The sequence below is a fragment of the Kordiimonas sp. UBA4487 genome, assembly GCF_002389025.1.
GTDB lineage: Bacteria > Pseudomonadota > Alphaproteobacteria > Sphingomonadales > Kordiimonadaceae > Kordiimonas > Kordiimonas lacus.
In genome coordinates this window covers 230,687-286,117 of sequence record NZ_DGNR01000014.1, presented here as the reverse complement: position 1 = coordinate 286,117, position 55,431 = coordinate 230,687, and the positions used below count along the sequence as shown (strand labels likewise).

54 protein-coding genes (1 of these 54 running past the window's edge) are annotated in these 55,431 nt (G+C 57.0%); 33 read left to right on the top strand and 21 right to left on the bottom strand.

Annotated elements, in window-relative coordinates:
* Nucleotides 1-32 precede the first annotated feature (32 nt).
* From cysG to nirB, 4 genes are read right to left on the bottom strand one after another with little or no spacing between them, the layout of a single operon-like run.
* Complete coding sequence (cysG, locus tag B3Z17_RS16330) at nucleotides 33-1,427, bottom strand: siroheme synthase CysG (protein WP_286830838.1); 1,395 nt, start codon at nucleotides 1,425-1,427, stop codon at nucleotides 33-35.
* On the bottom strand, nucleotides 1,417-4,065 hold the full coding sequence (locus tag B3Z17_RS16325) for a nitrate reductase (protein ID WP_286830837.1): 2,649 nt from the start codon (nucleotides 4,063-4,065) through the stop codon (nucleotides 1,417-1,419). Before B3Z17_RS16325 ends, cysG begins: the two co-directional genes overlap by 11 nt.
* Entirely contained in the window at nucleotides 4,062-4,406 is a 345-nt protein-coding gene (nirD, locus tag B3Z17_RS16320) for a nitrite reductase small subunit NirD (protein WP_068302819.1), read from the bottom strand. The genes B3Z17_RS16325 and nirD overlap by 4 nt, the downstream gene beginning before the upstream one ends.
* A 5-nt stretch (nucleotides 4,407-4,411) precedes the next feature.
* Entirely contained in the window at nucleotides 4,412-6,865 is a 2,454-nt protein-coding gene (nirB, locus tag B3Z17_RS16315; RefSeq protein WP_286830836.1) for a nitrite reductase large subunit NirB, read from the bottom strand.
* A 324-nt stretch (nucleotides 6,866-7,189) separates the two neighbouring features.
* On the opposite strand from nirB, the gene B3Z17_RS16310 reads away from it, so the two are divergent.
* From B3Z17_RS16310 to B3Z17_RS16300, 3 genes are read left to right on the top strand one after another with little or no spacing between them, the layout of a single operon-like run.
* Nucleotides 7,190-8,668, top strand: coding sequence for a NarK family nitrate/nitrite MFS transporter (locus B3Z17_RS16310; RefSeq protein ID WP_068302821.1), 1,479 nt, complete (start codon nucleotides 7,190-7,192; stop codon nucleotides 8,666-8,668).
* A 29-nt stretch (nucleotides 8,669-8,697) separates the two neighbouring features.
* Entirely contained in the window at nucleotides 8,698-10,401 is a 1,704-nt protein-coding gene (locus B3Z17_RS16305) for a bifunctional protein-serine/threonine kinase/phosphatase (RefSeq protein WP_286830835.1), read from the top strand.
* A 47-nt stretch (nucleotides 10,402-10,448) separates the two neighbouring features.
* Nucleotides 10,449-11,660 carry an alginate export family protein gene (locus tag B3Z17_RS16300; protein ID WP_286830834.1) on the top strand — a complete coding sequence of 404 codons (1,212 nt, stop codon included), beginning with the start codon at nucleotides 10,449-10,451 and terminating at the stop codon, nucleotides 11,658-11,660.
* Between the two features lie 49 nt (nucleotides 11,661-11,709).
* Here B3Z17_RS16300 and B3Z17_RS16295 read toward each other — a convergent pair whose 3' ends face one another.
* Together B3Z17_RS16295 and B3Z17_RS16290 are read right to left on the bottom strand one after the other, a co-directional pair.
* Entirely contained in the window at nucleotides 11,710-11,940 is a 231-nt protein-coding gene (locus B3Z17_RS16295) for a helix-turn-helix transcriptional regulator (RefSeq protein WP_286830833.1), read from the bottom strand.
* Complete coding sequence (locus B3Z17_RS16290; protein ID WP_286830832.1) at nucleotides 11,937-12,416, bottom strand: hypothetical protein; 480 nt, start codon at nucleotides 12,414-12,416, stop codon at nucleotides 11,937-11,939. Before B3Z17_RS16290 ends, B3Z17_RS16295 begins: the two co-directional genes overlap by 4 nt.
* A gap of 281 nt (nucleotides 12,417-12,697) precedes the next feature.
* Between B3Z17_RS16290 and B3Z17_RS16285 the strand changes: the two genes are divergently transcribed.
* From B3Z17_RS16285 to B3Z17_RS16270, 4 genes are all read left to right on the top strand, one after another.
* Nucleotides 12,698-13,165, top strand: a complete 468-nt coding sequence (locus B3Z17_RS16285) for a GAF domain-containing protein (RefSeq protein ID WP_068303164.1) — start codon at nucleotides 12,698-12,700, stop codon at nucleotides 13,163-13,165.
* 26 nt (nucleotides 13,166-13,191) lie between these two features.
* Nucleotides 13,192-13,611: a VOC family protein gene (locus B3Z17_RS16280; protein ID WP_068302839.1), complete on the top strand. Its 420-nt coding sequence runs from the start codon at nucleotides 13,192-13,194 to the stop codon at nucleotides 13,609-13,611.
* Between the two features lie 108 nt (nucleotides 13,612-13,719).
* Nucleotides 13,720-15,330: a sensor histidine kinase gene (locus B3Z17_RS16275; protein ID WP_068302841.1), complete on the top strand. Its 1,611-nt coding sequence runs from the start codon at nucleotides 13,720-13,722 to the stop codon at nucleotides 15,328-15,330.
* Nucleotides 15,331-15,346: 16 nt separating this feature from the next.
* Nucleotides 15,347-15,823, top strand: coding sequence for a hypothetical protein (locus B3Z17_RS16270; RefSeq protein ID WP_286830831.1), 477 nt, complete (start codon nucleotides 15,347-15,349; stop codon nucleotides 15,821-15,823).
* Here the strand turns inward: B3Z17_RS16270 and B3Z17_RS16265 are convergent.
* The 3 genes from B3Z17_RS16265 to B3Z17_RS16255 form a co-directional block, all read right to left on the bottom strand.
* Nucleotides 15,777-16,268, bottom strand: a complete 492-nt coding sequence (locus B3Z17_RS16265) for a hypothetical protein (protein WP_068302856.1) — start codon at nucleotides 16,266-16,268, stop codon at nucleotides 15,777-15,779. The genes B3Z17_RS16270 and B3Z17_RS16265 overlap by 47 nt on opposite strands.
* Nucleotides 16,269-16,366: 98 nt before the next feature.
* The gene (locus B3Z17_RS16260) at nucleotides 16,367-16,696 is read right to left on the bottom strand and encodes a TfoX/Sxy family protein (RefSeq protein ID WP_068302860.1); all 330 of its coding nucleotides are present in this window, start codon (nucleotides 16,694-16,696) and stop codon (nucleotides 16,367-16,369) included.
* A gap of 102 nt (nucleotides 16,697-16,798) precedes the next feature.
* The gene (locus B3Z17_RS16255; protein ID WP_349680336.1) at nucleotides 16,799-18,091 is read right to left on the bottom strand and encodes a cystathionine gamma-synthase family protein; all 1,293 of its coding nucleotides are present in this window, start codon (nucleotides 18,089-18,091) and stop codon (nucleotides 16,799-16,801) included.
* Nucleotides 18,092-18,340: 249 nt separating this feature from the next.
* On the opposite strand from B3Z17_RS16255, the gene B3Z17_RS16250 reads away from it, so the two are divergent.
* The 7 genes from B3Z17_RS16250 (at nucleotide 18,341) to B3Z17_RS16220 (ending at nucleotide 26,346) form a co-directional block, all read left to right on the top strand.
* Nucleotides 18,341-19,249, top strand: coding sequence for a hypothetical protein (locus tag B3Z17_RS16250; protein WP_286830829.1), 909 nt, complete (start codon nucleotides 18,341-18,343; stop codon nucleotides 19,247-19,249).
* 61 nt (nucleotides 19,250-19,310) lie between these two features.
* Nucleotides 19,311-20,909, top strand: coding sequence for a hypothetical protein (locus tag B3Z17_RS16245; protein ID WP_286830828.1), 1,599 nt, complete (start codon nucleotides 19,311-19,313; stop codon nucleotides 20,907-20,909).
* 30 nt (nucleotides 20,910-20,939) lie between these two features.
* Complete coding sequence (locus B3Z17_RS16240) at nucleotides 20,940-22,142, top strand: hypothetical protein (protein ID WP_286830827.1); 1,203 nt, start codon at nucleotides 20,940-20,942, stop codon at nucleotides 22,140-22,142.
* Between the two features lie 23 nt (nucleotides 22,143-22,165).
* Nucleotides 22,166-22,936: a peroxide stress protein YaaA gene (yaaA, locus tag B3Z17_RS16235; RefSeq protein ID WP_286830826.1), complete on the top strand. Its 771-nt coding sequence runs from the start codon at nucleotides 22,166-22,168 to the stop codon at nucleotides 22,934-22,936.
* Nucleotides 22,937-23,028: 92 nt separating this feature from the next.
* Nucleotides 23,029-23,496 carry a hypothetical protein gene (locus B3Z17_RS16230; RefSeq protein ID WP_286830825.1) on the top strand — a complete coding sequence of 156 codons (468 nt, stop codon included), beginning with the start codon at nucleotides 23,029-23,031 and terminating at the stop codon, nucleotides 23,494-23,496.
* Nucleotides 23,497-23,632: 136 nt separating this feature from the next.
* Complete coding sequence (locus tag B3Z17_RS16225) at nucleotides 23,633-24,103, top strand: (2Fe-2S)-binding protein (RefSeq protein ID WP_286830824.1); 471 nt, start codon at nucleotides 23,633-23,635, stop codon at nucleotides 24,101-24,103.
* Complete coding sequence (locus B3Z17_RS16220; RefSeq protein WP_286830823.1) at nucleotides 24,100-26,346, top strand: xanthine dehydrogenase family protein molybdopterin-binding subunit; 2,247 nt, start codon at nucleotides 24,100-24,102, stop codon at nucleotides 26,344-26,346. Before B3Z17_RS16225 ends, B3Z17_RS16220 begins: the two co-directional genes overlap by 4 nt.
* A gap of 65 nt (nucleotides 26,347-26,411) precedes the next feature.
* On the opposite strand, the gene B3Z17_RS16215 is transcribed toward B3Z17_RS16220, so the two are convergent.
* The 3 genes from B3Z17_RS16215 to B3Z17_RS16205 all read right to left on the bottom strand — a co-directional run bounded on the left by B3Z17_RS16215 (nucleotide 26,412) and on the right by B3Z17_RS16205 (nucleotide 29,133).
* Nucleotides 26,412-26,927, bottom strand: coding sequence for an outer membrane protein (locus tag B3Z17_RS16215; RefSeq protein WP_286830822.1), 516 nt, complete (start codon nucleotides 26,925-26,927; stop codon nucleotides 26,412-26,414).
* 108 nt (nucleotides 26,928-27,035) lie between these two features.
* Entirely contained in the window at nucleotides 27,036-28,610 is a 1,575-nt protein-coding gene (locus tag B3Z17_RS16210) for a PH domain-containing protein (protein WP_286830840.1), read from the bottom strand.
* Entirely contained in the window at nucleotides 28,597-29,133 is a 537-nt protein-coding gene (locus B3Z17_RS16205; protein WP_286830821.1) for a PH domain-containing protein, read from the bottom strand. Before B3Z17_RS16205 ends, B3Z17_RS16210 begins: the two co-directional genes overlap by 14 nt.
* A gap of 174 nt (nucleotides 29,134-29,307) precedes the next feature.
* Here B3Z17_RS16205 and B3Z17_RS16200 point away from each other — a divergent pair, with 174 nt between their 5' ends.
* Nucleotides 29,308-31,128: an ATP-binding cassette domain-containing protein gene (locus B3Z17_RS16200; protein ID WP_286830820.1), complete on the top strand. Its 1,821-nt coding sequence runs from the start codon at nucleotides 29,308-29,310 to the stop codon at nucleotides 31,126-31,128.
* A complete protein-coding gene (locus tag B3Z17_RS16195; RefSeq protein WP_286830819.1) occupies nucleotides 31,125-31,925 on the top strand; it encodes a DUF817 domain-containing protein in 801 nt (266 codons plus the stop codon). Before B3Z17_RS16200 ends, B3Z17_RS16195 begins: the two co-directional genes overlap by 4 nt.
* Here the strand turns inward: B3Z17_RS16195 and B3Z17_RS16190 are convergent.
* From B3Z17_RS16190 to B3Z17_RS16180, 3 genes are read right to left on the bottom strand one after another with little or no spacing between them, the layout of a single operon-like run.
* Entirely contained in the window at nucleotides 31,899-32,279 is a 381-nt protein-coding gene (locus B3Z17_RS16190) for a DUF4112 domain-containing protein (RefSeq protein ID WP_286830818.1), read from the bottom strand. The two genes, B3Z17_RS16195 and B3Z17_RS16190, sit on opposite strands and share 27 nt — an antisense overlap.
* A gap of 13 nt (nucleotides 32,280-32,292) precedes the next feature.
* The gene (locus B3Z17_RS16185) at nucleotides 32,293-33,078 is read right to left on the bottom strand and encodes a formate/nitrite transporter family protein (RefSeq protein ID WP_286830817.1); all 786 of its coding nucleotides are present in this window, start codon (nucleotides 33,076-33,078) and stop codon (nucleotides 32,293-32,295) included.
* 18 nt (nucleotides 33,079-33,096) lie between these two features.
* On the bottom strand, nucleotides 33,097-34,524 hold the full coding sequence (locus B3Z17_RS16180; RefSeq protein ID WP_286830816.1) for a YfcC family protein: 1,428 nt from the start codon (nucleotides 34,522-34,524) through the stop codon (nucleotides 33,097-33,099).
* Nucleotides 34,525-34,646: 122 nt separating this feature from the next.
* On the opposite strand from B3Z17_RS16180, the gene B3Z17_RS16175 reads away from it, so the two are divergent.
* Nucleotides 34,647-35,129 carry a GNAT family N-acetyltransferase gene (locus B3Z17_RS16175; protein ID WP_286830815.1) on the top strand — a complete coding sequence of 161 codons (483 nt, stop codon included), beginning with the start codon at nucleotides 34,647-34,649 and terminating at the stop codon, nucleotides 35,127-35,129.
* Between the two features lie 151 nt (nucleotides 35,130-35,280).
* Here B3Z17_RS16175 and B3Z17_RS16170 read toward each other — a convergent pair whose 3' ends face one another.
* Nucleotides 35,281-36,018 carry a hypothetical protein gene (locus B3Z17_RS16170; RefSeq protein ID WP_286830814.1) on the bottom strand — a complete coding sequence of 246 codons (738 nt, stop codon included), beginning with the start codon at nucleotides 36,016-36,018 and terminating at the stop codon, nucleotides 35,281-35,283.
* A 5-nt stretch (nucleotides 36,019-36,023) separates the two neighbouring features.
* A complete protein-coding gene (locus tag B3Z17_RS16165) occupies nucleotides 36,024-36,464 on the bottom strand; it encodes a GFA family protein (protein WP_286830813.1) in 441 nt (146 codons plus the stop codon).
* Nucleotides 36,465-36,697: 233 nt separating this feature from the next.
* On the opposite strand from B3Z17_RS16165, the gene B3Z17_RS16160 reads away from it, so the two are divergent.
* The 9 genes from B3Z17_RS16160 to tolB all read left to right on the top strand — a co-directional run bounded on the left by B3Z17_RS16160 (nucleotide 36,698) and on the right by tolB (nucleotide 43,631).
* Nucleotides 36,698-37,450, top strand: coding sequence for a YebC/PmpR family DNA-binding transcriptional regulator (locus tag B3Z17_RS16160; RefSeq protein ID WP_286830812.1), 753 nt, complete (start codon nucleotides 36,698-36,700; stop codon nucleotides 37,448-37,450).
* A gap of 63 nt (nucleotides 37,451-37,513) precedes the next feature.
* Nucleotides 37,514-38,011, top strand: coding sequence for a crossover junction endodeoxyribonuclease RuvC (gene ruvC / locus B3Z17_RS16155; RefSeq protein WP_286830811.1), 498 nt, complete (start codon nucleotides 37,514-37,516; stop codon nucleotides 38,009-38,011).
* A complete protein-coding gene (gene ruvA / locus B3Z17_RS16150; RefSeq protein WP_286830810.1) occupies nucleotides 38,008-38,655 on the top strand; it encodes a Holliday junction branch migration protein RuvA in 648 nt (215 codons plus the stop codon). The genes ruvC and ruvA overlap by 4 nt, the downstream gene beginning before the upstream one ends.
* Nucleotides 38,652-39,695, top strand: a complete 1,044-nt coding sequence (gene ruvB, locus B3Z17_RS16145; protein ID WP_286830809.1) for a Holliday junction branch migration DNA helicase RuvB — start codon at nucleotides 38,652-38,654, stop codon at nucleotides 39,693-39,695. The genes ruvA and ruvB overlap by 4 nt, the downstream gene beginning before the upstream one ends.
* Nucleotides 39,695-40,174, top strand: coding sequence for a YbgC/FadM family acyl-CoA thioesterase (locus B3Z17_RS16140; RefSeq protein ID WP_286830808.1), 480 nt, complete (start codon nucleotides 39,695-39,697; stop codon nucleotides 40,172-40,174). The genes ruvB and B3Z17_RS16140 overlap by 1 nt, the downstream gene beginning before the upstream one ends.
* A gap of 18 nt (nucleotides 40,175-40,192) precedes the next feature.
* Nucleotides 40,193-40,915: a protein TolQ gene (gene tolQ, locus B3Z17_RS16135; RefSeq protein WP_068302946.1), complete on the top strand. Its 723-nt coding sequence runs from the start codon at nucleotides 40,193-40,195 to the stop codon at nucleotides 40,913-40,915.
* A gap of 2 nt (nucleotides 40,916-40,917) precedes the next feature.
* Nucleotides 40,918-41,358 (top strand): protein TolR, encoded by a 441-nt coding sequence (gene tolR, locus B3Z17_RS16130; RefSeq protein WP_068302954.1) that lies wholly within the window; start codon nucleotides 40,918-40,920, stop codon nucleotides 41,356-41,358.
* Nucleotides 41,359-41,375: 17 nt separating this feature from the next.
* The gene (locus tag B3Z17_RS16125) at nucleotides 41,376-42,257 is read left to right on the top strand and encodes a hypothetical protein (RefSeq protein ID WP_286830807.1); all 882 of its coding nucleotides are present in this window, start codon (nucleotides 41,376-41,378) and stop codon (nucleotides 42,255-42,257) included.
* Between the two features lie 15 nt (nucleotides 42,258-42,272).
* Nucleotides 42,273-43,631: a Tol-Pal system beta propeller repeat protein TolB gene (gene tolB, locus B3Z17_RS16120; protein ID WP_068302964.1), complete on the top strand. Its 1,359-nt coding sequence runs from the start codon at nucleotides 42,273-42,275 to the stop codon at nucleotides 43,629-43,631.
* Nucleotides 43,632-43,662: 31 nt separating this feature from the next.
* Here tolB and B3Z17_RS16115 read toward each other — a convergent pair whose 3' ends face one another.
* Nucleotides 43,663-45,135 (bottom strand): flavin-containing monooxygenase, encoded by a 1,473-nt coding sequence (locus tag B3Z17_RS16115; protein WP_286830806.1) that lies wholly within the window; start codon nucleotides 45,133-45,135, stop codon nucleotides 43,663-43,665.
* A gap of 218 nt (nucleotides 45,136-45,353) precedes the next feature.
* On the opposite strand from B3Z17_RS16115, the gene B3Z17_RS16110 reads away from it, so the two are divergent.
* Entirely contained in the window at nucleotides 45,354-46,646 is a 1,293-nt protein-coding gene (locus tag B3Z17_RS16110; protein ID WP_286830805.1) for a DUF3422 family protein, read from the top strand.
* A 15-nt stretch (nucleotides 46,647-46,661) separates the two neighbouring features.
* Here B3Z17_RS16110 and B3Z17_RS16105 read toward each other — a convergent pair whose 3' ends face one another.
* From B3Z17_RS16105 to cysQ, 3 genes are read right to left on the bottom strand one after another with little or no spacing between them, the layout of a single operon-like run.
* Nucleotides 46,662-47,468 (bottom strand): substrate-binding periplasmic protein, encoded by an 807-nt coding sequence (locus B3Z17_RS16105; protein WP_286830804.1) that lies wholly within the window; start codon nucleotides 47,466-47,468, stop codon nucleotides 46,662-46,664.
* A 44-nt stretch (nucleotides 47,469-47,512) separates the two neighbouring features.
* Nucleotides 47,513-48,136, bottom strand: a complete 624-nt coding sequence (locus B3Z17_RS16100) for an NnrU family protein (RefSeq protein ID WP_286830803.1) — start codon at nucleotides 48,134-48,136, stop codon at nucleotides 47,513-47,515.
* Between the two features lie 44 nt (nucleotides 48,137-48,180).
* A complete protein-coding gene (cysQ, locus tag B3Z17_RS16095; RefSeq protein WP_286830802.1) occupies nucleotides 48,181-48,996 on the bottom strand; it encodes a 3'(2'),5'-bisphosphate nucleotidase CysQ in 816 nt (271 codons plus the stop codon).
* A 143-nt stretch (nucleotides 48,997-49,139) separates the two neighbouring features.
* Between cysQ and B3Z17_RS16090 the strand changes: the two genes are divergently transcribed.
* From B3Z17_RS16090 to B3Z17_RS16065, 6 genes are all read left to right on the top strand, one after another.
* Nucleotides 49,140-49,793 (top strand): histidine phosphotransferase family protein, encoded by a 654-nt coding sequence (locus B3Z17_RS16090; RefSeq protein ID WP_286830801.1) that lies wholly within the window; start codon nucleotides 49,140-49,142, stop codon nucleotides 49,791-49,793.
* A 155-nt stretch (nucleotides 49,794-49,948) separates the two neighbouring features.
* A complete protein-coding gene (locus B3Z17_RS16085) occupies nucleotides 49,949-53,026 on the top strand; it encodes a chemotaxis protein CheW (RefSeq protein WP_286830800.1) in 3,078 nt (1,025 codons plus the stop codon).
* The gene (locus B3Z17_RS16080) at nucleotides 53,023-53,508 is read left to right on the top strand and encodes a chemotaxis protein CheW (RefSeq protein WP_068302992.1); all 486 of its coding nucleotides are present in this window, start codon (nucleotides 53,023-53,025) and stop codon (nucleotides 53,506-53,508) included. Before B3Z17_RS16085 ends, B3Z17_RS16080 begins: the two co-directional genes overlap by 4 nt.
* Nucleotides 53,509-53,568: 60 nt before the next feature.
* On the top strand, nucleotides 53,569-53,934 hold the full coding sequence (locus B3Z17_RS16075; protein ID WP_068302995.1) for a response regulator: 366 nt from the start codon (nucleotides 53,569-53,571) through the stop codon (nucleotides 53,932-53,934).
* A 77-nt stretch (nucleotides 53,935-54,011) separates the two neighbouring features.
* On the top strand, nucleotides 54,012-55,235 hold the full coding sequence (locus B3Z17_RS16070) for a protein-glutamate methylesterase/protein-glutamine glutaminase (protein ID WP_068303171.1): 1,224 nt from the start codon (nucleotides 54,012-54,014) through the stop codon (nucleotides 55,233-55,235).
* A protein-coding gene (locus B3Z17_RS16065; RefSeq protein ID WP_074519363.1) for a CheR family methyltransferase crosses the window boundary here: on the top strand, nucleotides 55,232-55,431 show its 5' portion. Its footprint extends 643 nt past the window's final position; only the first 200 of its 843 coding nucleotides appear in the window; the start codon lies at nucleotides 55,232-55,234; its stop codon lies off the right edge, out of view. Before B3Z17_RS16070 ends, B3Z17_RS16065 begins: the two co-directional genes overlap by 4 nt.

Sequence of the window (55,431 nt, the reverse complement as noted above, 5' to 3'; positions counted from 1 at the left end):
AGTTTTTCAACGGAATAGGCCAAAAGCGGATGTTAGCGATAGTATCGCTGCAGATCGTCTTTATATTCCGCAACTGCGTTGGCTGCCAGCCCCACAGCTTCGCCGATTGCCACGAGGGCTGGCGCATCGCCTAGCTCAGGTGGAGAAGCCAGAAAACTGCCCAAAGATCCAGCCTTCCTGTCGCTGGTTGTGCGCCCGGCGTCAGAGACGACCGCAATGGGCATTGTCGAGTTGATGCCTGCGTCACGCATGGCAGCCAAAGTGACTTCAAGCCCGGCTTTGGCCATATAGAGAACAATGGTTCCGCCCTGCAGTAAGGCGTCCCAGTTTGCCTTGTCTGCCGGCAATGACTTGTTTGTGGCAGCTGTCATGAAGGTGGTGCGCCGGGCGACACCACGGTGGGTCAGGGGGAAGCCATATTCAGCTGCCGCGACCGAAGCTGCGGTCACACCGGGGATTACCGTTACCGGGATATCGGCTTCCTGAAGATGGAACAGTTCCTCGCCGCCCCGCCCGAAAATGAACGGGTCACCACATTTGAGGCGCACGACCTGCTTGCCCTGACGGGCGAAATTTTCCAGCGTTTTGTTGATGAAGTCCTGGGTGGTGGAATGTTTGCCGCATCTTTTGCCTACTGCCATGATCCGCGCATCGCGCCGGGCGTGGCGCAACAGGGCTGGGTCCAGCAGGGCGTCATGCAGGATGACATCGGCTTCTTCAAGCGCGCGCAGGCCCCTGAGGGTGATCATATCCGCGGCACCCGCCCCGGCGCCAACCAGCATAACATGGCCTGCCGGCGGCGCGGCCGTCATGGCCTGTTCGATCAGTGTGTCGGCGCTGCTCGCGGCAAGAGACCGAATGGCACTCATTGAGAACAGCGTGTTCCAGAAACTTTTCTGGCGCGCCGGGGACATGGTGGCCTGAACATGCGCGCGCATGTCCGCGGCCTTTTGGGCCAGGTCGCCGAGGGAAGCGGGCATTAGGCGGTCCAGCATCTGGCGGAGCGTGCGCGCCAGCGCAGGCGCCGCACCACCTGTTGAAATGGCTACCTGTATTGGCCCGCGCCTGACAACGGCGGGGGTGAAATAGTCGCAGGCGTCAGGCTGGTCGACGCTGTTGAGCAGGATGTTCCGTTTTTCGGCCTCACGGCGTAGGAGGGCGGTGCCGTCCGCATATTCGCCGCTGTCGATCGCCAGGGTGATGCCGCCGCAGTGATGGGGTGCCAGCGGCCCGGCTTCCAGCGCGATCCTGCCGGCCTTTGCCAGGTCTGTGACTTCTGGAAGGGGGGCGGGGTCAATCACCCTAATTTGGGCGCCGGTGTCCAGAAGTGGCGTCAGTTTCGCCAGTGCAATGGGGCCACCGCCCAGGATCAGGCAGGTGCGCCCTTTCAGTTTCAGTGAGACTGGAAACAGGGGTTCAGGCTGCATCGACTGCCTCCTTTTCTTTTTTTGGGGTGGGCAGTAAGGCTTTCAGTTCCGGGATGCAGGACCCGCACCCGGTACCGGCCGCCGTTGTTCGCCCGATGGCGTCCACGCTGCAGAGGCCCTGTGCCTTGACGGCCTCGGCAATTTGCTTGCGACCGACCTGATAGCAGGAACAAACGATGGGGCCTTTGTCGAACTGCATGCCCCGGCTGCGCCCGGCCAGCAGCAGTTGGCGGTCTCTGTCGTCAAGCGGGCCAGTGAACAAGGAGCTGAGCCAGTCGATATTCACGCCGCAAAGGTCCTCGCCCACGAACAAAAGGGTGTCCAGCTGTCCGCCGCGGATAAAGGCCAGCCGGAGGCTGCCAGTACCGGCATCCCCCATTTCAAGCCACTCATCCGCGCCCTCAAGCAGTGTGTCCTGCAGGGCCGCGATCTGAGCAAAGCTTTTGCCTGCCAGTCGGGTGAGCAGGCAGCTTTCGAGTTTTGTTCTGCTCCAATAGTCTGATGGAACAGTTAGGGCGGAACGGCTGAACAGCAACCCCTTCCAGGCCATCTGCAACGCCTGGACGCGAACTGGCGTTGCCTTGAAGGCAGGCTGGGCGGAATGGGGGTCCACAATCGGCGCGATCAGGCTGCCGGTGCGCGCATCTGCGGCACATTGGTCGTTCCAGTGCATGGGCAGGAACACTTCGCCGGGTGCCTGGTCAGTCGTGATCCGGGCGCGGACAGTGGCGCTGCCGCGATCATTCCTGACCGAGACGAAAGCTTTATCCGCGATAGCCAGCCGGGCGGCATCCCTGGGGTGGATGTCCAGCAATGGTTCGGCGCGGTGGCCGGTCAATTTATGGGCCAGGCCCGTGCGTGTCATGGTGTGCCACTGGTCGCGGTAGCGCCCGGTATTCAGCAAAAGGGTTCCGTCTGCACCCTTTTTCACGGGCTGCTGATGGCGCACGGCAATCATGCGTGCTTTTCGGTTCGGTGTTGGGAAGATGCCATCAGCAAACAGCCGTTTTTGGGGTGCCTCGGCTCCCTTGGGGAAGGGCCATTTTGTTGGCGCGAGTGTTTCATAGTCCACGCTGTTGATGTCTGCGAACGCCCCAAGGTCAAGCGGGCGGCTGCCACCATTCTCAAACGCAGTCAGCGCGGCATGCTCGCGGAAGATCTGCACCGGGTGCGTGTAAGGGAATGCTTCACCCCACCCCATGGCCTGGGCTACAGCGGTCATGATCTGCCAGTCGGCCCTGGCCTCACCCACCGGTGCCCTGAAGCCGCGCTGGCGGCTGATCGTGCGGTCGGAATTCGTAACGGTGCCGTCTTTTTCGGACCAGCCCTGCGCGGGCAGGCGAATGTGGGCATATTTCTGTGTGTCGGTGTCTGCCACGCAGTCTGACACGATAACGGTGGGGCAGCGGCTGAGCGCTTCGCGTACCTTGCATGCGTTCGGCATGCTGACGGCCGGGTTGGTGGCCATGATCCACACAGCCTTGATGCGGCCGTCATGGATGGCGTCGAACATATCCACGGCCCGGCGGCCCGGTTTTGTGGCCATGTTGGGGGCATCCCAGAAGCGGGCAACACGGTCGGTCGCCTCTGGCGTGAAATCCATGTGGGCCGCCAGCATGTTGGCAAGCCCACCCACTTCGCGGCCACCCATGGCGTTGGGTTGCCCGGTCATGGAGAAGGGACCCGTGCCCGGCCTGCCGATACGGCCGGTTGCCAGATGGCAGTTGACGATGGCATTGACGCGGTCCGTGCCGTCTTTTGCCTGGTTCACACCCATGGAATAAAGCGTGACGACCTTTTCCGTTTTGGCGAACAGGTCAAAGAATGCGTTGATTTCTTCTTCAATACCACGCTCTTGCGCGGCAACAGTCAGTTTTTCAAGGTCGGCTTTGGCCGCCTCAATGGCCTCATCATACCCGTCCACATGATTGTGCGTGTAGGCGGTGGGGGCAGCGCCGGTGGCATCAAGGTGTGCCAGTAGGCCACCGAACAAAAGCGTGTCGCCGCCCGGCATGATCGGGATATGCAGGTCTGCAATGTCGCAGGTTTCGGTACGGCGCGGGTCAATCACCACAATTTTGGTGCCGCGCTTTTCCTTGGCCGCTTTCAGGCGTTGGAACAGCACCGGGTGGCACCAGGCCAGGTTGGAGCCCGTGAGGACAACCAGGTCGGCCTCATCGAAGTCCGTATAGTCGCCGGGTACGATATCGGCGCCGAAGGCCCGCTTGTGGCCCGCAACCGCCGACGACATGCAAAGCCGGGAGTTGGTATCGATATTGCCGCTGCCGATAAAGCCTTTCATCAGCTTGTTGGCGACATAATAATCTTCGGTCAGCAACTGGCCGGACACATAGAAGGCAACGGCGTCTGGCCCAAACTCATCGATGGTGGCCTTGAGGCGGCTCGCGACCGCCTCAACGGCTGTGGGCCAGGGCACCTCAGAACCGTCAACGATGGGGGCCTTGAGGCGGCTTTCGCTGTCAAGGGTGTCCCCGAGCGCCAACCCTTTCGAGCATAGGCGCCCGGCGTTGGCTGGGTGTTCGGGGTCTCCCTTGATTTCCAGTCGGTCACCACCGATGACCGCCTGCACACCGCAGCCGACGCCGCAATAGGCGCAAGTTGTGGTGCGTGTGGTCATGCGGCGGCTCCTTCAAGAGCGGGCAGGGCGACATAAACCTTGCCGTCTTCACCAACGGTTACTTTAAGCGCGTGGGTGCAGCCTTCGTCTGCGCCCATGGCCTGGCCGGTCTTCAGGTCAATCACCCAATTGTGGAGCGGACATGTCACCGAATGGCCGTGCACGATGCCTTCCGACAGAGGGCCTTTCTTGTGCGGGCATTCGTTCCTGAGCGCGAAAACCGAGCCGTCAGACGTGCGGAACAGGGCCACTTCAAAGGCCGCGGTGGGCACGCGGCGCGCGCCTTTTTCCGGGATGTCGTCCAGGTGACAGACAAGGGTAGGGGAGGTGTCTTGTGCCATGGTCCTTACTCCACTGTCGCAAGTTGTTTGGGGGAGGGCAGCGCCTGAAATTCATGCGCATCCACGCCTTTTGCCCGTTCGGCCCAGGGGTCAACCTGTGCGCCTTCCTGGCTCTTGAGGAAGCGGTCCCTCAGCTCAAGGCGCTCTTCGTCTGAACGCATCAGGCGGTCCTGGACATACTCAAGGCCCACCCGTTCGATCCAGGGCGCTGTGCGTTCCAGATACCGCGCTTCTTCGCGGTACAACTGGACGAAGGCCATGGCATATTCGATCGCTTCCTCTTCGGTCGCGACCTTGGTGAGTAGGTCTGTGGCGCGCACGTGGATGCCGCCGTTGCCGCCCACGTGCAGCTCGTAGCCACTGTCGACGCACACGACCCCGAAGTCCTTGATGGTGGCTTCGGCACAGTTGCGCGGACAGCCGGAGACGGCCATCTTGAACTTGTGCGGCATCCAGCTGCCCCAGGTTTCTTCCTCAAGCTTTACGCCCAGGCCTGTACTGTCCTGCGTGCCGAACCGGCACCAGTCAGACCCCACGCAGGTTTTCACTGTACGCAGGCTTTTGCCGTAAGCGTGGCCGGAAACCATGCCGGCAGCACCCAGGTCTGCCCAGACGGCTGGAAGGTCGTCTTTCTTCACGCCGAACAGGTCGATCCGCTGGCCGCCGGTTACCTTGACGGTCGGGATGTCGAACTTGTCGACAACATCGGCGATGGCCCTGAGTTCCTTGGCTGATGTCAACCCACCCCACATGCGCGGCACGACAGAATAGGTGCCGTCCTTCTGGATGTTGGCGTGGACGCGTTCGTTGATGAAGCGCGAGCGCGCGTCATCCACATATTCGCCCGGCCATGCGCTCAGGAGATAATAGTTCACCGCAGGGCGGCAGCTTGAACAGCCATCAGGCGTTGTCCATTCCAGTGCCTGATAGAGGTCAGGGATGGTCTTCAGTTCCTTGGCCTTGATCAGGCGGCGGACATCGTCGTGCGGCAGGTGGGTACAGCCGCACATGGGCTTTGGCCCATCGTCTGCGACAAATTCGTCCCCCAGCGTGAAGCCGATCAATCGCTCCACAAGCCCCGTGCAGGAGCCGCAGGAAGCAGACGCCTTGGTACAGGTTTTCACCTCATCCAGTGATGTCAGGCCTTCGCCTTTGATCGCGCTTACGATATCTCCTTTCGAGACACCGTTGCAGCCGCAAATCTCTGCGTCATCGCTGAGGGCGGCCACTGCCTTAAAAGGGTCGGCGGCCTGGCCCTCCTCGAACCCCTGGCCGAAGATCATGGTTGACCGGACGTCTGAGATGTCCGCTTCGTCCTTGAGGAGCTGGAAGTACCAGGGGCCGTCGGCCGTGTCGCCATAGAGGACGGTGCCGATAACTTTGTTGTCACGAATGCAGACACGCTTGTAGACGCCGCGTGCCGCATCGCGGAAGACGATGTCTTCCACATCCTTGCCACCCTGGAAGTCGCCTGCAGAGAACAGGTCGATACCTGTGACCTTCAGTTTGGTCGACAGCACAGAGCCTGTGTAACCCGGGTTTTCAATGCCCGCCAGCTTGTCTGCCAGGACCTTGGCCATGTCCCAGATCGGGGCTACAAGGCCGTAGCAAAGCCCGCGGTGTTCGACGCATTCACCAACCGACAGGATATCCGGATCACTGGTGACCATATGGTCGTCCACCTGGATGCCGCGACCGGTCTCGATGCCGTGGGATTTCGCGAGCCATGTGTTGGGGCGAATGCCCACAGCCATAACAACAAGGTCGGCGTCGAAGGAGCGACCATCCTTGAGCTTCACGGCTTCGACGCGCTCTTCGCCCAGGATCTCGGCGGTGTCGGCGCCGGTCACAACATGGATGTCGCGCTGGCCCAGCTCGTTTTTCAAAAGGTTGCCTGCGGCGCTATCAAGCTGCCGTTCCATCAGGTGGTCGGCCAGGTGCAGCACAGTCACGCGCATGCCCAGGGTCGAAAGGCCGTAAGCAGCTTCAAGCCCCAAAAGACCGCCGCCGATGACAACCGCATTCTGCCGGGTTTTCGACGCGCTGATCATATGGTCCACATCGCCCATGTCGCGGAAGGTGATGACGCCTTCCTTGGTATGGCCAGGCACGGGGATGATGATGGGCTCCGAACCGGTGGCGAGCAGAAGCTTGTCATACTCAAGCTCGCGGCCGCGCCCTGAAATCACGGTCTTCTTGGCTGGGTTGATGCCGACAATGGGGTCGCCAGCCCGAAGCGTAATATTGTTGGCTTCATACCAGTCCCAATCATTGAGGATGATATCTTCAAAGGCTTTTTCACCCGCCAGCAGCGGCGAGAGCATGATGCGGTTATAATTAAGTCTGGGTTCCGAGCCAAAGACAGTGATGTCATACTTGTCTGGTGCCCGTTTGAGGAGTTCCTCAAGGGTGCGCATGCCGGCCATTCCATTACCGACAACTACTAATTTTTCCTTCATTTCTCTTCCCTAGAAAATGTGTTTGCCCTTTGGATAGCAAGGGGTGTGCCAGTTGTGCTAAATGTAAATAAATATAATGATAACAATGAGTTAGAAAGTTTCGTGAGTGGGAAGGGTCTCTTTGCGGGCTCAGAAAATGATCAATAAATAATCAATGGTTAAATATTATGCAGTAAATAGCAGTGGTTCTGACCCAATTTGAAAGCAGACTTCATCTAAGTTTTTGTTTTAATTGACTTAAATATTATGGTCACCGTTTGGCACATGCCTTGCTGATAGGGGCTGCGTACTCAAAACGCATTGCTCAAGTAAGGAACCCTCTCCATGTCCAATTCATCCTCGTCAGGGCTGAACTTATTGTCCTTCAGCGGTAAGACCAAGGTGCTCCACCTCACCTGGTTTGCTTTCTTTTTGTCCTTTGCTGTCTGGTTCAACCACGCCCCATTGATGGCGTCTATCCGGGATACGTTCGGCCTTTCGGACCAGGAGGTGAAAACCCTTTTGATCCTCAATGTGGCGCTGACGATCCCGGCGCGTATCGTCATTGGCATGCTGGTTGACCAGTTCGGTCCACGTCTCGTTTATGCACTTCTGCTGGTAATATCAGGTGTGCTGTGTCTGTTGTTTGCCACGGCCGACAGTTTCGAGACGCTGGCGCTTTTCCGTTTCCTGCTGGGTTTTGTTGGTGCCGGTTTCGTGATTGGTATCCGCTTGATCAGCGAATGGTTCCCGGCCAAGCAATTGGGTGTGGCCGAGGGCATCTATGGCGGCTGGGGTAACTTTGGTTCCGCGGCCGCGGCTCTTAGCTTGCCGTCAATTGCACTTCTGTTCGGTGGGCCTGAGGGCTGGCGCTACGCTGTGGGTCTGACGGGCGTGATTGCCATGGCCTATGCTTTCGTTTTCTACCGCTCTGTGCGCAACACGCCTAAAGGGTCTACCTACTTCAAGCCGAAGAAGGCTGGCGCGATGGAAGTGACCAGCTATGGTGATCTGGCGCTCTATATTTTCATGAAGGCGCCGCTTCTGGCAGCGCTGGCACTGCTGGCCTGGAAGCTGGGCCCAGCCAACCTGTCGGTCCTGAGCTTCGGGGTAACCACCGCCATCTATGCGGTGCTGGCAGGGCTTTATGCCTATCAGGTGTTTTACATCCTCAAGATCAACCTTCCTGCGCTCAAGAAGCCGATCGCGGACATTCACAAATATGAATTCCGGCAGGTGGCAGTACTGGACCTTGCCTATCTGGTGACCTTCGGTTCCGAACTGGCCGTTGTGTCCATGTTGCCGCTGTTTTTCATGGATACGTTCGAGATGTCGGCCGTGGCAGCCGGGGCCGTTGGCGCCAGCTTTGCCTTCATGAACCTGCTGGCCCGCCCTGTTGGGGGCCTGTTCAGCGACAAATTCGGGCGCAAGAAGATGCTGGTGCTTCTGCTTGGCGGTTTGTCGTTCGGCTATTTCGGCATGTCGCAGATTGATGCTACCTGGTTCTTGCCACTTGCCGTTGTCATGACCATGACCTGTTCGTTCTTCGTGCAGGCTGGTGAAGGCGCGGTGTTTGCTGCAGTCCCTCTGATCAAGCGACGCCTGACCGGTCAAATTGCTGGTATGGTTGGTGCCTATGGCAACATCGGCGGCGTGACATTTCTGACCGTGTTGTCATTTGTATCACCGCAGATCTTCTTTCTGGTGATTGCGGCGGCAGCGGTGCTGACCCTGGTTATCACCCAACTGTTCATGCGTGAGCCGGCTGGTACCATGGCAGAAGTGTTGCCGGATGGTACCGTGCAGATGATCGAAGTGGCCTAAATCACATGACGTCGGCAGGGATACAATTGATGCAAGAGCCGTTGAGCATCACGATCGGGCAATATAGCGACCAGGGCGCGAAGGATCGGAATGACGATTCCTACGGCGTGCTGGTGCCTGAAGGGGCGCTCCTGGATAACAAAGGCATTGCAGCTGCGATCGCGGATGGCCTGAGTGTGAGCCAGGCCGCGAAGGAGGCCAGCGAGACCTGTATCAAAAGCTTCCTTGCGGACTATTATGACGCGCCGGCCTCCTGGGCCGCAAGAACGGCTGCCAGTCGGGTCCTTTCAGCCACCAACCGGTGGCTGAACGGGCAAAGCCTGGCCCGGTTTGGCAGTGACCTGGATATGGCGAGTACCTTTTCTGGCCTTGTGCTGAAGGGGGGTACTGCCTTTATCTTTCACGTTGGTGACAGCCGGATCGCGCTATTGCGTGGCGGGGTGCTGGAACCACTTACACAGGCCCACAAGATCAGTTCGGAAGCAGGGCGTGAGTTCCTGTCCCGGGCCATGGGCGCTGGTACACATCTTGATGTGGATTACCGCACCCTGGCGCTGGAAACCGGGGACATTTTCTTTTTCTCAACTGACGGGCTGCACGACTATGTGTCGGACGACGAAGTGGCCCGATGTATCGAGGCCAGTGACGGGGACTTTGACAAAGCTGCGCAGGAATTGGTCGAGCAGGCGTTGGCAGAGGGAAGCCCGGATAACGTGACCTGCCAGATCATCTGCGTGGATGCAGTGGGCACAAGGGATGAGGACGCGTTCCACAAGACATTGACCGAACTGCCATTCCCGCCGGACCTGGAGGCTGGCATGCGACTGGATGGCTATCGGATCATTCGCGAATTGCATCTCAGCCCGCGCTCGCAGGTGTATCTGGCCGTTGATGACGAAACGGGTGATAAACTGGTTTTGAAAACGCCGTCCGTGAACTATCGCGACGATCCGGTGTTTCTCGAATGTTTTTCCCGTGAAGAATGGGTGGGGCAGACGGTTACCAGCCCCCATGTTGCGCGGACCATTGTGCCCAAGCGTCAACGCCAGTTCCTATATACACTGGTCGAATATGTCGAGGGTCAGACGCTGGGGCAGTGGATGGCTGATAACCCGTCACCGGAGCTGAATGCCGTTCGGGATATTGTTGACCAGATCATCGTTGGTGTACGGGCTTTGCACCGCAAGGAGATCATTCATCAGGACCTGAAACCCGACAATATTATGATTGACCGGGATGGCACAGTGAAGATCGTTGATTTCGGGAGTGTTCGTATTCTGGGCCTTGAAGAGGCTGCCCCGGAGTTCGCACCAGAGCACGCTATGGGTACCGTTGGCTATGTGGCGCCGGAGCTGGTGAATGGCAGTCGGGCCAACCAACAGTCCGATTTGTATGCCATAGCAGCCATCACCTATGAAATGCTGACAGGTGAATTACCGTACAGGCGGGGATTTCAGTCAGCTCGCCAGGTCAAGAAAGCGGCATATCAGTCACTTCGGCAGGTGCGCCCTGATGTGCCAACATGGGTAGATGGTGCTCTTGAAAAGGCGGTCTCGAAAGATCCAGCGACCCGTCAAGCAGCGCTGTCGGAGCTTGCCGTCGACCTGCGGAAAGCAAACGTTAATTTCACCAGTACAGATCGTCCCTTCATTGAAAAGAACCCCATTGCCTTCTGGCAGACAGTTTCCTGTCTCCTCTTTTTAGCCCTTCTGCTCGCCTTGTGGACCCGCTAGGGGCCTGCAACAGCAGCAGAATTCATACCCCGCCCGGAGAAAGCTTTATGGCCAGGCCATTTACATTCACAGCAATTAGTATTTTCGCATTATTCGCTACAGGTGCCGCCGAGGCCCAGAATATCATTGCCGACGGTAAAGCGGGCCTTGACCTGCGCTACCGGCTGGAACTTGTTGACCAGGACGGTTTTGGCAAGAACGCCACGGCTTCAACGCTGCTGACCAAAATGTGGTATAAAACCGGCGACCTGAAGGGCTTCAGTGCCTATGTGGAAGCCACAAACACCACAGTCGTTGGCAAGGAAACCTACAATAATACCGTAAACGGCAACATCACCCGCCCGGTGGTGGCCGACCCGGACATCACGGAACTCAACCAGGCCTACCTGATGTTCAAGCAGGAATTCGTAACCGTGAAGGCCGGGCGCCAGGGCATCAACCTTGATAATCAGCGCTTCATCGGCACCGTGGGCTTTCGCCAGAACGACCAGACCTATGATGGCGTGCTGGCCAGCTTCTCAGCAGGCAAGGACCTGACGGCGTCCTATGGCTATATCTGGAATGTGAACCGGATTTTCGGCAACGACCACCCCGCGGGCGACTTTGATACCAATACCCAGATTTTCAATGTGAGCTATTCGGGCCTATCGTTCGGCAAGCTCACAGCCTATGGCTATCTGCTGGATATGAACGACACGGGCGCGTTTGGCCTTTCCAGCAGCACATTGGGCATCCGCTTTGCCGGAGGCACCAAGGTGACGGACAAGCTCAAGCTTGGCTATGAGCTCGAATACGCCAGCCAGTCTGACTATAAGGACAATCCGGCGGACTATACGGCGGACTACTGGGGCGCCAGCCTGAGCGCATCATCAAGCGGTTTCACTGCGCAGCTGGGCTATGAACTGCTGGGCAGCGACGATGGCATCAGTTTCAAGACACCTTTGGCCACGCTGCACAAATTCAATGGCTGGGCCGACAAGTTCCTGGCCACGCCGGGCGCCGGGCTTGAGGACGCTTATGCCTCCGTCGCCTACAAGGTTGGTGGGGAAGGGCCCCTGAAGGGCATGCTCCTCAAGGCCGTGTATCATGATTTCTCAAGCGACGTTGGGGATACATCCTACGGCAGCGAGATCGACCTTCTGGTGTCGAAGAAGATCAACAAGTATCTGACGGCAAGCGTGAAGGCGGCCTTTTATAACGCCGACGGCTTTGGGGCAGATACCGACAAAATCTGGCTGACACTCGCAGCTAAATTCTAAAAATATGTCGCCCCGGTCTGTCCCATATCTGGCCGGGGCAGCAATCTGATCAGGTGTCGCCGACCGTCGGTGTGTCGTCATCCTCAAGCTTGAAGAGCTCTTCTACCGGCACAGCAAAATATTTTGCGATCTTGAGGGCGATGATGGTGGACGGCACGAAACGCCCCACCTCGATGGTACTGATGGTTTTCCGGGTGACGCCAATCTTTTCTGCCAGGTCGGCCTGGCTCATGCGGTGTTCGGCCCGGTATACACGAATGCGGTTGGTCAGGCTGGTCATGCCCGGTCCTCCCCGAAATCATCATCGTCGCCGGTGTCGCGGCTCAGCACAAAGAAGCTAACGCTAAAGACATAAAGCGAGACCATCAGCGCAATGCCGATGAAGAAGGCGGGAGGCTGGTCGGTGAAGATTTTGTCGGACAACACCTGAAGGGCAAGGAGCACCACAAAGGTGATGCTGAAAGCCAGGGTCGAGGCCCGGGCAAGCATGTCCTTGACGAAACTTTCGGGCTCATCGCAGCCGGGGCGGGGTTTGATGGCGCCGATGCGCTTCAGGGACCAGACGGCGGGCGCCACGATCAGGATCACCAGAAGCCCAATCGGTTTCTGGATGATGTTCAGCGTTTCGGCCAGGTCCGCAGACACCAGAAATTCCGCTGTGCCAATGGTGTAGGAAACCGCCAGCAGAAACGTGCCTATCGCGGTTCGCTGCATGAATTTTTCAAGGGTTTGTGCGGCTGACTGCTGTGGTGCCATTTGGCTGCTCCTGTAAAGGAAGGGTTTCTGGATGAAACCTTTAGGTTACAACTACGGAGCAACTGCCCGTAAGTCAAGCGCGATGGGGTGCAGGGGGGAGCTGGCACAAGCTACTAGAGTGGGCTTGCAAAAATGGTCGTGCATGCCACATTGGGGCAAAAGCCAATAACAACGAGTTGGTCGTGTAATCGTGACTGGCACTGGTGGTCTCTTTTAAGGCATAAGGCCGCTGAATATGCGTTGATGGCACAGGCGATAGTCCCCTCAAGGAGAGATATGTGGTGAGTAAGCAGGAACAATATGAACTGGTTGTCGAGCAGGTGCGCGCCGTACTTGAGGGCGAAACCAATGTGACCGCAAAGATGGCAACGGTGGCCTGTCTGCTCGCCGGCGCGTTCCCCGAGACATACTTCTGGACCGGCTTTTATGTTGTGGACCCGGAAAAGGACAGGGAGCTGATTGTGGGCCCTTACCAGGGCACGCTTGGGTGCCTTCGCATTCCGTTTGGCAAAGGCGTTTGTGGTGCGGCGGCTGCCACGGGTGAAACCCAGGTGGTGGCAGATGTGCATGCCTTCCCCGGCCACATCGCCTGCGACAGCCGCTCCAATTCGGAAATCGTTGTGCCGGTCTGGAACAAGGCAGGCGAGCTGATTGCGGTGCTGGATGTTGATTCGACCCAACACGGCTCATTCGACGAGACCGACAAACAGTATCTCGAAGGCCTGATGGCTGACATCTTTGCCGCCTGATTAACCAGACAAGGGAGACGAATGGCGTGAAATATCTTCACACAATGGTCCGGGTGACGGACCTCGACGAATCGATGGATTTCTACTGCAATAAACTGGGTCTCATTGAGGTCGGGCGCAAGGAAGTGCCTGCCGGTCGCTTTACGCTTGTATTTCTGGCAGCGCCCGGTGACGAAGACGCACAGGTAGAGCTGACCTACAATTGGGACCCGGAAGAGTATGGCTCTGGCCGCAATTTTGGCCATTTAGCCTATGCGGTTGATGATATTTATGATATCTGTCAAAGGCTTATGGATAAGGGTGTGACCATTAACCGGCCGCCGCGTGATGGCAGAATGGCATTCGTGCGCAGCCCGGACAATATTTCCATCGAGCTTCTGCAAAAGGGGGATGCTCTCCCATCGCGCGAGCCATGGAGCAGTATGCCGAATACAGGCGAGTGGTAATAAAGCCAAAGATACCCCAAATTAAGGACAAATTTTCGGGGTGTTAACCAAGTCTTTATTGTTCCACGCCTCAATAGTGGTCTTAGGGGTCGCGTAAGGGGATAATCTTTGCAGCTTCACTGGTCTGACAGGATTTCATTCAAGCTGGCACGAACGGCGGTGATCATTGCGTTCGCCGTGGGTCTGGTTTTATCGGCTGGGCAAGTGTATCTCGATTACCTTGAAGAAGGCGGCATTCTTGACCAGAAAGTGAACAAGAGCTTGCAGGTGGCCGAAAAAGCGGCCACCCGTGCGGTGCTTATCCTGGACAGCGACCTGGCGCAGGAAGTGGTCTCGGGCCTCATGGAATATGAGTATGTGGCCGAGGCAGCCATCCTTGACGACCACGGCTCCATCCTTGCGGGCGACCAGGCAGACACCACCAACTTCGGCCCCGCCAGTGTGAACTATGCGCGCTTCTTTATCGACGATGTGAAAACCTATATTTTCCCGCTGGACCTGCCGGATACCATGGCCGAACGGCCGGGCAGCCTGCGCGTGGTAATTGACCGGGCCGTCGGCCTGCAGCCCTTCTTCTCGCGGGCGGTGACCACCTTCCTGTCGGGGTTCGTGCGGAACCTCCTATTGGTAATGCTGCTCTATTTCGCGTTCCACCAGGGCCTGACGAAACCGCTGGCGCAGATTGTGGAAAAGATTTCTTCCATCAGCCCTGAGCACCCGGGCGAGCAACGGATCGGCGTGCACAAGCGCCACAAGAAAGACGAACTGGGCCTGTTGGCTGGCCAGATCAACCTGGCGTTCGACGCCGTGCAGGTGCTGCTGGATAACCTTCGGTCTACCAACAAGGCGCTCTCGTCATCCGAGGAAGCGCTGAGGAAACGGTCGTGGGAGCTTGAGCAGGAAGTCGAGCGCACCAAGAAAACCTCGATGGAACTTATTGTCACCAAGGAGCAGGCAGAGGCCGCGAACCGCGCCAAGTCTGTGTTTCTTGCGAACGTCAGCCACGAGCTTCGGACACCGCTGAACGCTATCATTGGTTTCTCATCCATCATGGCCGACCAGATGTTCGGCCCGATCGGGCATGAAAAATACCGTGAATATCTGCAGGATATCCGCTCGTCCTCCGAACATCTTTCTGACGTGCTTGGCGAAGTGCTTGATCTGGCCAAGATCGAAGCTGGCCAGTTCAAGATGGAAGAGGAAGATGTGGATATGAACAAGCTCTTCCACGAAAGCCATGCGCTGGTGACCGGTCAGGCACAACAGAAGGGCTTCAAGATTGTTATGGAAGTGCCAGACGGCCTGCCACAGGTGTATGGCGACCGACTGCGCATCAAACAGTCTGTGCTGAACCTGCTGTCGAACGCAGTGAAGTTTACGCCTGAAGGCCGCGGCCATGTGACGCTCAAATCCTGGATGGATGACGAAGGCCGGATGGCCATCAAGGTGTCTGACCACGGCATCGGCATCCCGGAAGAAGAGCAAGAGCTTGTCTTCTCGCCCTTCATGCGCTCAGCCTCAGCGCTCAGCCGGTCTCATGAAGGCACAGGTCTCGGTCTGTCGCTTGTGAAGGCCTTCATCGACATGCATGGCGGTGATATCGAGCTTGAGAGCAAGGTAGACAAGGGCACAAGCTTCACCATCTTCATTCCGGCTAAACGGGTGCTTGTGGCGGACGCGGAAGAAGCTTCTGAGCCAGCAGCTGACAAGTCGGCCTGATCCAAAGGGAAACTCCATGAAACCGTTACTGATGGCTGCCCTGATGCTGGGCTTTAGCCTGCCAGCGACCGCAAGCGATGGCCCTGCCCATGTTGTCACCAAGCTGTTTGACGGCATGCGCGCGGGCGACGGGGATGCTATTCGCGCGCTTGTGGTGCCGGGCGCGAAGCTTGACCGGCTGAAGAAAGACGGCACCCTGCACCAGGGCACCTTCGAGAAATGGGCAGGCTGGGTTGATACCCTGAAGCCGGGCCAAGCGGACGAACAGGTCTTCGGTGTCCGGGTGCTGCAGGCGTCAGATGACCTGGCGACTGTATGGGCGCCCTTCCAAGTCTTGTTCGACGGCGAGTTGGTTGGGTGTGGGGTGAATCAGATCACATTGGCGCGCGCGGCCACTGGCTGGCGCATCCTGTACGGCATCGACCAGCCGACGAGTGAAGACTGCGTTAGGTTTCGTGAGAGAATAGAGGCTGGTCAAACCAATATTCGGTGAACACCAGCGCGTGGGTCAACTCCCCGTCTTCTGAGACAGGGGCAATCAGGCTTTCTGCATTCTTGTTTTCCTTGCCGAACACCTGTGACTGGGTGCGAAAAGGACGGCGGTGTTCAATCAGATACTGGGCGGTGATGCGCCAGCGTTCGAACAGTTCACCGGGCAGGGTATCCTTGCCGGTGCGCCCTGAAATCTCCTGGATATTATCAGCAATATGGCTTGCCAGTACACGGGCGTGATAGTCCTGAACCTGGCCGTCTTCTATTACCAGTTCAAACAGCGATGCATGTCGGATGAAAGATGCCAGCTTGGGGCCGGACACATCGCTGCGCGGCACCATGCCATCAGCAGCCAGGTGTTCCAAAACCCACTGATAGGCTTCGGCAAGGATTGGGCGGGAGAGATCCGCACACTCGCCAAATATGACATCCTGAACCTGTCGCATAGTGTTCCAATTTAGACGCCCCCAAAGGCGGCGCTCAGACTAGCATGAAGTTGCCAGCGTGCAAGCCGGTGATTGCAATAATTGCCACATTGGGAAGCTTATTTGGGTGGCAGGGAAAGCGAAAAACTGAGACAGCGATTGACCCAGGCCTCAAGGGCTGTTGTGTCTGCTGTCCCGTCCGGCTGAACATAGATCATGCCTTTCATCGGTTTGCCGGTGAAATCCATGGGGCGTGCATGGGGGTCCTTGAGGGCGTCTTCGTACGCTTCGGGGCCGACACGGGCCATCAGCCGGGTGTCAACGATGCCGCAACACATGTGTCCGGCTACCATGAAGCACAGCCCACCGAACATCTTCTTCTCAACCACTTCCGGAAGGCCGTCCAGTACATGCCTGACGCGCCCAGCCAACTGTTCATCATAGGCCATGAAGTGTTCCTCCCTTCGTCATTAGTCCACCCTAAACAGGAAAATAAAAAGGCGGAACCACCTTTAATGGATCCGCCTTTGAATTGTCTGTGAGCCCACTAATCAGGCGGCGTCGAGCGCCTGGGCCAGGTCTGCGATCAGGTCGTCGGCATTTTCAACGCCAACGGAAATCCGCAGCATGCTTTCGGTGATGCCCAGGCGAACCTTCACGTCGTCCGGCACGTCCGCATGGGTCATGGCAAATGGGTGTTCCATCAGGCTTTCGGTGCCGCCCAGGCTGACCGCCAACTTGATGATCTGCAGCGCATCCAATACCCGGAAGGCTGCCGCCTCATCGCCGTCGATGTCGAACGCGAAGGTGGAGCCAGCCGCACCGCCGCACTGGTCGCGGAAGATATGGTAGCTGGGGTGGTCTTCCTTCAGGAAGCCCAGATAGTGGACCTTTTTCACCTTAGGATGGTCACGCAGGTAAACCGCAATCTGTTTGGCGTTCTCTGCCGCCGCAGTCATGCGCAACTTCAGCGTTTCAAGCGATCGCAACAAAAGCCAGCCGGTATGCGGGTCACACATGGTGCCCAGGATGGTACGGAAACCCATCACCGGTCCCATCACATCCATGTTGCCGATGGCCGCACCGGCCACAACGTCGGAATGGCCGCCAACATATTTTGTCAGGCTGTAGATCACGATGTCCGCGCCGTGCTCCAGCGGGCTCTGCCACACAGGGCCCAGGAAGGTGTTGTCTGTCATGATCACAGGGCGGTGGCCGGTGTCTTCGCCCAGCTTGTCCGCGAGGTCGCGGCAGGTGTGTAGGTCAATCAGGCCGTTCGTCGGGTTCGCCGGTGTTTCGGTATAGATCACTGCCACGCGGCCCAGTTTCTTGGCTTCCTCGATTGCGGGTGCCAGCGTCGGCTTGTCGCCGCCAGCTTCGAATTCCACCGATTTGATGCCGAACTCAGGCAGGATGTTACGGATCAGGAATTCGGTGCCACCATAGATGGGCGCGGAATAGACAATCACATCACCCGGGCGCAGGTAGGCCCACAGGCAGGTGGAAATCGCAGCCATGCCCGAGGAGAAGGTCAGGCCTTTTTCCGCGTCTTCCCAAAGGGCCAGGCGGTCCTCAAGAACTTCAAGGTCCGGGTTGTTGATGCGGGAATAAATCAGGCCCGGTTCTTCACCTTCTGCCGCCTGGCGCTTGCCGTAGGCCAGTTCGAAAAACTCTTTGCCGTGCTTGGCGCTTTCAAACACGAATGTGGAGGTCATGAACACTGGTGGCTTCAGGGAGCCCTCGGAAAGCGCGGGGTCATAGCCATAGCCCATCATCTGTGTTTCCGGGCTCAGCTTGTGATTGCCGATCATTTTTTTGCGGTAGTTTTTCCGGCTTGCGGTCATTGGGGCGTCCTTCATCAAATTATTCTTGTGCGTCTGACGACAATTTCTTTGGCGTCTTTGTCTGCGAAAAAGGACGAATGTGCAACCAGATTTTGGAATGGCGGCCATTAAATTCGCAAGGCTGGCTGCGGCTTTGGGGATTTTAATGAAAATAAGGCGCCCGCCGCAAAATGCCGACATCATCCGATCACAATTACCCGGCATTCATGAAGGGTAACCTGTTTGGGTGCATACCGGGGAGTTGAGAAGATGCGGCAGCTTTGGACAGCAATGGGGCGATTTTTTCAGATGCTTTTCGGGCGGTCGTCCAAGGACCCGTTCCTTGACATGGCGATACGGTCGCAGTCGGGGAAGCCCAGAAGAGCCGATGCTGCCCTGAAGCAAGCTGACCCACCCATTTTTCCTGAGTTCACCGACAAGCTGATTCTCGACTTCCGCAAGAATCGCGCATGGTATCAGGACCGCAGCCATACCGATCATGCTTGGCGTCATAGTGGCGGCAAAACAGGTCTGGTTGTGCCCACAAGTGTGGAAGCGCTTGTGGCCTGCGGCCCGGAATTGCTGGCCGACCTTCAGGCCAAAGGCTTCACCGGCTGTTTGCATTTCCATGTCCTGAATGCAGAGGGCAAAACCCTGCGCCTGTGCCGTGAATTGGACCGCTGGGAGAAGCGGATTGGCCTGCCGTGTGACATCACGTTTGAAAGCAACGCCAGCGCCGTGCTGAGCGAAGCTCACTGGAACGCCGTTCTGGCTGTCACCGGTTTCGTACACATGGAAGCTTACCTGAAACGGTATGACAGCCTATGGCTGGCGCCGCCGCTGACAGACACGCTTTCCTTGCCCAATTGGCAAAATAAAACACCGATCGAGGTTGCGGGCGCCGGCACGGACCAGATGTTTATCAAAGTTGAACAAGGCTCGCTCGGTTCACGGTTCACGGAGCTTTTGAAGGCCTATATTCTGGCGGCGATGGCTGCGAATTTACCGGCCCGTCCCCCGGTTGGGTTGGGGCCGCATGCTGTTAAGCTGTGCGCCGACCGGTTGCGCCGCAGCACCATCAGGGCGGGGGCGGGCAGGGCCCGGCGGCCTTCACCCAACAATGCGCCTGCCATCCCGCGCCCGTCGCACGCCTCCCATGTGGACACTAGGCAGGCGTGATCGGCTGTAGTAAAGCTGCCTCCAGAAGGCAACTTACAGCAAGATCACGTGGGGGCATTTCATGGAGCCTGTGGCAACAGGACAGATATCCGTTTTGAAACAGCAACTGACAGGCATTGCTGCGGGCCTATCGGCGGCTGATGCCCTGCGGGTGCTGCATGACGCCGAAATCGGCGCGCAGGAAGCCTATGACTGGCCCTGGCAGTGCTGGCCTGCTTATGTGGCAGAGACGCCAGCGTTGGCGGATGAAGTTGCCAGGATTTTCGAGCAAGCCGACACGACGCGTTTGAACGAATTTGAACTTGGCATTTTTCGCCATGCACAAGGTCTAAGGCGCGCAGATCCGGACCTGCAGGCTCTGGGGAATTTCCTGGGAAATCCGGGCTTTGTGCTTGGGCAGATCGGCACGTTGGCCCCCGCCTTCCTGGTTGAGCTGGCGCAAATGGCATTTGCCGAGAAGCGCTGGCGTATTGTTGCAGCTGCGGCGGGAAAGCTTCTGAGGGAGCGCCCGTGGGCGGAGCAAAGCCCGCAGATGGCGCGGCTGCTGGACCTTTTGTTCGAGATGCTGTTTTTCGCCACCTACCGACCCGCGATGCCGCTTTATATTCGCGACCCCAGCGTGCTGCTGGGGCAGTTGGATGCGCTTGCCGCCGCGCCGCACCTCCAGGATATTCTCTCGCGTGACGGCATAACCGCATATGTGTTTCGCGCCGGGCGGCTGGCGCTTGAAGGCAAGCTGGATGAAGCCCTGCCGCTTTATACCAAAGCCAACAACAAGCGGGGCTTTTCCACTCCTGTGATCCGGCAGTATCAGACGGTTCTGGAAACCGGTGCCATAGAGGGGGATGAGGCTGCGGCCCTTGAAAGTTGGTACGCCGCCACATCCCATGTCCGGCATGTGTTCCGGCACGAGGGGGCCAAGCATGCGCTTCTGGTCGGCTGTAACCAGCATTATTTTGATCTCTATGCAGCCCTGTATCTTGAAAGTGTTGGTGTGATGAGCCCAGGGGCGCTGGTGCATCTTCATATTTTGAATGGCGACATGGCACCTGCGGACCTTGAAGCGCAATTGGACGCGTGGGAGGCAGCTTATGGTGTGCAGCTCAACTATAGCCTTGAGGCGAATGAGATTGCGGCCAGCCAGCCGGAGTATGTGCCCGCCATCAGCGCCTGCGCGCGGTATCTCTCGCTGCCTGATTTCCTGGATGCTTACGATACTGTCACCATTACTGATATTGACGGCTGGGTTGATGCGCCGCTCTCAAGCATGACGGTGGACGAAGGCGATATCCGCATCAGCAGCTGGATCTGGCGCAAAGGTGGTGGCTATTGGCGGCTGCCCTGGAGCAATTTGGCGGCCGGGCTTTTGTCGGTCAAGGCAAACGAAGCGGGATGTGCTTTCGCGCGCCGGGTGCGGCATTATCTCATAAATGTGACCCGTACCAATGTGGCGCTTGGGCGCCAACTGTTTTACATGGATCAGGTCGCGCTATTCCTGACACTCAGACAGATGGCTGACGCGGGGGATATTCACGTCGGCTTTCTGCGGGGCGGGTTTGAGCAAAGCGAGGAGCAGCGCTTCGGGGTGCGTCACGAGGGCAAGCGTCAGGCCATGGTCAAAAAGATTGAAGAACTGCGCCAGCAGGTGAGTACCAACTAGCGCCTGAAGGCGGTCAGCGAAGGACAGTGTGTGGATCAGTACCGGAACGTGATTTTGTTGGCTATGGCGCAAGCCTGTTTCCTGGCCACCAGCATGACAATGGTGACCTTCGCAGGGCTGGCGGGGATTGCGTCCGCGCCCGACCCGAAGTTCGCCACCCTTCCGGTGACGCTGGCGATCATCTCAACTGCGCTGACCACCGCGCCCATGTCCATGATCATGCAGCGCACATCGCGCCGCTTCGGCTTCCGCTTGGGCGCTACCATCGGGCTTATGTCTGCGCTGATGATGGCCTATGCGGTCCTCAGCGCCAGTTTTATCCTGCTGTGCGTGGGTGCGCTGATGGTTGGGCCTTTCCAGTCCAGCGCGCAATATTACCGCTTCGCGGCCGCGGAAAGCGTGCCGCCCGCTATGTCGCCAAGGGCGATTTCGCTCGTCCTCATTGGTGGGCTGGTGGCGTCTTTCTTCGTGCCAACCCTGTGGCGCTTCTTCGGTGGCCTGTTCGAGGGTGTCGACTATCTGGGCGCCTTCATTTTCGCAGCTGTTGCCATAGGCTGTGTGTTTGTGCCTGTGGCCTTCCTGCGGCCACTGGATGAAGCCTTTCATGTGGACGATGGCGAAGGGGTGCCCGCGGATGCCCGCCTGATGAGTGCCATTGTGCGCCAGCCTGGGTTTATCGTGGCGGTGATCAATGCGGCGCTTGGCTACGCGATGATGAGCTTCGTGATGACGGCAACACCGCTCGCCATGGAGATTTGCAGGATTGGCGAGGCAAGCCCGGAGGTCATCCAGCAGCATGTGATTGCCATGTTCCTGCCCAGCTTGTTCAGCGGTTTCCTGATCCAGCGCTTCGGCCTGTTCCCGATCCTTGTGGTGGGGCATATGGCTTTTGCCGTGGCCTTCATGACGGCCCTGTCCGGGATTGAAGTGATGCATTTTTCCGTGGCGCTGATAGCCCTCGGACTTGGCTGGAACCTCTGTTTTGTTGGCGGTACCACACTGCTTACCCGCGTGCATACCCAGGCCGAGAAGGGCAGGGTGCAGGGTTTGAATGAATTTCTGGTTTTCTCCACCACCGGGGTTGCGTCCTTCGCCGCGGGCCTTATCTTGAACCTCTATGGCTGGCAGACCGTGAACCAGGCCGCCTTCGTCATGCTTGTGATCGCTTCCAGCATCACACTCGTATGGGGTTTGGCCGGGCGGGTACGCAAGGTTCGCGGGCCACAGCCATAAGTATTTGTTTCAGGGAGCAGTAAATGATCATCGTTCTTTCACCGGCCAAGAAGCTTGATTTCGAAAGCGAAAACCTGGCGTCTGACGCCGGCACGCCGACATTGATGGCCGAAGCTGAAGAGCTCGCGGGCTATGCCAAGAAGTTGAAGGCGCATGACCTGAAGGCGATGATGGGCATTTCCGATAATCTGGCGGACCTGAATGTGGCGCGCTTCAAAGCGTTCGAGACGCCCTTCACTCCTGCCAATGCCCGCCCGGCGCTGGATGCTTTCCAGGGCGATGTTTATGTGGGGCTTGATGCGAAATCGCTCAGTGAAGACGACCGCGCGTTCGCGAATGATCATGTGCGCATTCTGTCGGGCCTGTATGGCGTTCTGAAGCCCTTGGACCTGATGCAGGCTTACCGGCTGGAGATGGGCACCAAGTTCAAGAACAAAAAGGGCCCGAACCTCTACAGCTTCTGGGACACCAAGATTGCCGAAGCGCTGAATGAAGACCTTGATGGCAAAGACGACGTGCTGATCAACCTGGCTTCGAACGAGTATTTCAAGGCGGTGAAGCAGAAGGCGCTCAAGGCCCGGGTGATCACGCCTGTGTTCAAGGAAATCAAGGAAGGCCGCGCGCGCGTGGTTTCCTTCATGGCCAAGAAGGCGCGGGGCATGATGACCCGCTTTGTCATCGATAACCGGTTGACCAACCCTGAAGATCTGAAGAAATTCACCGTCGGCGGTTACCAGTATGACGCTACTGCTTCGACGGACGACCAGTGGGTCTTTTCACGCCCACAACCGTGACGGTAGCTTTGTTGTCTTGCGGACAAAAAGAAGCTGCAATCTGCGCTGTCTTGTTATAACGTCCCGCAAGTGATCTGGCTTGGGGGGTAAGCATGAACAATAAAGGTCTTCTTTTCGGAGCGGCATTGGCCCTGGTTGCGTTACCGGTTTTTGTTGCGCTGTCCGAGCTGCCTGAGCCTGCACCTGTCACCAAGGAAACACGCGACAGTTACCGCGCCAAGATCGCCATTGAAGGCCTTTTTGCGGGGCGGGGCACAGCGGGTGAGCAGGCAGGTATGCCGCTGGTATGGTTCAAGTTGCGGAATAATGGCCAGCGCACAGTGACCGAAGTGCGCGTTCATGTGAATTTTCTGAACGAACACGGCGATATTGTGCATGAGGCCGATTTTTACCCCGTGCATGAAGACGATTATGGCATCGACCGGAACAACAAGCCATTGGGACCAGGTGATGTGTGGCAGATGTCGAACATCCGCTACTATATGCCCCAGGGGGTGCCGCACACCTGGAAGCCTGGTGCTGTGACCGCCCATGTGGAAAGTGTTCGCCTAAAGGAATAGCTATTTAAGGAATAGCCATTTTGAGTGAGCCACCAGCGGTCAAGGGCAGTCCTGATAAACAATAGTTGTTTAGACAGCAGCGCCCGCATCGTTATAATCCCCGTTCGCGACAAACGGATTTGTTAGGGGATTTCCAATGGACTTCAAATTGAATGGCCAGACCGTCTCATTCGACGGTGACGGCGAGATGCCGCTGCTGTGGTATCTGCGCGACCTGGCGGGCATGACAGGCACCAAGTTCGGCTGCGGTGCCGGGCTCTGCGGCGCCTGCACTGTGCATGTGGACGGTACCGCGACCCGCTCGTGCCAGACCTGGATGGAAGACGTTGAAGGTGCTGAGGTCACAACCATCGAAGGCCTCGGCGACGGCGATACACTTCATGCGCTGCAGATCGCCTGGGCCGAAAATGACGTACCCCAGTGCGGTTATTGCCAGTCTGGCCAGATCATGCAGGCTGCGTCCCTGTTGAAGGACAACCCCAACCCGACGGACGCCGACATTGATCAAGCCATGTACGGCAACATCTGTCGTTGCGGCACCTATCAGCGGATCAAGAAAGCCATCCGCGACGTGGCGTCGGGCAAAGTCAAGGGAGGCCAGCTATGAGTTTCGATCTCCAGAATCTATCCCGGCGGGGTGCGCTGAAAACCATGGGCGTTGCCTCTGGTCTTGTGATTGCGGCACCGATCCTGGCCAAAGGTGTGCGTGCTGAAGTCATGGGCAAGGCCGGGCAGCTTTCCAACTCGGCTTATCTGTCTATTGACCCTGACGGCACTGTCCACCTGTTTATCCACCGCGTGGAAATGGGCCAAGGCAGCCGGACAGGCTTGCCGCAGATCATCGCAGATGAGCTGGAAGCCGATTGGTCGCGGCTGGTGTTTGAACCTGCATACGGTGATAAGAAATTCGGTGACCAGAATACAGATGGGTCTACGTCCATCCGCCTCTTCTATGATGCCTACCGGGCTGCTGGTGCCGGTGCACGCCAGATGCTGGAAGCAGCCGCCGCTGCCCATTGGGGAGTGGCCGAAAGCGACGTGGAAGCCAAAAACCACCGTGTTCACAACAAGGTAACAGGCGAATCCGAAGATTATAGCGCTTTCGTCGAGGCTGCATCAGAGCTGCAGCCTCCAAGTGCTGACGCCCTGAAGCTCAAGTCCAAACCGGACTGGAAGCTGATCGGCAAGCCTGTACGCAATATCTATATGAAAGATATCGTGACGGGTTCCAGCATGTTCGGTCAGGACGTGCGGCGCGAGGGTATGCTGTTTGCAGTGGCGGCCCGCCCGCCCGTGGTTGGCGGCAAGGTCAAAAGCTATGACAAGGATGCCGCCATGGCCGTCAAAGGCGTTGTGGATGTGGTGGAATTGCCCGCATTCGACAAGCCTATCGCCTTCCGCCCGCTCGGCGGTGTGGCTGTGCTGGCCACCAACACCTTTGCTGCCATGAAGGGGCGCGACGCCTTGAACATCCAGTTCGAGGACGGCGATAATGCATCTTACAACACCGAGGCCTATGAACAGACGCTGTGGCAATCGGTGGATGGGGAAGACGACACCCGCCTGAGCCGTGGCAATGTGGATACGGCGCTTGCCGAGGCTGCGAAAATCGTTGAGGCCGACTATTTCGTGCCCAACCTGCACCATATGACCATGGAGCCGCCCGCCGCGACGGCGGAGTGGGACGGCGATACGCTGCGTATATGGACATCCTGTCAGGACCCGCAATCCGTGCAGGCCACGGTGGCGCCATATGTGGGCAAGAAGCCGGAAGAGGTTTATGTGGAAGCCACGCTTCTGGGCGGGGCGTTTGGCCGGAAATCCAAGCCTGACTTTGCTGCGGAGGCCGCCATTCTGGCCACACACGCCAAAAAGCCTGTGAAAATGGTCTGGACGCGCGAAGACGACGTGCACCACGGTTATTATCACGCCATCGCTGCACAGCGGGTGCAAGGCGCGCTGGATGCGGACGGTAAGGTGACGGCCTGGAAGCATAAGTCTGTCTTCCCGTCGATTTTTGAGATCTTCGACCCAAGCACCAAAGCTCCTGTACCGCTTGAACTGGGGCTCGGTCTTCTGGATATGCCGTTTGGAGTACCGAACCTGCAGGTGAATACCGGCACGGCCAAGGGGCATTCGCGCATTGGCTGGCTCAGGTCTGTCTGCAACATCCAGCATGCCTTTGCTGTGGGGTCGTTCGTTGATGAACTGGCCCATGCTGCGGGGAAAAGCACCGACGACATGTGGATGGACATGATCGGATCTGACCGCCTGATTGATCCGGCCGATGATGGTGCCGACTATTTCAACTATGGTGAAAAGCCGGACCGTCACCCGGTTGACACAGCCCGCCTGAAGGCCGTGCTGAAGAAGCTGAAGGCTGTGTCAGGCTACGGTAAAAATATGCCTAAAGGCCGGGGCATGGGCATCAGTGTCCAGCGCAGTTTTGTCAGCTATGTCGGTTGCGCCATTGAGGTGGAAGTCACCGACAGCGGAGAGTTGAAGATCCCGAACGCCTGGATGGTCGTAGATTGCGGTGTTGCCGTGAACCCGGACCGGGTACGGGCACAGATGGAAGGCGCTGTGGTATTTGCGCTCAGCCATGCCTTGCACACTGAAATTACGTTTGAAAACGGTGCGGTGGTGCAGGGTAATTTCGACGGCTATCCCGTCTGCCGGATCGACGAGGCCCCTCATGTAGAGACGGTGATCCTGGAGTCTGACCATGTGCCTGGCGGTGTGGGTGAACCGGGTGTGCCGCCAGTGGCACCAGCGCTTGCGAATGCCATTTTCGCTGCAACTGGAAAACGCATCCGTCGCCTGCCGGTGAAGGATCAGTTGATGGTCTAGGCCCCAAAAAACAGACGAGGAAAAAGGCGCCAAATGGCGCCTTTTTCAGTTGAGCCGGAGATGCCTCAGAAGCGGAAGACAAAGCCCAGGCTTGGAATGAACTGCTTGAATTCATAGGTGACCACGCGGGCCCGCAGGCTGATAAGGTCGTCAAACGCATGCTCATATCCCACCATGCCAGCGAATGCACCATAGGAGACGTCAGTACTCTCGCCGCCATAGACATAGGATGAGTTGGCACGCGCATACCCGCCACCGACGACGAACAGGTTGCGGCCGTTGGCGTATCCTACGGTGGCGAGCGCTGTCCACTGGCTTTTATAGAAATCTTCGGAATCGGACTCGTCATAGTAGGTTCCTACGGACGTGGTCCCGAACGAGCCCTCAAGGCCGAAAACGAAATTATTGTTGTCCTGCCACCGGAAGCCGGCAAAGCCGCCATAGTAGGCGCCGTCTGGCCCATCGCCGGTCAGGTAACCGCCTTCACCTGCGATATAGCCACCATCAAAATGTTTGGTGTCGTCCGCGTGTGCGGTGGTAGCAGCGGCCAGAATGGCCGCTGTTGTCAAAAAGAGTTTCATCAGATTTCCCCAAAAATCGTGCATCAGTAGATAAGGGACGTTGCCGCTTGGCAGTACCCACCACAGAAAACACAGTCATAGGGAGTATTTTTTCCGTAAAGAGGGATTTTACATCCACGCCTTCCTTGATGTCTCCACTTCATAAAGGATGCGGTCCCGCCATGCTTCGGCGTCGGCAAGCGGCATGTAGGGAATGGTCAGTGTCTGTCCCGCCAGTTGAACCTTCAGCGTTGCCAGTTGCCAGCGGCGCTGGCTTGGGCTTTGCGTCAGGGAGACGGTCTGGGCTTTATGAAACGGGAAGACAGTCATGCGTGTCCCCACAAAACCCTGCCGGACAACAGCGACCTTGCCGTCGCTCCAATAGCCGAAGCGCGCGTGGCGAAGTATTACGAAGGGAATTGCCAAGAAGGGAAGGAGTAGCGGTGCCAGCCCGGCCATGCCGACATTGGCAGCGAGTGGAATGGTCGCCAACATGGCAGGCAGCAGGGCAAAATAGAAAACGGTCTTCCAGACATAGAAGCGCGAAATGGCGCGCAACTGCATCGTCTGCCAATCCATTTGCCCAAACAGCCTGTTGGAAAGTGCCTGGTAGAAGGCTGGCAGCACGCTGGGGATAATGAAGTTCGATTTACGGTTCTGCGCCGGGTTGTTTGTGCCACCAAAGCCGACTTGTTTCATCACCAGGTGCCAGCGCCCCAGCAGCAGCGCCGGCCAGGGCTGGTTGATTTGCAGGCTTTGCACCTTGGTTTCGGGCACGCTGGTTTCAAGCCGCTCGAACAGGCCGGTTTCCCGGTGATAGCGCCCGTCCGCGTACAACAAGCGGAATCGGTAATAGACAATGATCGCGCCAATGACCGAAAAGAGCGTCAGCAACAGCAGGACAGTTAAAAGCCCTGCGGCAAACAGAAGCCCGAGGATGGTAGAATCATCGCCCGTTACCGGTATAACCGACGCTTCGATAAAGGCTTCGGCGTCCTCCTCCCAGGCATCAAACTGCTGGAAAATTGCACCAACAGCGATACCCGCAACCACCCAGATATTGTTGTTCGACAGGCCATAGCGCGCCAGCTCTGACACCGGCTGTGCCAACAGTAGTTCGCTGTCTTCAGTCTTGGTCTGGGGCGCTACATCGGGACCTTCGCTTTCACTGCGCTCAGATGTGGGCGCGGTCGCGGCGGGCTTGCTGCGGCGCTCCAGCACAGCGCGGCGGATGTCCTGCGCGAGCGATGTGGGAATGCCTGCCAGACTGACTTCCTCATCGCTTGAGCCCGCGCTTTCCAGCGCCAGGGCAACAAGGCCGAAGGGGCGGAAATAGAAGGGTTCCTTGACCACCACATTCTGGATGCGGTCGAATGACAGGGTCAGTCGCTTCTTGTTCAAGACCCCACGGTGGATCAGGAAGGTCTGGCCATCAAGGCGGAAGCGGAAATTGAGGTAACTAAGGATGCCTCCGACCAGGAGGGCTGCACCCGCAACAGCAGCGATCGCGCCCAGGATGAACCACCGGTTGTCGCCGGTGAAAATGGCGATACCGCCCAGATAGGCCACATTCTGGATGCCGTTTTTGGCAAAGCCGATAACAAACTTGATAATGAAATGGATAATGGCCGCTGGCGCAAGCCGGTTCCATGCCTCGCCGCTCAGGCTTTCAAGTGTTGCGGCCTGTTGCTCAGGCGCGGTCATCGGCTTCACCAGCGAGCTTCAGCACAAAGGATTTCAGGTCTGTAGCCTGCTGTTCGCCCAGAGCAGGGATTTTCATGTCCGCCGAGCCACCGCCGGCGGTGAAGAACTTCAGCGTCGACAAGCCAAAGGCCCGTTCAATGGGGTTGCGTTCGATTTCAATATGCTGGATGCGGTTGAACGGGAGCGCCACGCGCTTCCGCCAGATGACCCCTGCCTTGAAATGGATGTCATGGGTGCGCGCCGCAAAGCCGCTGTGCTTGGCCTGTAGCAGACAGGCAATGAAGATGATCGGCAAGGCGGCAAGTGGCAGCAGAAAGCCCCATGGGGCGCTCAGGAAACTGCTTTCAATCTTGCCGAGCGCCAGAAGAACGGTGAAAGCCACGCTCGGGACCGCCCATACCAGAAGGGACTCGGTGATCAAAAGGACGGCATGCCGTTGGTGTAGCGGTTCGAAGGCGATTGTGCCCGCAGATGGAATGTCCTGCGTCTGTACCTGCGCGTTTGAAAAAGTATCAAGTGTCACTATGCTGTCCCCCCATCTGCCCGACTTTCCTGCCTGCTCCCCAGCGGCAAGGTGCCGGATTTTATTGGCCGGATTTTATTGGTCTGAATGCATCCGTACTTGAATGCGTCTTCTATAGCTGGGTATAAGGCACGGAAAGCGCAAGGGGCGCAAGACACCTGGTAAAGAGACATCATGGCACCACCGATTTTGAGCTTGAAAGACATTGACCTGCACTGGGGCGCGGACCCGGTGCTGGATAAGCTTGAAATGCATATCGGCTATGACGAACGTCTCTGCCTGGTGGGCCGTAACGGTACCGGCAAATCGACGCTGCTGAAACTGGTGGCCGGGATCATCGAAGCTGACGGCGGTGAACGCTGGGTCCAGCCCGGCGCACGCATCGCTTACCTGCCGCAGGAACCCGACGCCAGCCAGTATGCCACGCTGAAGGATTATATCGTCGCCGGCCTGCCCGCGGATGAGCAGGACCAGACCTACCGCGCAGACGTGCTGATTGAAGACCTGAGCGTGGTCGGCGACGCCGACCCCAAGACGGCATCCGGCGGGGAGCTGAGGCGCGCGGCACTGGCACGTACGCTGATCGGCGAGCCTGACCTGTTGCTGCTGGATGAGCCGACAAACCATATGGATATTGCGACCATCGAATGGCTTGAAGGGTACTTGAAGGCCTGGCGCGGCGCCATGGTGCTGATCAGCCACGACCGGACATTTCTGAATAACCTGGCGACCGCCTGCCTGTGGCTTGACCGCGGCAAGATCAGGCGGCTTGATGAGGGCTTCGACAAGTTCGAGGCCTGGCAGGAAAAGGTTTATGGCGAAGAGGCAGAGTCGCTGAAGAAGCTGGATAAATTCATCAAGGAAGAAACCCGCTGGTCGGTTGAAGGCATCAGTGCCCGCCGGACCCGGAACCAGGGCCGCATGCGCCGTCTGCAGGGTCTTCGGCAGGAACGCCGCGGCGTGATCAAGGCCACGGGCCAGGTGAATATCTCGCTCGCGGGCGCTGACAAGTCCGGCGCGCGGGTGATTGAGGCCAAGGGTATTTCCAAGGCTTTTGAGGGTCGGACGCTGTTCGAGGATTTCTCCATCCGCATCAACCGGGGCGACCGGGTCGGCATCATCGGGCCGAACGGCGTGGGAAAATCCACGCTCCTGAAGGTGCTGATCGGGGAAATGGAGCCCGACAGTGGCGACATCAAGCGCGGCACCAACCTTGAGACGCTGTTGATTGACCAGAAGCGCGCCGACTTGAAGGACGACATGACCATCACAGATGTGCTGACGGGTGGTCGCGGCGAATGGGTTCATATCGGCGACGAGACCAAACACATCATGTCCTACCTGAAGGACTTCCTGTTTGACCCAAGCGTGGCGCATACACCTGTTTCGGCGCTGTCAGGTGGAGAGCGGAACCGGCTGCTGATTGCCAAGAATTTTGCCCGGCCATCGAACCTGATGATCCTTGACGAGCCCACGAACGACCTGGATATGGACACGCTGGACCTCTTGCAGGAGGTGCTGGCAGACTATAAAGGCACAATCCTTCTGGTCAGCCACGACCGGGACTTCCTGGACCGGGTGGTGACCAGCTCCATCGTGCTCGAGGGCGACGGCACGGCCACCGAATATGCTGGCGGCTACACGGATTACCTGACGCAGAAGAAGCTTTCAGTGGCCCCCAAGGCGGAACCCAAGGTGGAAAAGGCAAAGGTTGTTTCCATCAAGGATGCGCCCCAGAATGCGGGCCGAAAGAAGGCCACAAAGCTTTCCTACAAGGACCAGCGGGAGCTTGATCACCTGCCGGCCGAAGTGGAGAGCCTGAGCCAGCAGATGCAACAGATGGAAACCGAACTTTCGGACCCAAGCCTTTATGCCAAGGACCCGGCCCGCTTCAATGCGCTGAGCAAGGAGCTTGAAGCTAGGCGGGATGAGCTGGACGCCAAGGAACTGCGCTGGCTGGAACTCGAAGAGCTGAAGGAAAGCCTGGAAGGATGAGAAGCGGGCTCGCCGAATTGGGATGGTTTGGCTTGATGCAGGCCCGAGCCTGCCTGTTCGGCGCGCTGCTGATCATCCTTATCCTGCTGACACGATACTTCTGGCCTGAAGATGCGCTGTTGGCGCGCTATGACTTCCTGTTTCTTTCGGCCCTCCTGATCCAAGTGTTGATGCTTAAGTTTCGGCTTGAGACCTGGGACGAGGCCAAGGTTATCCTGGTGTTTCATGTCGTCGGCACGGTGATGGAGCTTTATAAAACCGCGAACGGGTCCTGGACCTACCCCGAAGACAACATGCTTCGAATTGCAGGTGTTCCGCTCTTCTCCGGCTTCATGTATGCGTCTGTGGGCAGCTATTTTGCCCGGGTCTGGCGTCTGTTTGACTTCCGTTTCACTGGCTATCCGCCGTTTTGGGCGACGGTTGTTTTGTCCGCTGTCATTTATGTGAATTTCTTTAGCCACGAGTTCTTCTTTGATCTGCGGTACCTGCTGTTTTTGGCTGTGATCCTGCTGTTTGGCCGGACTTGGGTCTACTTCACCGTACCAACCGGCCACCGCCGCCGCTTGCCATTGATGTTTGCACTGGTGTGTATCGCAACCGTGATCTGGGGGGCAGAGAATTTCAGCACCCTCGGGCGCATCTGGATCTATCCGCATCAGACAGATGGGTGGGACTTTGTGCCAGCCTCGAAATTGGGCTCCTGGTTCCTGTTGATGATCATCTCGGGCGTGCTTGTCAGCCTCGTGCAGCGCCCCAAGGCGGAAGTACGGCTAGAGGTCCGCGAGCGCGACGCCTAAATCCCGTTCAATCAGCCGGATATTGCGCTGGTTGGCCTTGAAGCCGACGTCGAACAGATCGCCAATCACCGGGATGGAGCCAACTACCCAGTCAATCACCAGATTGCCCAGCATGCGAACGATGATGGTGCGGCGAACCCCGATCCGGAAGGCTTCAAAGATGATATAGGCGGCCAAGGTGGCTGTGACGGTATCACCCGCCACAGGCAGAAGCCCGACGATGCTATCCAGACCAAAACGGATATTGGTGCCGGGGATGCGGAACTGGCTGTCCAAGAGGCGGGCCAGCCGGTGCACGCGCTTCAGGCGCTTGCGGTCCAGATCGGATAGGCTGTTGTGGCCTGGTGTTGCCATACGTATCCCACACTTAGGTGGCGCGGCCATATACCAACCAGTAGACAAGGGCAACCAGCCCGCCGCCGCCAACAATATTTCCTGCCGTAACCCAGACCAGATTGATGATCAGGCCCGCGCCGTCCCAGCCGATTGTGCCGTCCAGCATCGCAACTGGGATAACATACATATTGGCGACCGAGTGTTCGAATCCAAGGGCTACAAACGCTGAGATTGGCAGTACAATGGCCAGGATCTTGTCCGTGACGCTGTGGGCGGCGAAACAAAGCCATACAGCAAGGCACACAAGGACATTGCAGAGCACACCCCGGAAAAAGGCCTGGTCTGAGGGCAGGGCCAACTTGGACGCGGCGATCGAGGCTGCGGTTTCGCCAACCGCGCCGCCCGCCATGTCATAGATGCCTGAAAGCACAACAAGCACTGCGGTGCCCAAGGCGCCTATGAGGTTCCCTATATAAACGATGCCCCAGTTTCTCAGGAGCGCCCAGAGGGTCACCCGGCGGTCCGCCCAGGCCATGACAATCAAATTGTTACCTGTGAACAGTTCAGCGCCTGCAACGATCACAAGGATCAGGCCGGTGGAAAATACCAGGCCGCCCAGGACGCGCGCAGGGCCAAAGCCCAGCGGGCTGCCTGTCATTGCCAGCGTATAGAAGACGGCGCCAAGAGAGATGAAGGCACCCGCGAGGATGGCCAGAACAAGGGTTTTCCCGGCCGGCATGCCAACCTTCGCTACCCCGACGTCTTCTACTCGTTTGGCGATTTCCGCCGGGGAATAGGCATCGAGATTATAACCCATGTCTGGCCTCCTTGCGTCTTAGTTGGCGAAGCCCACCAGCTCCCCGAAGTGAACGGTGAACACAAGCGCCGCTGCCGCCAGCGTGAACAGCTTCAAGAGAAGCGGCATCACGAATTTGACCCACTGCACATAGGGGATTTTCCCCAGCGCAAGTGTGCCCACCACCAGTGCGCTTGTGGGCACCACCATGTTGGTGAAGCCGTCGCCGAACTGGTAGGCCAGAACGGCGGTCTGCTGGCTCACGCCTGTCAGTTCCGCCAGCGGCGACATGATCGGCATGGTGACAAATGCCTGACCCGAACCCGACGGAATGAAGAAGTTGGTAATGGTCTGCACCGCCAGCATGCCAAGGGCAGAAACACTTGGGCCCGTGCCTTCAAGTAGGCCCGCAATCGCATTGATGATGGTGTCGATGATCATGCCGTCGGTCAGCACCACTTCAATCGTGCGTGCGAAGCCGATCAGGAGCGCCGCCGCGGTCATTTCAGCCGCACCATCGATGAAGGTCTTGGACGCATCATTCGGCGCCATGCGTGAAATCAGCATGGTCAGCACGCCGATGGCCAGGAAGATGGTGTTCAGCTCGCCGATATACCAGTCCATCGTTTGGGCGCCATAAACGAACAGGACAATGCCCCCGATGAAGACCGTCAGGATCAGTGCCCGCTGCCACGTCATGGCGACATCGTGCGGCAAGTCAAAGCCCTTGGAATAATCCACGTGAGCCACCAGGCTTTTTGATGGGTCTGCTTTGATCTTGCGGGCATAGGCATAGATATGCTGGAAGGCAATTAACAGGCAGAGCACAAACAGCACGATCCGGAACCCAAGGCCGGATGTGGCCGGAAGGCCGGCAATATTCTGTGCGATCAACAGCCCGAACGGGTTGGTGCCCGCCGTGGCCCAGCCGACGCCGTAACTGGCCCACAGGATGCCCATGGCGACAATGCTGTCCAGCTTCATCGCCAGGCACATGGTCACCAGAATGGGGATCAGCGGCATATATTCCTCGCCCATGCCGATGGTGAAAGCCCCCATGCCGAAAAGCGTCAGCGTGCCGGCAATCAATATGCCGGGATTGCCGTCAAAGGTGCGCACAGCGCGAAATAGCAGCGCATCAATGGCGCCTGATGCGCGCAAAAGCGCAATCACACCGCCTACAAGGAACACCAGAAAAATGATGTCCTGCGCGGCTTCGAGCCCGCGTGGGATGGCCGACAGGAAATGCCAGACATCCAGTGTGGGCGCTTCTGCGACCGGGCCGTATGTGCCCGGCACCACCATGTCGCGGCTTTCGTTAAATGGTGCCGGCGCGCGTTCGAACGTGCCTGACGGAATCACGTAGCTGAGGAGCTGCGCGATGATAATCATTGAAAAAATCAGAACCAGCGAATCCGGAAAACGGCTTTTCTTCGCCGGGACCGCCTGATCGGTTACCGAAGCCATGTGCTTCCTCCCTTACCCCTTAAGTCTCAAGTGTCTGTTTTGCCAGCCGACACTTGTTGCTATGGTTTTACGAAGCAGGGTGCGAAAAAGCGAGCCTTTCTTTTGTGGAGTCAGGAGCGACCGTGAAGAACATCAATCTGGAAATCAAAGCCGAAGAGGACGCTGTGCCTTTCATGGACCTGCTATTGCTGGCGGACCCGTCCCCCGCCATGATCATGGACTATCTGGCGGACGGTACGCTCTTCAGCGCCAGGTGGGATGGTGTTGTGGTGGGCGTGTTCGTGCTGATGCACATTGACGACGTGAAGTGGGAGCTCAAGAACATCGCGGTGGCGCCGGAGTGGCAGAAGAAGGGTGTCGGCAAGGCGCTTTTGCAGGCCGCCATTGAAGAAGCGCGCAGGGAAGGCGCAAAACTTCTGGATGTGGGGACGGGGAATTCCAGCATCGACCAGCTCGCCTTCTACCAGAAGATGGGCTTCCGCATGCGCCGTATCGCCAAGAATTATTATACGCTCAATTACCCTGAACCGATCTATGAACATGGTATCCAGTGCCGCGACATGGTGGTGCTGACGCTGGAGTTGACAGAAGGTGGCGACGGCTGATCCCCGTGTCCTTGGACTCCTGACGCTTCAGCGCAGAGTGCGCCGGAGTCGCCGCAGGCCTGCCGGCGAAACCCGCCTGCGCATGTCTTTTGTTTAGCCGCACATAACCCTGAATGGGTGGATACAACCCGTCTGGTTGAATTTATGGCCTTTAGGTCTGATTAAGCTTGTCACCGCCGTGTGGCGCGGTACCCTTTAAGGGCCGGTGTGGGGCGTGTGTGTGAGGTGGATAGATGGCCAGAGGCAGCAGCAAGGCAGCAGTGGAAAAGGGTGCAGAAGCACCGGAAACCCAAGTCGAAAATCCAGGTGGGGCAAAGCCCAAGAAAGCCAGCAAAAAAGGTGGCAGCCTGTTTACGTGGATATTGGTGTCACTCGCCGCTTCCGCGCTCTGGTGGGCCCAGTACACAATGGCTTGATTTTCACTACTCAGCTGAAATTTCCTGGCCGCACAGGGTTGGCGCGGTGTCTGTGTGCCATGTGCCATAGGAGACTCTGACCCCCCCCCGTCTGGCTGTACCCAGAACATTGCATGGGTATTGCTAAGGTCGAAGTCATAAGTTCCGGTAGTGATGTATCCGAAGCTACACCCTATTTTGCGCCCCTCGAGCGTTGCAGAAAAGCCGAGCGCTCCCTCTGTGTCGTTGACCGCGACGAAGCTCAAGGTCGCGGAGGGGCCTATGTTGTTTGTGCTGTAGGTTTCGCGACCGATAGTGATTTTGACATCCGTAAGTCGTGACTTTGTTTCATTGATGATGGCGACCCGGTGCGTGTCGGTATCAGTACTGAAGCCCAGTCCGTGATAGGCCGCAACAAATAAACCGAAAAAGGCAAACCCATATAGGGTTAGGGCGGCCAACCATTTGATGACTTTTCTGAAGGCCGGGTGCATGGCCTTTAAAGCCCTACGTCCCAGCAGTCCTTGATCCGGACATTGCCGATCCACAGCTTGTTCCAGCGGGCGAGCTTTTCTTCCTTGCCCAAAAGCTTCGGCGAAGCGGGTTCTGTGGGGGCGAACTCGTCCCGGCAGTCCATGATGCGGGCATTGAAAGCGCCCTTGCGGGTCCCGTCGATATCGCATGTCACGGCGGTGACCACGCCGCAGCGCTGGCACAGCCAGAAGCGCGCGCTTTCCGATCCCTGCTCATAAAGGCTGATGGCCGCCTCATTCTGGATTTCGATTTCCATGCTGGCGTTGGGCGCCGACACCCAGGCGGCGCCATTCATGGTGCAGAAGTTACAGTCGCAGGCTCGGGGTGTCAGGTTGCTGGCGGTCTCATCGCAGGTCACGCGCACGGCAATATTGCCGCAGTAACAGCTGCCTTCCATATGTGTCATCGCTCGCTCCCGTCCGTTCGATTGTGTGTGGCTAAACTTTACATGGATTATGGGGCGCGGCCAGAGGGAAAATGCCGCAATTTTCCCTGTTCAAGTGCTTTAAATCTGCTAAGAAGAGGGCCACCAACGGCTGGCTGCATCCGCGCCGCCGGGCATCAATGTGTATTCAAGGGCTTCGCGGGACCCGTGTCCCCGGCCGAACAGCCCTTCAAAGGGACTATCAGAGGGTAACCATGGCAGGTCATTCCAAGTTTAAAAACATCATGCACCGCAAAGGTGCGCAGGACAAAAAGCGTTCCAAGATTTTCTCCAAGCTGAGCCGTGAGATCACGGTAGCTGCGAAAATGGGCGGCGAAGACGTGGATACCAACCCACGCCTGCGCCTGGCTGTGGCGAACGCCAAATCCCAGTCCATGCCGAAAGACAACATCGAACGCGCCATCGCGAAAGCGTCCGGCGGCGACTCCGAAAACTATGACGAGATGCGCTACGAGGGCTATGGCTCCGGCGGCGTTGGCGTGATTGTTGAGGCGCTGACAGACAACCGTAACCGCACCGCATCCGACGTGCGCACCATCTTCAACAAGGCGGGCGGCAACCTGGGCGAAAGCGGCTCGGTTGGTTTCATGTTCGACCGTGTCGGCGAAATCACCTATCCGGCTGACGTGGCTGACGCCGACGCCATGTTCGAAGCGGCGCTCGAAGCCGGCGCGGACGAAGTGGAAAGCGACGAGGACGGCCACGCCATCTATACCGAAGCGTCTGACCTGAACGCCGTTGTTGAAGCACTGACGGAAGCACTGGGCAAGGAGCCTGAGAACGCAAACCTGATCTGGAAGCCGAAAGAGCCGATCGAGCTCGACAAAGACGGCGCCGAGAAGATGATGCGCCTGATCGATGCGCTCGAAGACAATGACGATGTCCAGACCGTGTACGGTAACTACACGATCCCGGAAAACGTTCTGGCTGAGCTTGAAGCCGAGTAAACCATTCCGGCCCGCGCCTTCACCGGGGCGGGCCTTCTTTGCCATCAAGGGGGACCACTGCGCATGAGGCTGCTGGGGCTTGATCCCGGTCTTAGAAATACAGGCTGGGGCATCGTTGAAAGCGTAGGTACGCGGCTCTCGCATGTCGCCAACGGCGTCGTGAAATCCGATCCCAAGAAATCGCTGGCCGAACGGCTGGTGGAACTCTCTGAAGGCCTCGAAGAGGTCATCGCCGCCTGGCAGCCGCAGTCCTGTGCGGTGGAAGAAACCTTCGTCAACAAGAACCCCACCTCGACCCTCAAGCTGGGGCAGGCGCGCGGCATTGCGCTCCTCATCCCTGCGCGTGCGGGGATGCCGGTTGCCGAATATACGCCGAACCATGTGAAAAAATCAGTCGTGGGGGTGGGGCATGCGGCCAAGGAACAGGTGGACGCCATGGTGCAGGTGCTTTTGCCCGGCGTGAAAATTAATGGCCCGGATGCGGCAGATGCGCTTGCAGTTGCCATCTGTCATGCGCATCATGTCAGCACAATGAAAAATCTCGGGGGGATCAAATATTGATCGCGAAACTGACAGGTCTGCTGGATAGCGTTGGCGACGACTGGGCCATCATCGATGTGGGTGGGGTAGGGTATCTGGTGCACAGCTCCAGCCGCAGCCTGTCTGCGCTCCCAAGTCGGGGTGAAGCCGCACAGATGCATATTGAAACCGTGGTGCGCGAAGACGCCATCACCCTGTTTGGTTTTGTCGATGTGCTGGAGCGGGACATGTTCCGGCTCCTGACATCCGTTCAGGGCGTTGGTGCGAAAGTTGGCCTCGCAATCCTGTCGGCGCTGTCCCCAACCGACCTCCAGAACGCCATCGCGGCGCAGGACAAGACAGCCGTGTCGCGCGCCAAGGGTGTTGGCCCGAAAGTGGCAACGCGGATTGTGACCGAACTGAAGGACAAGGTGACCGGCCTCGTATTCGCGCCCAAGGGCGTGGAAATGGGCACTATGGGTGTGCCCCAAAGTGCCCAAACGGGTGGTAGTGCCCAGAGTGCCCAACAGAGTGCCCTTGAGGATGCTGTGTCGGCGCTCGTCAACCTCGGGTACAAGCGAGTGGAAGCGCACGGGGCTGTGGCGAAAGTGATGGCAGACTTTGGCGAGGACGCCACTGTGGCAGCGCTGGTGCCCGCCGCGCTGAAGGAGCTGAGTAGCCTATGAGTGAGCTCGGAGAAGACCGGTTGGTTGATCGCTCAGAGACGGGCGGCGACACGCTTGATGTAGGGCTAAGGCCCCAGAGCCTAAAGGAATTTATCGGCCAGAAACAGGCACGGGAGAACCTTGAGGTGTTCATCGGCGCCGCGCGCACTCGCGCCGAAGCTATGGACCATGTGCTGTTTTTCGGCCCGCCGGGGCTGGGTAAAACCACGTTGGCGCAGATTGTGGCGCGTGAGCTGGGTGTGAACTTCCGGGCGACCAGTGGCCCGGTGATCTCGAAAGCTGGCGATCTGGCCGCGCTCCTGACCAACCTGCAGGAACGCGATGTCCTGTTTATTGATGAAATTCATAGGCTTAACCCGGCTGTGGAGGAAGTCCTCTATCCGGCGATGGAAGATTTCCAACTGGACCTGATCATCGGCGAAGGCCCGGCCGCGCGCTCGGTACGCATTGACCTGCCGCCTTTCACGCTGGTGGGGGCTACCACCCGGTCCGGCCTGATCACCAAGCCGCTCAGGGATCGTTTCGGAATCCCAACGAGATTGGAATTCTATACCACCGAGGAACTTACCGAAGTGGTGCGGCGCGGTGCGCGGCTGCTGGAACTGAATATGACAGAAGAAGGCGCCCGCGAAGTGGCGGCCCGGTCGCGCGGGACGCCGCGGATTGCAGGGCGGCTGCTGCGCCGGGTGCGGGACTTTGCGCTGGTGGCGGAAAAGGATGTGGTGGACGCGCCGCACGCTGATGCCGCGCTCACCCGCCTGCAGGTGGATAATCTGGGCCTGGATACCATGGACCGACGCTATCTGCACTGTATCGGAGTCACCTACACAGGCGGGCCGGTGGGTGTTGAAACTCTGGCTGCCGCGCTCAGTGAACCACGTGACGCAATTGAGGATATAATCGAGCCCTATCTGATGCAGATTGGCCTGGTGCAGCGTACGCCGCGGGGGCGGATGCTGTCCCCCGACGGCTGGAAGCATCTGGGAATCGCACCGCCACCGGGCAAGGAAAGCGGCCAGTTGGATATGTTAGGCAAGTAATGAACACACCACAGACAGCAGAAGGCGCCTGGCAGGACGGCGTATTCCAGTTCCCTATCCGGGTTTATTATGAAGACACGGACGTCGGTGGCATGGTTTACCATGGCCGGTATGTGAGCTTCTTCGAACGTGTTCGCACCGAAAGCATCCGGAACTCGGCAGCCGATGTTAACTATCTGTTTGACCTGCCGGAATCCGAAGGTGGGCCGTTGACCTACGTGGTATCGAATATCAATATCCGCTACCGCCGGCAGGCAAAGATCGGCGACGTGCTGATGGGACATTCGATGGTTACCCGCGTGCGCGCGGCGGCGATCGAAGTCAAACAGTGGATCACACGGGACGGCGAAATGGTGGCCGAAGCCGATGTGCTGGTTGCCATCATCGGAAATGACGGTCGGCCACGTCGTTGGCCTAATTCTGCCAAAAAGTGCTGGCAGGACTGGATGGAAGCGGCAGCCGCCGCCCAGAAAAATTAAAGTTTCGGGGAGAGTTTGATGCAAGTTCAGACAGTGGAATCAGTCCAGCTTGGTGGCAATGCACCTGATTTTTCAATATTGGGCATGTTCCTCCAGGCAGACTTCATTGTGCAGGCTGTGATGATCATGCTGATTGCAGCCAGCCTCTGGAGCTGGTCGATCATCTTCAACACATGGGCACGCCTCAAGGAAGCCCGGTCAAAAGCCAATGACTTCGAGGACCGCTTCTGGTCCGGCGGCAGCCTGGATGAGCTGTACAACGGCCTGAAGGCATCACCCACCCATCCCATTGCCGCTGTGTTTGTGGCAGCGATGCGGGAATGGCAGCGCAGCCTGGCAAAGCGCTCCATGGGCGTGGACAAGCTGACAGTGCAGGACCGCATCTACAAGGCCATGCATGTCACCACCAGCCGCGAGATGGACCGGCTGGAGGGGCAGGTGGGCTATCTGGCAACCATCGGCTCCGCCGCGCCCTTCGTGGGCCTGTTCGGCACCGTGTGGGGCATCATGAACAGCTTTACCTCCATCGCGGTGGCAAGCGATACGTCCCTGGCAACAGTGGCGCCGGGGATCGCGGAAGCACTGCTGGCGACGGCGCTGGGGCTCGTGGCGGCCATTCCGGCTGTGATCGGCTACAACAAGCTGTCGACGGACCTGGGCCGGTACGCAGGCCGCGTGGAAGGGTTTTCGGACGAATTCGCTGCGATCCTGTCGCGCCAGCTTGACGAACAGGGGCATTAAAGATGGGTGCTACCGTTACGTCAGGTGGCCGGGTCGAAGGCGCACGCCGTCGGCGGGGCAGGTATCAGCCGCTCGCTGAGATCAACGTTACCCCCTTTGTGGACGTGATGCTGGTGCTGTTGATTGTCTTCATGGTGACCGCGCCTTTGCTGACCGCAGGTGTGCCTGTGGATCTGCCCAAAGCGGCAGCCAAGCCTTTGCCGCAGGACAGCAAGCCGCTTGAGATTTCGATCAATCAAAATGGTGCCATATTCATTGTCGACACTGAGACCAGCCTTGATGAGCTGATCCCACGCCTGACAGCCATTTCGGGCGAGAGCCGGGAAACCCGCATTTACGTACGTGGGGACACCAAACTGGATTATGGCAGGGTTATGGAAGTGATCGGCGCGATCAATGCGGCTGGTTACACCAAGGTAGCCTTGGTGGCCGAACAGAAATAAGTCTGGATAGCGTACCTGTGTCGAAGTCTGAAACAATCGGATGGATGCTCTCAGCCTCGCTGCACCTTGGTGTGGTAACGGTTGCATTGGTTGGGCTCCCCGATTGGTCCAAAGACCGCCCGACACCGCCGCCGCCGATCGCGATTGAGTTCGTCAAGATTGATGACAAAACGCAGGTGGCCGCGCCCGAACCGGAAGAACAGACGCAGGAACAGACAGTTACAGAGAAACCGCAGCCCAACTATGCCCGCGAGGAAGTTGTTGCGGATGCACCGGCAGAGGCCGTGCCGCTACCGGATGCAAAACCGGAGAGAAAGGTTACGGAGGCGAAACCAAAGCCAGCGCCGAAACCGGAAATCAGCGAACGCGATAGGCTGATTGCGCGCACGTCGCCGCAGTCAAAGCCGAAGCCGCCATCGAGGCTGAAGTCCAACCGGATTGCGGCCCTGATTGACCGTTCCATCAAGGAAGAGCAGGAACAGGCGCCGAAGGACGAAGAAAAGAAAGAAGAGAAGGTTGAGCAGAAGAAGGAAGAGGCAAAGCCTGATCCATTTGCCGGCCTGAGGGGTAAGATCGCGACAGCAACCTTGAAAGATGCGCTGCAGCAAAAACTCAGCGGTTGTTGGAACTTCCCGGGCGGCGCCAAGGGCGTTGAGAACATGCAGGTTCTGGTGCGCATTTGGATCGGTTCTGAAGGCAACCTGATGCGACGGCCTGAATTCTTGAACGCAGGTGACCTCAATGACCCAGACCGCGCTTATTTCCGGGTTTTTGCTGAAAGCGCACGAAGGGCAGTACAGCTTTGTGCTCCCTACCCGGAGGCGACGGAATATATGCGAACAGGAAATCTCGAGTATATTGACTTCAATTTTAATGGCGCTGACTTCGTTGGCGGATAAAAGAGAGACGGCAGAATGTTTGGACGTTTAGGACTCATATTTTCGGTACTGGTTTTGATCGTAACCGCGGGGGCAAATGCCCAGCTGGTGGTGGATGTGAACCGCGGGAATGTGGAACCTGTGCCTATTGCGGTGCCTGAATTCGCGCCAGTGGTGGACGTGGAAACGCCGACCGGGAAACTGTCGGACATTGGCGCCAGTATTTCCGACGTAATCACCTCCAATCTGGTGTCCACCGGTCTGTTCCGGGCTGTGGACCGCAACGCCTTCATTGAGAAAATAACCGCAGCGCCCACGCGCCCACGTTTCGCCGCCTGGCGCCCTCTTGCCGTGCAGGGCCTTGTGACCGGACGCCTCAATATGCTGCCGAACGGGAACCTGAGGGTGGAGTTCCGCCTGTGGGACGTGGTGGCAGAGGTGCAGATGGAGGGCGTGGGCTACACCACGCCTGTGTCCAACTGGCGCCGTATTGCCCATGTGATTTCTGACCGCATCTACAGCCGCCTGACCGGCGAAGAAGGATATTTTGATACCCGGATCGTGTATATCGCTGAGCAGGGCGATCCCCTCAACCGGATCAAGCGACTGGCGATCATGGATCAGGATGGTGCCAACCAGCAGTTCCTGACCGATGGCAGCTACCTGGTGCTGACACCGCGGTTCTCGCCAAACCGGCAGGAAATCACTTACCTGAGCTATTTCAATGATCGCCCGCGGGTGTATCTCTACAATATCCTGTCGAACAAATTTGAGGTGCTTGGGGATTTCCCGAACATGACCTTTGCGCCGCGTTTCTCACCGGACGGCAACAAGGTGATCATGAGCCTGGCAGAAAACGGAAACTCCGACATCTATGTGATGGACCTCAGGACCCGCAAGGTAACCCGGCTGACGGATGATCCAGGCATTGATACCTCGCCTTCCTATTCGCCGGATGGTAGTCGTATTGTGTTCAACTCTGACCGCGGCGGTACCCAGCAGCTCTATGTGATGGATGCGGACGGCTCTGACGTCCAGCGGATCAGCTTTGGGCGCGGGCGGTATGCCACACCTGTCTGGTCCCCTCGAGGAGACCTCGTCGCCTTCACAAAAATTGGTGAAGGCAAGTTCCGGATTGGTGTGATGCGGCCAGACGGCAGCGGCGAACGCCTGCTGACCAATGCCTATCAGGATGAAGGGCCGACATGGTCACCGAACGGGCGTGTGTTGATGTTCTTCCGCACTCCACCCTATAATCAGGGTGCCAATGGTGGGAAACCAGCGCTGTGGAGTGTGGACCTGACGGGCTATAATGAGCGGCAGGTGCCGACGCCGTTCGATGCGTCTGACCCGGCCTGGTCACCGCCCTTGCCGGTTACCACAAGGCAACAGTGAACCAATGCGAAAGGGGCCTGATGGCCCCTTTTTATTTCTCGAATTCATATTCCCGGCTTTTGAACTGCTTCATTTCACGGCGGTAGCGGAGGGTTGACCACGGCCAGAGTGTGTAGATGCGGCCGTCATCACCCTGATACCAGCTTTTGCAGTGTCCTGCCCAGACGGTGCCCTGAAGGTCTTTCTGGATCTGGGCATCAAAAGCGTCCGCTTCCTGTTCCTTGACTTCAACAGACGTTGCGCCTTTGGCTGCCATTTCCTTCAGCGCAGCGATGATATAGCCAACCTGTGCCTCGATCATCACGATCACGCTATTGTGTCCCAGCCCGCTGTTCGGCCCAAGAAGCATGAATAGGTTCGGGAAGCCGGGCATCGCCACTGTGCGGTGGGCGCGGATGCCGTCCGCCAGGTAACTGTTCATATCCAGCCCGTTCTTGCCCTTGATTGTCAAACCGTCCATCTGATCCCATGGTTTGAAGCCAGTGGCGTAAATGATGGTGTCAACCGGTCGGACCGTGCCGTCGTGTGTCGCGATACCTTCGGGACGGATCTCGGCAATACCGTCAGTAATCAGCGCGACATGATCCTGTTGCAGGGCAGGGAAATAGGTGTCTGAAGCCAAAATGCGTTTACAGCCAATCGGATAATCCGGCGTGAGCTTGGCCCGCAGGTCAGGGTCCTGTACCTGAGCTTCTAGGTGCTTCATGAACATTCTGGTGGCCCGCTTGGCGAAGAACTTGCCCTGCCGGAACAAGGGAAAGCGCATCTCGAATGTCAGGTAAATCTGCAGCCGGTGCAGCTTTTCGAGCCAGGGAAAACGCTTGAAGCGTTGTTTCCATTTTTCCGAATAGGCCATATAGGGGCGGGAGACGATCCAGTTTGGTGTGCGCTGATAAACGTCCAGATGCTCAACCTTGCTCACAATTTCCGGGATCAGCTGGATCGCGCTCGCCGCTGTGCCAATGACGGCAACCCGTTTGCCTGAAAGGTTGTGCTCGTGGTTCCAGCGTGCGGTGTGAAAGCTGGTGCCCTTGAAGCTCTGCTGGCCGGGGATGTCAGGATAGTTGGGGATATGAAGGCCGCCCATGCAGTTGACCAGAAAGTCGGTCTGATGGGTCTGGCCATTAGCGAATGTCAGGTGCCACCGGTTGTCACGCCACACTGCATCTTTCAGTTCTGCACCGAATACCAGATGCTTGCCCAACTGATGGCGTTCTGTGACATCTGTTATATAATCCTGGATTTCTCCGCCGGGGCTAAAGACCATCGACCAATCGGCCTTGGGCTCGAAAGAATAGCTGTAGAGGTGGCTTGGGACATCGCAGGCTACCCCTGGATAGGTATTGTCGCGCCAGGTGCCGCCGACGGCTTCGGCCTTTTCAAAAATGTGAAAATCGGCAAAGCCTGCCTCTTTGAGTTTGATGGCCATGCACAGGCCGGATAGGCCAGCGCCAATGATGGCAATTGTTGGCTTGCTTTTCCCAAATGTCGACCCGTCAGCCACGCTTGTCTCCCCTTATTGCCTGCTATGATTAATTGAAAACATTAATTTGTAAAGCAGCATGTCACACTCGTCTGCGAAGGCAGAGGTGACTAAGGGAAGGTTACCTGCGGCGTTAGAAAAAGCCGTGATTGCATATGGGCCCAATGGGATAAAGTGCGCCTGGGCTTGTTTTGAGACTTTTGGGGTAGGGCTCTCTCACATTTGTGACGAGAGTGACGATGGATATATCAAGTGTTTCCGACCCATTGCGGGTTGAGTTGAATAAAGAATTGCATGGGCGCCCGGCCATCAGCCTGGGTGCCCCGGCACGTGTCAGTCATTTTGCCTACCTGTCGGGTGAAGACGGCGGCAGGGCCGATCGCAAACATTTGCAGGCTCTGTGTGATCGTTATGGCATGACGCGGCCTCCAGCCGTCGGGCGGCATTATATGGCTGACTTCGGTCCCTTCTTTTTAAAGTGGGAGCGCCATACAGAATTCACGACCTATACGGTGGCGGTCAGGAGCGGCAAAGACGTGCCCTTCACAATCGCTGCGGTAGAGGCTATGCCACGAGACTGGGTGGAGGCCATTCCAGGGCGGATGTTGGTTGCACTCAATATTGAGCTTGTCGACGCCAATGACCAGACGGCCAAAGAGGCGTGTTTCACACCCTTCTGGCACAAGGATGTGGCAGGCAGCAAAGTGGCAGGCGGCCGCACGTCGGTCTGGAGCGATTTCCGTATACATGATGACAGCTTTATGCGGCTTGCCATTCTTGCCGATGATTTATCTGAAGGTCGGGCAGGCCGCCTTGTTCAGAGGCTTGTTGAGATTTTCACCTATAGTCATATGGCGTTGATGGCGTTGCCAGAAGCTCGAGCCGTGATGGCCCAGTCATCAGAGATTGAGAAGCGCCTGGAGCAGACGGTTTCAGAGATGTCGCACACCAAGGCCGGATCAGAGGCGGAGCATCACCTTGATACGCTGCTTGGATTGGCGGCACGAACCGAGCATCAAGTGGCACAGTCCAGCTTCCGGTTCTCTGCGGCAAAGGCTTATCATTCACTTGTGGAACGGCGGTTTGAGGAAATGCGTGAGTCTCGCATTCCCGGGAGCCAGAGGCTTTCCAATTTTCTCGACCGACATTTAGCCCCGGCAATGCGGACATGTGAGGCCGCGGCAAAACGCTTGAATGATTTGGCCCTGCGGGTGGACCGCGCTGCTGGACTGTTGCGCACGCAAGTGGATCTTGACTCACAGCGTCAGAACAAGGCGCTCCTGATGTCAATGAACCAGCGGGCACAGTTACAGCTTAGGCTTCAGGAAACGGTGGAAGGCTTGTCGGTGGTTGCAATCAGCTATTACACCATTGGCATTATCAGTACGGGATTTAAGGCGGCAAAGGCCGCAGGTTATCCCGTTGATGCAGGGCTGTTTACGGGGCTTAGCATCCCCGTGGTCATGCTTGGTGCCTTCCTGCTTGTCCGCCGAATTCGAAAGTCGGTCATGAAGGTTTCGGTGGAGGCCTGATGTGGCACAGGTGAGCTAGTTTTGCTTTCCGACCTCGCCACCGTGGCGAGCCAGAATGCTTTTTCGCAATGCATCAAGAGAGCTGTTGATGGCATTCAATCTGGCAATGAGGTCAGGGTCTGTCGCCTTGGAACAGGCCATCGAAAGGTCGGCTTTTTTCCATAAAAGGGCCAAGGCAGGTGCCGGAAGGTTTGCGGCTTTCGCAGCCAGGGGGGCATCGATCACGCCAGAAACCCAAAAATCGGCGCGTCCATGAAACAGCATTTTGGCGGCTGTTTCGTCATTGACGGTCCTGGTGACCTTAATCCCTGCCTGTTCCTCGATGTCATCGACTGACGCACTGCCTGATTTTCCAACCACGGTATAGCGCTGGAGGTCTTTTGGCGTATCTATCATCGCTGTGCTGTCGGGGCGTTTGAAAACTGCCCAGCCACCTTCCAGCAAGGGGCCAACCCATTGAAACATTGGCTCCCTGGCAGGTGTTCTGTTCGTCATAAAAACGCAGGTGTTTGCGTTGCTTTGAGCCCTTCGGTAAGCCCGTTGCCAAGGCAGGGACTGGATAGAGTAAGAAACGCCTGACTGTGCCATTATTTCTCTGACAATACCTACGCCGGTCCCGGTAACCTCCCCGCTTGACGTATCGGTGTAGCTGTAAGGGTGGTTCTCTTCCGTCAATAAGTGCAAGGTTGTTTCGGCGTCGTCCGCTGCCGAAACAGGTACTGCACAGGAGGCAAAAACCAGAACCATCCAGCTTAACCGAAGCAATGAATCAATCCTCCAGAGACGATGATAACGGGATACATTGAATATGCGTCGTGCCATCACCCATCTTCATATCTTCAAATCGTAAAGAAAAAGTATGGGCGTTAGGCGGGCGGCATGGGACTGACACCAATCAGCCATTCATGGACCCACACTGCGAAGACGCCATACAACACCAGCGCAATCAAAACCGTGACAACGTCTTTTAGGGTACTAACGCGTTCCGGCTTTTCCCATTCACCATCGCGATGATTGCTGCCCAGTATGGAAATGAGCGACCAGATCAGAAAACCACCGAAAAGCAGTAGGGACCGGGTCTCGCCGTTCACCATCATGTGGCCTGTCGACCAAAGGATAATGGATGTGAGTTGTGGGTGGCGAATGACGCGTTTGATATTTGTTGGTGCATTACTCGCAATGAACAGAATAAATCCAAGAAGAACCAATAGCGCGGCGAGATGATAAGCCCACCGGGGTGCTTCATATACAAAAACCGGATCCGTCAGTGTCCAACCTTTATAAACCAGGAACAGGGATGAAATGGAAGCAAGTGCAAACAGCCCCTTGTAGGGCAAGGCGCCGATCCGAGAGATAACGCTGCTACGGGCTTCTCGCGCGAAAATTGGCACCAGATGCAACAGGAAAAATAGGGCGAGGCCCAGCACAAGTAAGGTCATCATTTCCTCCCTCAGTTTCGAATAACCTAACCGAGGATTGAAAAATTCCAAAGCATTGTGTTGGGCAGATGGATACCGCCTAAGTCAATGAATTATCAAGAAGCAAGGTCCGGCGTATCAAAACTGGGGTCGGCTTTACATAGGAACCAGGGATTAAGGAATGTCGTGAGGTCCTTGCCGTATGTCAGTGGCGTGCCGCCCGCAACTTCAACGGACCCGCCAGCTGCCAACAGGACGGCGTGGGCTGCAGCGGTATCCCACTCGCACGTAGGGCCCAGGCGCGGGTATAGGTCCGCTTCGCCTGTGGCCAGAAGACAAAGCTTCAGGCTGGAGCCGATCGAAACATGGTCGGCGCTCGGGAAATGAGAAAGCCATGCTTCGAGTTCTTGCGACCGGTGCGATTTCGAAGCAACGATTGTCAGCTTGTCGCCAATGCTGGGGCGTGTTGCAACGGGGCGTTCGTTCACCAATTCGCCATCCTCGACGTCTGCAATCCAGGCGCCTTGGCCAACAATGCCCCAATAAAGCTTGTTCATTGCTGGCGCGAGGACCAGGCCCATAACGGGACTGCCGTCCTTTATCAGGCCGATGTTGACAGTGAAATCAGACCCTTTTTTTATGAACTCCTTGGTGCCGTCCAGTGGGTCGACCAGCCAGAAAGTGCCACCAGAAATGTCAGGACATTTGCCTTCTGATTTTGCTTCCTCGCCGACAATCGGAATATCAGGGGCCAGTTCCTTCAGGGCAGCCTCGATGATTTCCTCGCCGCGACGGTCAGCTTCCGTGACCGGAGATTGATCGGCTTTTCCGTATACTTCGAAGTCCGAGTGATAGACCGCCATCACAGTTTCGCCCGCACGCAGGATGGTCGATTGAAGGGCTGGAATCATTGAGGCGAGGTCGTGCGACATGGGGATCCTTAAAAAATATGTGATTGGCCGCTTGGCGCTGGGCTTACAGTTGGCTATGGTTCTGCCATGATTGAGAAAAATCGCAAGTATTAATCGCGAGAAAAGCTGAAGCCGGGTGGGGTTTCACCATAGCGGAGGGGCATATGGCTAATATTGATTTTGCGGCGTTGTTGTGTTCGCGCCTTTGTCACGATCTTGTAAGCCCTGTCGGAGCGATAAACAACGGCTTGGAGGTGTTGCAGGACGAGCAGGAAGCCTCCATGCGGGAAGCCGTTTTGGACCTCATTGAAAAGTCAACGCGCCAAACAAGTAACAAGCTACAATTCTTCCGGCTTGCCTTCGGGGCAGGCGGTGGTTTTTCCGCTCAGTTGGATGTTCGCGAGTGTGAAAAAGCGATGCGCTCCTTTCTTTCAGGCAGTCGCGTTGATCTTGATTGGCAAGTGAATTTGGAAAGTGCGCCGAAAAACCTTGTTAAGGTGTTGCTGAATGTTGGTTTGGTGGTGTCAGAGTCGCTTATTCGCGGCGGCAAGATGAAACTGTCAACGGAGCAATCAGGAAACACCGTTACCGTTTCTGTCGTAGGCGAGGGGCAAAGGGTGATTTTGCAAAAGCCGGTTCGGGAGGCGATGGAAGGCAACCTTGCTGAAGAGGATTTGGACCCCCGGGCTGCTCCAGCATTTCTTGCTTCTGCTGTTGCAAAAGAAACAGGTGGGAATATTGTGGTTGAAGCCATCGGGGAAACAAACATTGCAGTATCGGCAACCCTTGTTTTTCCAGCAGAAGTGAACGCGGAATAAAGAAAGTTTTACACGTTCTTAACTCTTTTTGGCCAAGGTGCAAGGAGTGGGATTTTGAGAGGGTTCGGTTTCAGTTGAACCTGCATAGTGCCCCGCCAAAGTTGCCAGTTTGATTTAGCCGGACAGTGCCGAACACCCCTCCAGGGAAATTGGATATGGATGATCTATTAAACGAATTTCTTACCGAAACTGCGGAAAGCATCGACGTAGTAGATGTTGAGCTGGTGAAGCTGGAGCAGGATCCCAACAACAAAGAGGTGTTGGATAATATCTTTCGGCTTGTTCACACCATCAAGGGCACATGCGGTTTCCTTGGTTTGCCACGGCTTGAATCTGTCGCGCACTCGTCAGAAAACGTTCTCGGCAAGTTCCGAGATGGCGAGTTGGAGGTTTCCGAGCATGCCGTAACAGTTATCCTGGAGAGCCTTGACCGTATTAAGGAAATTCTGGCTGGACTTGAAGCGACCGAGGAAGAACCTGAGGGTGACGACAGCGAACTGATCGGCAGGCTCGATGCAATTGCGGAAGGGGCGCTGGCGCAGCAACCTGATCCAGAACCTGACACGATCGAAGGGGAAATCGTCGACCCGGGCCTTGGGCGTCCACTCAAGCCCGGCGAAGTTTCGCTGGCGGAGCTCGAAGCAGCATTTGAAAACGCGCCTGGGCCAGAAGAAGCAGCTGAGCCAGACATGCCGACATCAGAGCCGGCCGCAGCTTCTGCAAGCCAGGAAGGTGGCCTGTTTGACCGTATTGGTGGCGAAGATACGCTCGCTGTTGCCGCTCATCTGATTGCACAGCGCCTGGAAACAGATGAAAAACTAGCCAAATTCTTTGCGGGCACAACGGTGGAGCAGCGTAAGGGCCGCTTCATGGGCCTGATGCTTGCGCTGTTCAAAGATGACCTAGATGCAGCAGACAATGTTGGTCGCCAATTGGTGACGGTTGCTGGTTTCGCTGACGCCAACTTCGACCAGTTGCTGACGTTGATTAAGTCGGTCCTGGAAGAATGTCAGGTGAACGGGGACACCTGTGATGAAGCCGTGATGACTTTCGAACTGGTCCGTGAAGCCGTTGTGACAGCCGCCAAGGCAATTGCCAAGGCCGAGACCAATAAGGCAGGCACGTCTCAGGGCGCGCAACAGCAAAGCGGTGCCCGCGAGCAGAAAAAGGTTACTCAGTCCATTCGGGTTAGCGTGGACCTGCTTGAAGATCTGATGAACATGGTGTCAGAGCTGGTGCTGACCCGGAACCAGCTTCTGCAGATCACGCGCAACATGGAGAACTCCGAACTTGGTGTCCCGCTTCAGCGGTTGAGCCAGTGTACGACGGAACTCCAAGAGAATGTCATGAAAACCCGGATGCAGCCAATTGGCAACGCATGGGCCAAGCTTCCACGTATTGTTCGGGATTTGACGGTGGAACTGGACAAGAAGATCGACCTGGACATGCGTGGTGCCGACACTGAGCTGGACCGCCAGGTTCTGGAGTTGATCAAAGACCCGTTGACCCACATGGTTCGAAACTCGGCCGACCATGGCATTGAAACTCCAGCGGAGCGGATGGCTGTTGGCAAGCCCGAGAATGGCACAATCATCCTGAATGCTTACCATGAGGGCGGGCATATCATTATCGAGATCAAAGATGATGGTCGAGGCATTTCTGCAGCCAAGCTGAGCAACAAGATTTTGGAAAAGGGTCTCGCAACCCAAGCGGAACTGTCGGACATGTCCGATGCGCAGATCCAGAAGTTCATTTTCCACCCGGGCTTTTCCACAGCGGAAAAAATTACCAGCGTGTCCGGCCGCGGCGTAGGGATGGACGTGGTTCGCTCAAACATCGAGAAAATTGGCGGCACGATCGACATGAACTCGGTGGAGGGCAAGGGCAGTACCTTCCAGATCAAAATTCCTCTCACGCTGGCTATTGTTGCAGGTCTTATTGTCAAGGCAGAAGAAGAGCGGTATGCGATCCCACAAATCAGCGTGCTGGAGCTGGTGCGTGCCTCACAGAATTCGGAACACAAGATCGAGACCATCAAGGATACGCCTGTTCTCCGCCTGAGGAACAGGCTGCTTCCGCTTGTCTATCTCAATGAAATCCTTGGGTTTATGACCAGGGATGAGATCGATGCCCGCGAAAACGTGGATGACTTCATTGTCGTAACCCAGGTGGGAACCTTTACGTTCGGTATTGTAGTAGACCAGGTCTTTGATACAGAAGAGATTGTGGTCAAACCGGTTGCACCAATCCTCAAGGACCTGGAGATCTATTCCGGGAACACTATCCTCGGAGATGGCAGCGTTATCATGATCCTTGATCCCAATGGTATCGCATCGCTGGCGAACTCCGGTGTTGGTGATCACGAACATGAAGAGGCCGCTGCGGAGGATCTTGTGAAACGGTCCGTTGGCGATGAAAAAGAGAGCATGCTTGTCTTCCGGGCCGGCAGTGAGAATCCGAAAGCTGTACCACTTGCCTTGGTTGCCCGTTTGGAAGAAGTCGAGGTTGATACCATCGAGCTCTCCGACGGCAAGCATATGGTCCAGTATCGCGGTGCCTTGATGCCTCTCATTATGGCCCACCCTGAAATGAAGTTCCGTGAAGAAGGGCGTCAGCCGGTTCTCGTGTTCACGGATCGCGAGTATACGATGGGCCTCGCGGTCGACGAGATTCTCGATATTGTTGAAGAGGAACTCACAATCAAGCTCGCCTCCAACAAGGCAGGTGTGGTTGGTTCTGCAATCATTAACGGCAAGGCTTCTGAAGTCATTGACGTTTCCTACTATCTCGGTTTGGCATTCTCAGATTGGCTGCGCAGTCGTGACCTTTCCGAAGACGTCGCTCCATCCGCCGGTGCCAAGGTACTGCTGATTGATGATAGCGATTTTTTCCGTAACATGTTGCGCCCGGTATTGACTGTGGCCGGGTACCGTGTGCGGGCCGTGTCCAGTGCGGCTGCAGCCCTTGCACTTATGGAAGAGGGCGAAATGTTTGATTTGATCATATCCGACATTGAAATGCCGGATATGAACGGGTTTGATTTTGCGAAAGAGGTCAAGAAAGACAGCCGCTGGTCGGATACCGCGCTGGTCGCTCTTTCTTCGCTTGCGACAGAACGAGATATCAATCGTGGGCACGAAGCCGGCTTCGACGATTATATCGCCAAGTTTGACAAAGAAACGCTTCTGCGCAGCCTGGCTCAACAGCTGAAGATTAAGGGAGATGCAGCATGAGTGATCTTGTTGTCAGAGACGACCTGAGCCTTGTTGCCACAGGTACCCAGGATTTTGTCACTGTTCGTTTGGCTGGACAAACCCTGGGTATTCCGGTCCTCGGCGTGCATGATGTGTTGAACCCGCAAAAGATTACCAAGATTCCGTTGGCGCCAGAGTGGGTGTCTGGTGTTTTGAACTTGCGCGGGAAGATTGTGACGGCGATTGATCTCCGCCAGCGCCTAGGTCTGCCGCCACTTGAGCAGGGCAAGCAAAGCATGTCTGTTGTAGTGGAGCACAATGATGAGCCCTACAGCCTGCAAATTGATACGGTGGGCGAGGTTTTGTCCCTGGATGATCAGGACTTTGAACGAAACCCTGTCACGCTTGATCCCCGTTGGCGAGAAGTGAGCCGTGGGATCTATCGTCTAAAGAATGAATTGTTGCCTATTTTGGACGTAGATAAGCTTCTGCGCTTTGAAAGTAGCAACAAAGCTGCGTAAATACATGGAAACACCAAAACACTTGTCACCAATAGGGGTGGAGTTGGGAGACATTCGCAAATGAAACTATGTCTTGTCGTCGATGATTCAAAGGTAATCCGGAAGGTTGCCCGGCGCATTCTGGAAGAGCTGAACTTCGACATCGAAGAGGCAGTCGATGGCCAGGATGCCTTGGATGCCTGTGACCGAAACATGCCAGACGTGGTTCTTCTGGACTGGAACATGCCGGTCATGGATGGATTGGAATTTCTGAAAGCCATCCGGTCACGCGAAGGCGTCGAGCAGCCGATCGTTGTTTTCTGTACGACTGAAAACGATATGGCTCACATTCGTACGGCGATCGAAGCCGGTGCCAACGAATATATTATGAAGCCGTTCGATCGCGAAATCATCGAAGCGAAGTTTACGCAAGTCGGCTTAATGTAATTGAGGAAGAACGGGTGAGCTCAGCTGCCTCCAAATCTACGAATACTGCCTCGCAAAAAGGTGGCCCATATCGGGTGATGGTTGTCGATGACAGTGCCATCATTCGTGGCTTCCTTTGCCGCTATCTTTCCGAAGACCCTGATATCGAAGTGGTGACCACTGCGAACAATGGTGTTGTGGCACTTAGGCAATTGGCGACTAACGATATTGAGGTGGTGGTACTTGATATTGAGATGCCTGAAATGGATGGGCTAACCGCCTTGCCAAAGATGATCGATATGATCCCGGATTTGCAGGTTGTGATGGCATCAACATTGACGCGCAAAAATGCGGAAGTCAGCTTGCGATCCCTGCAGATGGGGGCAGTTGATTATGTACCAAAACCTGAAACAGCTCGTTCGGTAAACGCTAATATCGATTTTCGACGTGAGCTGGTCGACAAGGTTAAGGCTTGGGCTTCACGGCGTCGCAAGAAAAGAGGCGAAGAGCTACCGCGTTCCGATGAGACAGGTCCTAGCGGTAGCCCAGTTGCGTCTGCATCAGGGCACGCCGCGAGGGTTGTGTCGCCGCGATCCTCAGGGGCTCCGGCGGGGTTTGTAACTGCGCGACGCCCAGCAGCGCCGGTTTCAGTTGCATCGGCTCGGCAAGCAACGGTTTCAGATCCGATCAAGGATGTCCCGACGGAAAAGGACATCAAGCTTCGTACCGGTTCGTTCAGGCGGCCAAAGATTTTGGTCGTCGGGTCTTCAACTGGTGGCCCGCAGGCTTTGATGAAATTCTTTTCTGGCTTCAAAAAGCCACCTGCTGTGCCGGTTTTGATCACGCAGCATATGCCAGCGACCTTTACAGCTATTCTTGCAGAACACCTGGGGCAGGCTACAGGCTGGCCTTCGCAGGAAGGTAGAGAAGGCATGCCGATCCGACCTGGCGAAATCTATGTCGCACCCGGCGGTAGGCATATGGAAGTTGCGAACGATGGTGGTACGATGAAGATCCGCTTGACCGATGAGCCGCCGGAGAATTTCTGTAGGCCAGCGGTCGATCCTTTGTTCCGGAGCGTTGCCGCACTGTATGGCGAAAATGTCCTGGCGGTCATTCTGACCGGTATGGGGCACGATGGTCTGAAAGGCTCCAGGGAGTTGACGCGCCAAGGCGCAACGGTATTGGCCCAGGACGAAGCATCCAGTGTTGTCTGGGGTATGCCTGGTGCCGTCGCAACAGCAGGGCTTTGTACAGAAGTTCTTCCCGTTCTTGAACTTGGAGCGGCAACAGCCACACGATTGCAAGGAGGCGTCGGTTGAAAACGGAAGATTTTGAATTCCTTGCCGGGCTGTTGAAAGAGCGTTCAGGCCTGATGCTTACGCCAGACAAGGTCTACTTGTTGGAAAGCAGGCTGACACCCTTGGCGCGGAAGCGTGGCCTGGATACGCTTGATGCTCTGGTGCAGAAATTACGTCTGAGCAGGGACGAGGCGCTATGCGTGGATGTGACTGAAGC

What these genes read in the sequence shown, in the direction of transcription:
- cysG (WP_286830838.1), bottom strand. Translation starts at nt 1,427, where the DNA reads ATGCAGCCTGAACCCCTGTTTCCAGTCTCACTGAAACTGAAAGGGCGC.
- B3Z17_RS16325 (WP_286830837.1), bottom strand. Translation starts at nt 4,065, where the DNA reads ATGACCACACGCACCACAACTTGCGCCTATTGCGGCGTCGGCTGCGGT.
- nirD (WP_068302819.1), bottom strand. Translation starts at nt 4,406, where the DNA reads ATGGCACAAGACACCTCCCCTACCCTTGTCTGTCACCTGGACGACATC.
- nirB (WP_286830836.1), bottom strand. Translation starts at nt 6,865, where the DNA reads ATGAAGGAAAAATTAGTAGTTGTCGGTAATGGAATGGCCGGCATGCGC.
- B3Z17_RS16310 (WP_068302821.1), top strand. Translation starts at nt 7,190, where the DNA reads ATGTCCAATTCATCCTCGTCAGGGCTGAACTTATTGTCCTTCAGCGGT.
- B3Z17_RS16305 (WP_286830835.1), top strand. Translation starts at nt 8,698, where the DNA reads ATGCAAGAGCCGTTGAGCATCACGATCGGGCAATATAGCGACCAGGGC.
- B3Z17_RS16300 (WP_286830834.1), top strand. Translation starts at nt 10,449, where the DNA reads ATGGCCAGGCCATTTACATTCACAGCAATTAGTATTTTCGCATTATTC.
- B3Z17_RS16295 (WP_286830833.1), bottom strand. Translation starts at nt 11,940, where the DNA reads ATGACCAGCCTGACCAACCGCATTCGTGTATACCGGGCCGAACACCGC.
- B3Z17_RS16290 (WP_286830832.1), bottom strand. Translation starts at nt 12,416, where the DNA reads ATGGCACCACAGCAGTCAGCCGCACAAACCCTTGAAAAATTCATGCAG.
- B3Z17_RS16270 (WP_286830831.1), top strand. Translation starts at nt 15,347, where the DNA reads ATGAAACCGTTACTGATGGCTGCCCTGATGCTGGGCTTTAGCCTGCCA.
- B3Z17_RS16265 (WP_068302856.1), bottom strand. Translation starts at nt 16,268, where the DNA reads ATGCGACAGGTTCAGGATGTCATATTTGGCGAGTGTGCGGATCTCTCC.
- B3Z17_RS16260 (WP_068302860.1), bottom strand. Translation starts at nt 16,696, where the DNA reads ATGGCCTATGATGAACAGTTGGCTGGGCGCGTCAGGCATGTACTGGAC.
- B3Z17_RS16255 (WP_349680336.1), bottom strand. Translation starts at nt 18,091, where the DNA reads ATGACCGCAAGCCGGAAAAACTACCGCAAAAAAATGATCGGCAATCAC.
- B3Z17_RS16250 (WP_286830829.1), top strand. Translation starts at nt 18,341, where the DNA reads ATGCGGCAGCTTTGGACAGCAATGGGGCGATTTTTTCAGATGCTTTTC.
- B3Z17_RS16245 (WP_286830828.1), top strand. Translation starts at nt 19,311, where the DNA reads ATGGAGCCTGTGGCAACAGGACAGATATCCGTTTTGAAACAGCAACTG.
- yaaA (WP_286830826.1), top strand. Translation starts at nt 22,166, where the DNA reads ATGATCATCGTTCTTTCACCGGCCAAGAAGCTTGATTTCGAAAGCGAA.
- B3Z17_RS16230 (WP_286830825.1), top strand. Translation starts at nt 23,029, where the DNA reads ATGAACAATAAAGGTCTTCTTTTCGGAGCGGCATTGGCCCTGGTTGCG.
- B3Z17_RS16225 (WP_286830824.1), top strand. Translation starts at nt 23,633, where the DNA reads ATGGACTTCAAATTGAATGGCCAGACCGTCTCATTCGACGGTGACGGC.
- B3Z17_RS16220 (WP_286830823.1), top strand. Translation starts at nt 24,100, where the DNA reads ATGAGTTTCGATCTCCAGAATCTATCCCGGCGGGGTGCGCTGAAAACC.
- B3Z17_RS16215 (WP_286830822.1), bottom strand. Translation starts at nt 26,927, where the DNA reads ATGAAACTCTTTTTGACAACAGCGGCCATTCTGGCCGCTGCTACCACC.
- B3Z17_RS16210 (WP_286830840.1), bottom strand. Translation starts at nt 28,610, where the DNA reads ATGACCGCGCCTGAGCAACAGGCCGCAACACTTGAAAGCCTGAGCGGC.
- B3Z17_RS16200 (WP_286830820.1), top strand. Translation starts at nt 29,308, where the DNA reads ATGGCACCACCGATTTTGAGCTTGAAAGACATTGACCTGCACTGGGGC.
- B3Z17_RS16195 (WP_286830819.1), top strand. Translation starts at nt 31,125, where the DNA reads ATGAGAAGCGGGCTCGCCGAATTGGGATGGTTTGGCTTGATGCAGGCC.
- B3Z17_RS16190 (WP_286830818.1), bottom strand. Translation starts at nt 32,279, where the DNA reads ATGGCAACACCAGGCCACAACAGCCTATCCGATCTGGACCGCAAGCGC.
- B3Z17_RS16185 (WP_286830817.1), bottom strand. Translation starts at nt 33,078, where the DNA reads ATGGGTTATAATCTCGATGCCTATTCCCCGGCGGAAATCGCCAAACGA.
- B3Z17_RS16180 (WP_286830816.1), bottom strand. Translation starts at nt 34,524, where the DNA reads ATGGCTTCGGTAACCGATCAGGCGGTCCCGGCGAAGAAAAGCCGTTTT.
- B3Z17_RS16170 (WP_286830814.1), bottom strand. Translation starts at nt 36,018, where the DNA reads ATGCACCCGGCCTTCAGAAAAGTCATCAAATGGTTGGCCGCCCTAACC.
- B3Z17_RS16165 (WP_286830813.1), bottom strand. Translation starts at nt 36,464, where the DNA reads ATGACACATATGGAAGGCAGCTGTTACTGCGGCAATATTGCCGTGCGC.
- B3Z17_RS16160 (WP_286830812.1), top strand. Translation starts at nt 36,698, where the DNA reads ATGGCAGGTCATTCCAAGTTTAAAAACATCATGCACCGCAAAGGTGCG.
- ruvC (WP_286830811.1), top strand. Translation starts at nt 37,514, where the DNA reads ATGAGGCTGCTGGGGCTTGATCCCGGTCTTAGAAATACAGGCTGGGGC.
- ruvB (WP_286830809.1), top strand. Translation starts at nt 38,652, where the DNA reads ATGAGTGAGCTCGGAGAAGACCGGTTGGTTGATCGCTCAGAGACGGGC.
- B3Z17_RS16140 (WP_286830808.1), top strand. Translation starts at nt 39,695, where the DNA reads ATGAACACACCACAGACAGCAGAAGGCGCCTGGCAGGACGGCGTATTC.
- tolQ (WP_068302946.1), top strand. Translation starts at nt 40,193, where the DNA reads ATGCAAGTTCAGACAGTGGAATCAGTCCAGCTTGGTGGCAATGCACCT.
- tolR (WP_068302954.1), top strand. Translation starts at nt 40,918, where the DNA reads ATGGGTGCTACCGTTACGTCAGGTGGCCGGGTCGAAGGCGCACGCCGT.
- tolB (WP_068302964.1), top strand. Translation starts at nt 42,273, where the DNA reads ATGTTTGGACGTTTAGGACTCATATTTTCGGTACTGGTTTTGATCGTA.
- B3Z17_RS16110 (WP_286830805.1), top strand. Translation starts at nt 45,354, where the DNA reads ATGGATATATCAAGTGTTTCCGACCCATTGCGGGTTGAGTTGAATAAA.
- B3Z17_RS16105 (WP_286830804.1), bottom strand. Translation starts at nt 47,468, where the DNA reads ATGGCACGACGCATATTCAATGTATCCCGTTATCATCGTCTCTGGAGG.
- cysQ (WP_286830802.1), bottom strand. Translation starts at nt 48,996, where the DNA reads ATGTCGCACGACCTCGCCTCAATGATTCCAGCCCTTCAATCGACCATC.
- B3Z17_RS16090 (WP_286830801.1), top strand. Translation starts at nt 49,140, where the DNA reads ATGGCTAATATTGATTTTGCGGCGTTGTTGTGTTCGCGCCTTTGTCAC.
- B3Z17_RS16085 (WP_286830800.1), top strand. Translation starts at nt 49,949, where the DNA reads ATGGATGATCTATTAAACGAATTTCTTACCGAAACTGCGGAAAGCATC.
- B3Z17_RS16080 (WP_068302992.1), top strand. Translation starts at nt 53,023, where the DNA reads ATGAGTGATCTTGTTGTCAGAGACGACCTGAGCCTTGTTGCCACAGGT.
- B3Z17_RS16075 (WP_068302995.1), top strand. Translation starts at nt 53,569, where the DNA reads ATGAAACTATGTCTTGTCGTCGATGATTCAAAGGTAATCCGGAAGGTT.
- B3Z17_RS16070 (WP_068303171.1), top strand. Translation starts at nt 54,012, where the DNA reads ATGGTTGTCGATGACAGTGCCATCATTCGTGGCTTCCTTTGCCGCTAT.